The 47719-nt window shown below is 71.9% G+C and carries 41 protein-coding genes, 1 tRNA gene and 1 pseudogene (1 of these 43 running past the window's edge); 16 read left to right on the plus strand and 27 right to left on the minus strand.

What is annotated here, in order from left to right; translation table 11 throughout:
• Nucleotides 1-1528, minus strand: the 5' portion of a protein-coding gene (locus AB0I22_RS02055; RefSeq protein ID WP_363128647.1) for an SDR family oxidoreductase. It extends 425 nt beyond the left edge of the window; 1528 of the gene's 1953 nt are visible here — the first part of the coding sequence; its start codon is at nucleotides 1526-1528; its stop codon lies beyond the left edge, outside the window.
• Nucleotides 1525-2373, minus strand: coding sequence for a M24 family metallopeptidase (locus tag AB0I22_RS02060; RefSeq protein ID WP_363128648.1), 849 nt, complete (start codon nucleotides 2371-2373; stop codon nucleotides 1525-1527). The genes AB0I22_RS02055 and AB0I22_RS02060 overlap by 4 nt, the downstream gene beginning before the upstream one ends.
• Nucleotides 2374-2595: 222 nt before the next feature.
• Here AB0I22_RS02060 and AB0I22_RS02065 point away from each other — a divergent pair, with 222 nt between their 5' ends.
• The 5 genes from AB0I22_RS02065 to AB0I22_RS02085 all read left to right on the plus strand — a co-directional run bounded on the left by AB0I22_RS02065 (nucleotide 2596) and on the right by AB0I22_RS02085 (nucleotide 7741).
• A complete protein-coding gene (locus tag AB0I22_RS02065) occupies nucleotides 2596-3714 on the plus strand; it encodes an ABC transporter ATP-binding protein (protein WP_363128649.1) in 1119 nt (372 codons plus the stop codon).
• Entirely contained in the window at nucleotides 3704-4621 is a 918-nt protein-coding gene (locus AB0I22_RS02070) for an ABC transporter permease subunit (RefSeq protein WP_363128650.1), read from the plus strand. The genes AB0I22_RS02065 and AB0I22_RS02070 overlap by 11 nt, the downstream gene beginning before the upstream one ends.
• A gap of 58 nt (nucleotides 4622-4679) precedes the next feature.
• Nucleotides 4680-5591 carry an ABC transporter ATP-binding protein gene (locus AB0I22_RS02075; protein WP_363128651.1) on the plus strand — a complete coding sequence of 304 codons (912 nt, stop codon included), beginning with the start codon at nucleotides 4680-4682 and terminating at the stop codon, nucleotides 5589-5591.
• A gap of 16 nt (nucleotides 5592-5607) precedes the next feature.
• Complete coding sequence (locus tag AB0I22_RS02080; protein ID WP_363128652.1) at nucleotides 5608-6327, plus strand: ABC transporter permease subunit; 720 nt, start codon at nucleotides 5608-5610, stop codon at nucleotides 6325-6327.
• Nucleotides 6328-6472: 145 nt separating this feature from the next.
• The gene (locus AB0I22_RS02085) at nucleotides 6473-7741 is read left to right on the plus strand and encodes an amidohydrolase (protein WP_363128653.1); all 1269 of its coding nucleotides are present in this window, start codon (nucleotides 6473-6475) and stop codon (nucleotides 7739-7741) included.
• Between the two features lie 144 nt (nucleotides 7742-7885).
• On the opposite strand, the gene AB0I22_RS02090 is transcribed toward AB0I22_RS02085, so the two are convergent.
• From AB0I22_RS02090 to AB0I22_RS02105, 4 genes are all read right to left on the minus strand, one after another.
• Nucleotides 7886-8824, minus strand: a complete 939-nt coding sequence (locus AB0I22_RS02090) for an aminoglycoside phosphotransferase family protein (RefSeq protein ID WP_363128654.1) — start codon at nucleotides 8822-8824, stop codon at nucleotides 7886-7888.
• Between the two features lie 487 nt (nucleotides 8825-9311).
• Nucleotides 9312-10580 carry an MFS transporter gene (locus AB0I22_RS02095; protein WP_363128655.1) on the minus strand — a complete coding sequence of 423 codons (1269 nt, stop codon included), beginning with the start codon at nucleotides 10578-10580 and terminating at the stop codon, nucleotides 9312-9314.
• 114 nt (nucleotides 10581-10694) lie between these two features.
• Entirely contained in the window at nucleotides 10695-11405 is a 711-nt protein-coding gene (locus tag AB0I22_RS02100; RefSeq protein ID WP_363128656.1) for a FadR/GntR family transcriptional regulator, read from the minus strand.
• 271 nt (nucleotides 11406-11676) lie between these two features.
• The gene (locus tag AB0I22_RS02105) at nucleotides 11677-13290 is read right to left on the minus strand and encodes an AMP-binding protein (protein WP_363128657.1); all 1614 of its coding nucleotides are present in this window, start codon (nucleotides 13288-13290) and stop codon (nucleotides 11677-11679) included.
• A gap of 222 nt (nucleotides 13291-13512) precedes the next feature.
• Between AB0I22_RS02105 and AB0I22_RS02110 the strand changes: the two genes are divergently transcribed.
• A complete protein-coding gene (locus AB0I22_RS02110; protein WP_363128658.1) occupies nucleotides 13513-14403 on the plus strand; it encodes a LysR substrate-binding domain-containing protein in 891 nt (296 codons plus the stop codon).
• A 242-nt stretch (nucleotides 14404-14645) separates the two neighbouring features.
• Here AB0I22_RS02110 and AB0I22_RS02115 read toward each other — a convergent pair whose 3' ends face one another.
• A complete protein-coding gene (locus AB0I22_RS02115) occupies nucleotides 14646-16346 on the minus strand; it encodes an MFS transporter (RefSeq protein WP_363128659.1) in 1701 nt (566 codons plus the stop codon).
• Nucleotides 16347-16477: 131 nt separating this feature from the next.
• On the opposite strand from AB0I22_RS02115, the gene AB0I22_RS02120 reads away from it, so the two are divergent.
• The gene (locus tag AB0I22_RS02120) at nucleotides 16478-17482 is read left to right on the plus strand and encodes an Lrp/AsnC family transcriptional regulator (RefSeq protein WP_363128660.1); all 1005 of its coding nucleotides are present in this window, start codon (nucleotides 16478-16480) and stop codon (nucleotides 17480-17482) included.
• Nucleotides 17479-18258, plus strand: a complete 780-nt coding sequence (locus tag AB0I22_RS02125) for a rhomboid-like protein (RefSeq protein WP_363128661.1) — start codon at nucleotides 17479-17481, stop codon at nucleotides 18256-18258. Before AB0I22_RS02120 ends, AB0I22_RS02125 begins: the two co-directional genes overlap by 4 nt.
• 46 nt (nucleotides 18259-18304) lie before the next feature.
• On the opposite strand, the gene AB0I22_RS02130 is transcribed toward AB0I22_RS02125, so the two are convergent.
• The 10 genes from AB0I22_RS02130 to AB0I22_RS02175 all read right to left on the minus strand — a co-directional run bounded on the left by AB0I22_RS02130 (nucleotide 18305) and on the right by AB0I22_RS02175 (nucleotide 29616).
• Complete coding sequence (locus AB0I22_RS02130; RefSeq protein WP_363128662.1) at nucleotides 18305-18997, minus strand: hypothetical protein; 693 nt, start codon at nucleotides 18995-18997, stop codon at nucleotides 18305-18307.
• A gap of 388 nt (nucleotides 18998-19385) precedes the next feature.
• Nucleotides 19386-20198 (minus strand): HAD family hydrolase, encoded by an 813-nt coding sequence (locus AB0I22_RS02135; RefSeq protein WP_363128663.1) that lies wholly within the window; start codon nucleotides 20196-20198, stop codon nucleotides 19386-19388.
• Nucleotides 20195-21472, minus strand: coding sequence for a serine--tRNA ligase (serS, locus tag AB0I22_RS02140; RefSeq protein WP_363128664.1), 1278 nt, complete (start codon nucleotides 21470-21472; stop codon nucleotides 20195-20197). Before serS ends, AB0I22_RS02135 begins: the two co-directional genes overlap by 4 nt.
• 670 nt (nucleotides 21473-22142) lie before the next feature.
• A complete protein-coding gene (pheA, locus tag AB0I22_RS02145) occupies nucleotides 22143-23087 on the minus strand; it encodes a prephenate dehydratase (protein WP_363128665.1) in 945 nt (314 codons plus the stop codon).
• Between the two features lie 286 nt (nucleotides 23088-23373).
• Nucleotides 23374-24645 carry an iron uptake transporter deferrochelatase/peroxidase subunit gene (gene efeB / locus AB0I22_RS02150; protein WP_363128666.1) on the minus strand — a complete coding sequence of 424 codons (1272 nt, stop codon included), beginning with the start codon at nucleotides 24643-24645 and terminating at the stop codon, nucleotides 23374-23376.
• Nucleotides 24645-26615, minus strand: coding sequence for a copper resistance protein CopC (locus tag AB0I22_RS02155; RefSeq protein WP_363128667.1), 1971 nt, complete (start codon nucleotides 26613-26615; stop codon nucleotides 24645-24647). The genes efeB and AB0I22_RS02155 overlap by 1 nt, the downstream gene beginning before the upstream one ends.
• Nucleotides 26616-26621: 6 nt before the next feature.
• Complete coding sequence (locus tag AB0I22_RS02160) at nucleotides 26622-27095, minus strand: copper chaperone PCu(A)C (protein WP_363128668.1); 474 nt, start codon at nucleotides 27093-27095, stop codon at nucleotides 26622-26624.
• A complete protein-coding gene (locus tag AB0I22_RS02165; protein ID WP_363128669.1) occupies nucleotides 27095-27760 on the minus strand; it encodes an SCO family protein in 666 nt (221 codons plus the stop codon). The genes AB0I22_RS02160 and AB0I22_RS02165 overlap by 1 nt, the downstream gene beginning before the upstream one ends.
• A gap of 161 nt (nucleotides 27761-27921) precedes the next feature.
• Nucleotides 27922-28665: a YcnI family protein gene (locus AB0I22_RS02170; protein WP_363128670.1), complete on the minus strand. Its 744-nt coding sequence runs from the start codon at nucleotides 28663-28665 to the stop codon at nucleotides 27922-27924.
• A gap of 105 nt (nucleotides 28666-28770) precedes the next feature.
• Nucleotides 28771-29616, minus strand: coding sequence for a hypothetical protein (locus tag AB0I22_RS02175; protein WP_363128671.1), 846 nt, complete (start codon nucleotides 29614-29616; stop codon nucleotides 28771-28773).
• 213 nt (nucleotides 29617-29829) lie between these two features.
• Here AB0I22_RS02175 and AB0I22_RS02180 point away from each other — a divergent pair, with 213 nt between their 5' ends.
• Nucleotides 29830-30294, plus strand: a complete 465-nt coding sequence (locus AB0I22_RS02180) for an ATP-binding protein (RefSeq protein ID WP_363128672.1) — start codon at nucleotides 29830-29832, stop codon at nucleotides 30292-30294.
• 90 nt (nucleotides 30295-30384) lie between these two features.
• On the opposite strand, the gene AB0I22_RS02185 is transcribed toward AB0I22_RS02180, so the two are convergent.
• Entirely contained in the window at nucleotides 30385-30765 is a 381-nt protein-coding gene (locus AB0I22_RS02185; RefSeq protein ID WP_363128673.1) for a hypothetical protein, read from the minus strand.
• Between the two features lie 407 nt (nucleotides 30766-31172).
• Between AB0I22_RS02185 and AB0I22_RS02190 the strand changes: the two genes are divergently transcribed.
• Nucleotides 31173-31904 carry a hypothetical protein gene (locus AB0I22_RS02190; protein WP_363128674.1) on the plus strand — a complete coding sequence of 244 codons (732 nt, stop codon included), beginning with the start codon at nucleotides 31173-31175 and terminating at the stop codon, nucleotides 31902-31904.
• Nucleotides 31901-32665, plus strand: a complete 765-nt coding sequence (locus AB0I22_RS02195) for a GAF and ANTAR domain-containing protein (protein ID WP_363128675.1) — start codon at nucleotides 31901-31903, stop codon at nucleotides 32663-32665. Before AB0I22_RS02190 ends, AB0I22_RS02195 begins: the two co-directional genes overlap by 4 nt.
• Before the next feature lie 90 nt (nucleotides 32666-32755).
• On the opposite strand, the gene AB0I22_RS02200 is transcribed toward AB0I22_RS02195, so the two are convergent.
• A complete protein-coding gene (locus tag AB0I22_RS02200; protein ID WP_363128676.1) occupies nucleotides 32756-33523 on the minus strand; it encodes a GAF and ANTAR domain-containing protein in 768 nt (255 codons plus the stop codon).
• Between the two features lie 335 nt (nucleotides 33524-33858).
• On the opposite strand from AB0I22_RS02200, the gene AB0I22_RS02205 reads away from it, so the two are divergent.
• Nucleotides 33859-34266, plus strand: a complete 408-nt coding sequence (locus tag AB0I22_RS02205) for an anti-sigma factor antagonist (RefSeq protein WP_363128677.1) — start codon at nucleotides 33859-33861, stop codon at nucleotides 34264-34266.
• Nucleotides 34267-34454: 188 nt separating this feature from the next.
• On the opposite strand, the gene AB0I22_RS02210 is transcribed toward AB0I22_RS02205, so the two are convergent.
• A complete protein-coding gene (locus tag AB0I22_RS02210; protein ID WP_363128678.1) occupies nucleotides 34455-35912 on the minus strand; it encodes an aminopeptidase P family protein in 1458 nt (485 codons plus the stop codon).
• Between the two features lie 126 nt (nucleotides 35913-36038).
• Nucleotides 36039-37793 carry a SpoIIE family protein phosphatase gene (locus AB0I22_RS02215; protein WP_363128679.1) on the minus strand — a complete coding sequence of 585 codons (1755 nt, stop codon included), beginning with the start codon at nucleotides 37791-37793 and terminating at the stop codon, nucleotides 36039-36041.
• A gap of 521 nt (nucleotides 37794-38314) precedes the next feature.
• On the opposite strand from AB0I22_RS02215, the gene AB0I22_RS02220 reads away from it, so the two are divergent.
• Together AB0I22_RS02220 and AB0I22_RS02225 are read left to right on the plus strand one after the other, a co-directional pair.
• Nucleotides 38315-39007 (plus strand): bifunctional DNA primase/polymerase, encoded by a 693-nt coding sequence (locus AB0I22_RS02220; RefSeq protein ID WP_363128680.1) that lies wholly within the window; start codon nucleotides 38315-38317, stop codon nucleotides 39005-39007.
• A gap of 271 nt (nucleotides 39008-39278) precedes the next feature.
• Nucleotides 39279-39941: a hypothetical protein gene (locus tag AB0I22_RS02225; RefSeq protein ID WP_363128681.1), complete on the plus strand. Its 663-nt coding sequence runs from the start codon at nucleotides 39279-39281 to the stop codon at nucleotides 39939-39941.
• A 409-nt stretch (nucleotides 39942-40350) separates the two neighbouring features.
• Here AB0I22_RS02225 and AB0I22_RS02230 read toward each other — a convergent pair whose 3' ends face one another.
• The 3 genes from AB0I22_RS02230 to AB0I22_RS02240 all read right to left on the minus strand — a co-directional run bounded on the left by AB0I22_RS02230 (nucleotide 40351) and on the right by AB0I22_RS02240 (nucleotide 43388).
• Nucleotides 40351-41319: a DUF5926 family protein gene (locus tag AB0I22_RS02230; RefSeq protein ID WP_363128682.1), complete on the minus strand. Its 969-nt coding sequence runs from the start codon at nucleotides 41317-41319 to the stop codon at nucleotides 40351-40353.
• Nucleotides 41320-41802: 483 nt separating this feature from the next.
• Nucleotides 41803-42417 (minus strand): ATP-binding protein, encoded by a 615-nt coding sequence (locus tag AB0I22_RS02235; protein WP_363128683.1) that lies wholly within the window; start codon nucleotides 42415-42417, stop codon nucleotides 41803-41805.
• Between the two features lie 140 nt (nucleotides 42418-42557).
• Nucleotides 42558-43388 (minus strand): glycerophosphodiester phosphodiesterase, encoded by an 831-nt coding sequence (locus tag AB0I22_RS02240; RefSeq protein WP_363128684.1) that lies wholly within the window; start codon nucleotides 43386-43388, stop codon nucleotides 42558-42560.
• A gap of 217 nt (nucleotides 43389-43605) precedes the next feature.
• Between AB0I22_RS02240 and AB0I22_RS02245 the strand changes: the two genes are divergently transcribed.
• Both AB0I22_RS02245 and AB0I22_RS02250 read left to right on the plus strand, forming a co-directional pair.
• Nucleotides 43606-45462 (plus strand): trypsin-like peptidase domain-containing protein, encoded by a 1857-nt coding sequence (locus AB0I22_RS02245; protein WP_363128685.1) that lies wholly within the window; start codon nucleotides 43606-43608, stop codon nucleotides 45460-45462.
• Between the two features lie 81 nt (nucleotides 45463-45543).
• Nucleotides 45544-45630 (plus strand) — tRNA-Ser (locus AB0I22_RS02250).
• A gap of 291 nt (nucleotides 45631-45921) precedes the next feature.
• Here the strand turns inward: AB0I22_RS02250 and AB0I22_RS02255 are convergent.
• From AB0I22_RS02255 to AB0I22_RS02265, 3 genes and pseudogenes are all read right to left on the minus strand, one after another.
• Nucleotides 45922-47319, minus strand: coding sequence for a site-specific integrase (locus AB0I22_RS02255; RefSeq protein ID WP_363128686.1), 1398 nt, complete (start codon nucleotides 47317-47319; stop codon nucleotides 45922-45924).
• Nucleotides 47313-47510 carry a helix-turn-helix domain-containing protein gene (locus AB0I22_RS02260; protein ID WP_363128687.1) on the minus strand — a complete coding sequence of 66 codons (198 nt, stop codon included), beginning with the start codon at nucleotides 47508-47510 and terminating at the stop codon, nucleotides 47313-47315. The genes AB0I22_RS02255 and AB0I22_RS02260 overlap by 7 nt, the downstream gene beginning before the upstream one ends.
• A pseudogene (locus AB0I22_RS02265) lies at nucleotides 47507-47719 on the minus strand (replication initiation protein); the annotation flags it as partial. The gene AB0I22_RS02260 and the pseudogene AB0I22_RS02265, both read right to left, overlap by 4 nt.

Here is a 47719-nt window from a genome sequence, read left to right on the forward strand (position 1 = left end):
CGCGGTCGGCCATCTGCTTGCCGAAGACCCGGCAGCCGTGGATGACGCCCCACAGGTTGACGTCCAGGACCTTCCTCCACTCCTCGGCCGACGTGCTCATGAACGAGCCGGACAGCCCGATGCCCGCGTTGTTGACCAGCACGTCCACGACGCCGTACTCGGCGGCGACCCTGTCGGCCAGCTTCTCCATCGCCTGCTCGTCGCCGACGTCGGCCGCCTCGGCCCAGGCCGCCGGGGCGCCGATCAGCCGGGCCAGCTCGGCGGTGCGGGCCGCGCCCTCCGCGTCCCGGTCCACCGCCACCAGCCGCGCCCCGGCCTCCGCGAAGGCGAAGGCGGTGGCCCGGCCGATGCCGCTGGCCGCGCCGGTCACCAGGACCAGCTGCCCGGCGAACCGGGCCGTGTACGGGCTCTTGCCCTCCTTCGAAGCGGCGCTCTTCGTGGGGTCGCCCTCCTCCCGCGCGGTGACGAACTCCGAGATCCAGGCGGCCAGTTGGTCGGGCCGGGTGCGCGGAACCCAGTGCTTGGCGGGCAGGGTGTGCCGCACCAGCCCGGGCGCCCACTGCTCCAGTTCGTCGTAGAGCCGCTCGGACAGGAAGATGTCGCCGGTCGGGACGATCAGCTGCACCGGCGCGTGGGCGTACGCGTCCGCGCGGGGCCGGCGCATCCGCGCCCGTACGTTGTCGCGGTACAGCCACGCGCCATGCGCAGCGTCGGTCGGCAGCGAGGGCGTGGGGTAGCCGTCGCCGGGCGCCTTCTCCAGCCGCTTCAGGATCGCCGGCCAGTGCTTGCCGAGAGGACCGCGCCAGGCCGCTTCGGGCACTCGGGGCGTGTGCAGCGCGTACACGTACCAGGATTTGGCGCCCTGGCCGAGGAGCTGGCCCACCCGGCGGGGGGAGGGCCGCGCCATCCGCTTCTTGATCCAGTGGCCGAAGTGGTCCAGGGACGGCCCGGACATGGAGGTGAAGGAGGCGATACGGCCCTCCGTGCGCCGCACGGTGGTGAACTCCCACCCCTGAACCGAGCCCCAGTCGTGCCCGACCACATGGACCGGCGCGTCGGGGCTCACCGCGTCCGCCACCGCCAGGAAGTCGTCGGTCAGCTTCTCCAGCGTGAAGCCGCCGCGCAGCGGCTCGGGCGCCGTGGACCGGCCGCAGCCGCGAACGTCGTAGAGGACCACGTGGAAGCGGTCGGCGAGCCGCCGGGCGACGCGGGACCAGACCTCCTTGCTGTCCGGGTAGCCGTGCACCAGCACCACCGTCGGCCGGGCGGCGTCGCCCAGCTCCGCGACGCACAGCTCGATGCCGCCCGTGGCGACCCAGCGCTCCCGCGCACCCTCCAGTCCGCCGAGTCCGCCGAGTCCGCCGAGCCCGTCAGGAAGCGCCTGCCGCGGCTCCTGGGAAACATCCCCACCGGCCTTCCCGCCGCCGCTCCGAAGCTTGCCGCCGCCGCCCCCGCTCCGAAGCTCGTCGCTCCCGCGGTCCTCTCCGAACGTCCCGCTCCCGCTGTCTCCTCCGAACTCGCTGCTCATGCGACCTTCTCCTCCTGCCGTCGCCGCACATGCGGCAGATCGTCGTCCAGCCAAAAGGCGCTCTCCTGGGGGTCGCGGGAGTCGGTGACGACCAGGAGCTCCTCGAACTTCGCGCCCGTGCCCCGGAAGCCGAGGTGGGGTTCGACCGCCCACAGGCCCGGCCGCGGCGGGTGGTCGGAGAAGGAGTACGGGCTCCACAGCGGCGACCAGCCGTCCCGGTGGCCGTGCAGCGCGTCGGACGCCAGCCCCTTGAGCGACTGCGTGCCGAACCCGAAGACGTGCGGCGACCAGCGGCGCTCCTTGACCCGGCCCACCTTGTGCGCGATCACGCCGAACGGGTAGGCGCGGTGCCGGTTGGCGTACCCCTGGCGGACCATGAGCCGCTCCACGTCCTCGTAGATCTCGCGCAGCGACCGGCGCTCGCGCACCTCGGCCAGGATCAGCTCGCGGTGCGCCCGCAGGTCGTCGAGGAGCCGGTCGTGCAGCGGATTGAGCCCCAGCGCGCCCGAATACCCGATATCGGCGGTGAACCCGCCGTGCACCGGGGCCATGTCGAGGATGAACGGCATCCCCGGCTCCAGCTTCCGGTTGGTCGGGAAGAACTGGAGCGGCACCCGGAAGTTCACGAAGGCCGTGCGGTCCCCGAACCAGGCGAAGGGCAGGTGGAACCAGTCCCGCACCCCGCGCGCCCGCAGCCACTCCCGCTGCATCCGGGCCGCGTCCCGCTCGGTCACCCCCGGCCTGAGCTGGGCGGCGACCGCTTCCGCGCACTCGTACGCGAGGCGTTGCACCTGCCTGAAACCGCGCAGCTCCGCGGTGAGTTCTCGGTCGACAGCTGAGGTCATGGCCATCTGTCCGTCCGGTCCGTGAGCAGGGACCCCCGGAAGCGCCCAGTGAGGGCCCGGGGTCAGTCCGTAACTTGACACTGATGAATGTGACAATGCCTGGCGGCTGCGTCAAGAGGTGTGCCTGCCCTGTGGATAACTCGGGGTAGCGCCCGCCGGCCCCCTACGGGCGGGTCAGACCCGAGGACTAGACGCATCCCGTTATCTGGGCTGACGCCTGCTGTGGCGCGCGCCACTACCGTCGAGGACGTGACTGTGATCGCTATCGAAAGCCTGAGCAAGCGGTTCCCACGGGTGACCGCGCTTGACCGGCTCTCCGTCGACATCACGCCGGGTGTGACCGGCCTGGTGGGCGCGAACGGAGCCGGCAAGTCGACGCTGATCAAGATTCTGCTCGGCCTGTCCCCCGCCACCGAGGGCCGTGCCGCGGTGCTCGGGCTCGACGTCGCGACGGAGGGCGGCGCCATCCGCGAGCGGGTGGGCTACATGCCCGAGCACGACTGCCTGCCGCCGGACGTCTCGGCGACCGAGTTCGTCGTCCACATGGCGCGCATGTCCGGGCTGCCGCCCACCGCCGCCCGCGAGCGCACCGCCGACACGTTGCGCCATGTGGGTCTCTACGAGGAGCGGTACCGTCCCATCGGCGGTTACTCGACGGGCATGAAGCAGCGCGTGAAGCTGGCCCAGGCGCTCGTCCACGACCCGCAGCTGGTGCTCCTCGACGAGCCGACCAACGGCCTGGACCCGGTCGGCCGGGACGAGATGCTCGGCCTGATCCGCCGCGTCCACACCGACTTCGGGATCTCGGTCCTGGTCACCTCGCACCTGCTCGGCGAACTGGAGCGCACCTGCGACCACGTCGTGGTCATCGACGGCGGCAAGCTGCTGCGCTCCAGCTCCACCAGCGACTTCACGCAGACCACGGCGTCCCTCGCCGTGGAGGTCACGGACACCGACGCCCACCCGGACGGCACCAAGGCGCTCGGCAAGGCCCTCGCCGACGCCGGACTCGCCGTCAAGCCGATGGGGCGCTCCTCGGACAGCGCGTACGTCGCCGGGCACGTCCTGCTGGTGGACGTCGAGGGCGAGGAGACGTACGACGTCGTGCGCGACGCGGTCGCCGGGCTGGGCCTGGGCCTGGTCCGGATGGAGCAGCGCCGCCACCACATCGCCGAGATCTTCCGCGACGCCGACACCGCCGCCGACAGCATTGCCAGCGATAGCACTGACGCCGACAGCGCTACCGCTGACAGCACCGCCGGCGACAGCCACGAAACGACGACCGGCGGCCGAGCGCGCCCCGAGGCGAACGAGAAGGGAGCCGCCGACCATGTCGCCTGAGACCAGGTCCGGCACCAAGGCGTCGGCCGCCCCGGCCGCCGACGTCATCCACAACATTGGCTACCGGAATTACGACGGGCCCCGCCTGGGCCGCGCGTACGCCCGCCGCTCGCTCTTCTCGCAGAGCCTGCGCGGCGCGTACGGCCTGGGCCGCTCCGCGAAGTCCAAGGTCCTGCCGATGATCCTGCTGGCCGTGATGTGCGCGCCGGCCGCCATCATCGTGGCCGTCACCATCACGACGCAGCAGGAGAAGCTGCCCGTCCAGTACACCCGGTACGCGGTCCTCCTCCAGGCCGTCATCGGCCTCTTCCTGGCCGCCCAGGCCCCGCAGTCCGTCTCCCGTGACCTGCGCTACAAGAGCGTTCCGCTCTACTTCTCGCGCCCCATCGAGCGCGTCGACTACGTGGTCGCCAAGTTCGAGGCGATGGCGTCGGCCCTCTTCATGCTGACCGCCGTCCCCCTGGTGATCCTCTATGTCGGCTCGCTGCTCGCCAAACTCGACTTCGTCGATCAGACGAAGGGATTCGCGCAAGGACTCGTCTCGGTGGCCCTGCTCTCGTTCCTGTTCGCCGGCATCGGCCTGGTCGTCGCGGCCCTCACGCCGCGCCGCGGCTTCGGCGTCGCCGCCGTCATCGCCGTGCTGACCATCTCCTACGGGGCGGTCTCCACCGTCCAGGGCATCGCGGACACCCAGAGCAGCACGGACGTCATCAGCTGGCTGGGCCTCTTCTCGCCGATCACGATCATCGACGGCGTGCAGACCGCGTTCCTCTCCGCCTCCTCGTCCTTCCCCGGCGGCTACGGCCCCAGCGCCGGCCAGGGGGCGGTCTACGTGGTCGTGCTCCTCGGCCTGATCGCCGGCTCGTACGGGCTGCTGATGCGCCGCTACCGAAAGGTCGGGCTGTGACCGCCGAGACCGCCGCTCCGCCGTCCACCACCACCCCCCGAAGGAACGGGCTGCGCCCATGACGACCATCCATATCGACAACGTCTCGCGCTGGTTCGGCAATGTGGTCGCCGTCAACGACGTCTCCATGCGGGTGGGCCCCGGCGTGACCGGTCTGCTCGGCCCCAACGGCGCGGGGAAGTCCACCCTCATCAACATGATGGGCGGCTTCCTGGCCCCCTCCACCGGCACCGTCACCCTCGACGGCGCGACGATCTGGCGCAACGAGGGGATCTACCGCCACATCGGGATCGTCCCCGAGCGCGAGGGGATGTACGACTTCCTGACCGGCCGCGAATTCGTCGTCGCCAACGCCGAGTTGCATGGCCTGGGCGCCAAGGAGGCCCAACGGGCGCTGGCCACGGTCGAGATGGAGCACGCCCAGGACCGCAAGATCGCCACGTACAGCAAGGGCATGCGGCAGCGCGTGAAGATGGCCTCCGCGCTCGTACACGACCCCGCGGTGCTCCTCCTGGACGAGCCGTTCAACGGCATGGACCCGCGCCAGCGCATGCAGCTGATGGACCTCCTGCGGGACATGGGCGCGGACGGCCGTACGGTGCTGTTCTCCTCGCACATCCTCGAAGAGGTCGAGCAGCTCGCCGCGCACATCGAGGTGATCGTCGCGGGCCGGCACGCCGCCTCCGGCGACTTCCGCAAGATCCGCCGCCTGATGACGGACCGCCCGCACCGCTACGTCGTCCGCTCCAGCGACGACCGGGCGCTCGCCGCGGCCCTCATCGCAGACCCCTCCACCGCGGGCATCGAGGTCGACCTCGGCGAGGGCGCCCTGCACATCCAGGCCGTGGACTTCGCCCGGTTCACCGAGTTCCTGCCCCGGGTGGCCCGGGACCGGTCCATCCGGCTGTTCACGGTCTCGCCCTCGGACGAGTCCCTGGAATCGGTCTTCTCCTACCTCGTAGCGGCCTGAAAGGAGCCTTGAAGCGATGTACAACCACACCGTCGCCCGGCTCACCTACCGGGCCCTCCTCGGCCGTCGCCGAGCCCTCATCCTGTGCGTGCTGCCCGTGCTGCTGCTGGTCATCGCGGCGGCCATCCGCGGCATGACCGGCGCCGACGACCAGACCGCCGCCGACGTCCTGGGCGGCTTCGCGCTCGCCACCATGGTCCCGCTGATCGGCGTCATCGCCGGTACGGGCGCGATCGGCCCGGAGATCGACGACGGTTCCGTGGTCTATCTGCTGGCCAAGCCCGTCAAACGGCCGACGATCATCTTCACCAAGCTGCTCGTGGCGATCGGCGTGAGCGTCGTCTTCTCCGCCGTGCCGACCCTCCTCGCCGGATTCGTGCTCAACGGCAACAGCCAGCAGATCGCGGTGGCCTACGCCGTCGCCGCGGCCGTCGCCTCCATCGCCTACAGCGCGATCTTCCTGCTGCTGGGCACCGTCACCCGGCACGCCGTCGTCGTCGGCCTCGTCTACGCCCTCGTGTGGGAGGCCCTGTTCGGCAGCGTCGTCGACGGCGCGCGCACCCTCAGCGTCCAGCAGTGGGCGCTGGCCCTCGCCCAGAAGATCGGCGCGGACGGGGCGATCACCTCGGAGGTCGGGCTGCCCCTCGCGCTGATCCTGCTGATCGGCGTGACCGTCGTCGCCACCTGGTACGCGGGCCAGAAACTGCGCTCGCTGACGGTCGCCGGGGACGACTGACGGGCCGCCGGGAGGCGACGAACTCCCGCACCGCACACCGCCGCCGACAACGCCACCGCACCCACGCGGTGGCGTTGTCAGTGCATTGGCGTACAACTGTGTTGGGGAGTGTGCAGGGAGCGACAACCGAGCAGAGGAGCGCGTCATGGCAACGGCGACACGAACGGTTCTCGACGGTCTGGACGGCATCAGGGAGCCCCTGGCCGACCTCTACCGCGATCTCCACGCCCACCCCGAGCTGTCCTTCGCCGAACACCGCACCGCCGCCGAGGTCGCCCGCCGCGCCGCCTCGTACGGATACGAGGTGACCAGCGGCGTCGGCCGCACCGGCGTCGTCGCGGTGCTGCGCAACGGCGAGGGCCCGACGGTGCTGCTGCGCGCCGACTTCGACGCCCTGCCCGTGCGCGAGCGGACCGGCCTGCCGTACGCCTCGACCGCCACCGGCACCGACCCGGACGGCAACGAGGTCCCGGTCATGCACGCCTGCGGCCACGACATGCACGTCACCTGCCTGCTCGGCACGCTCCAACTCCTCGCGCGGGGGCGCGCGTACTGGTCCGGCACGGTCCTCGGCGTCTTCCAGCCCGCCGAGGAGATCGGCCAAGGCGCGCGGGCCATGCTCGACGACGGCCTGTACGAGCGATTCGGCACCCCCGACGTCGTCCTCGGCCAGCACGTGGTGCCGATGCCCGCCGGGATGGCCGGCTGCCACCCCGGCCCGGCCTTCGCGGCCACGGACACTCTGCGCGTACGGATGTACGGGCGCGGGGGCCACGGTTCGCGGCCGGAGACCACGATCGACCCGGTGGTGATGGCCGCCGCCACGGTGCTGCGGCTCCAGACAGTCGTCTCCCGCGAGGTCGCCGGAGGCGACACGGCGGTGGTGACGGTCGGCTCCCTCCAGGCCGGCACCAAGGACAACATCATCCCGGACGAGGCCTTGTTGAAGGTCAACATCCGCAGCTACTCCGAGGCCGTACGCACCCGGGTGCTCGCGGCGGTCGAGCGGATCGTACGGGCGGAGGCAGCCGCCTCCGGCGCGGAGCGCGAACCGGACATCGAGCCCGTCGACACCTTCCCGGTGCTCGTCAATGACGGCGACGCGACGCGGCGCACCATGGCGGCCATCGGCGCGGAGCTCGGCGCGGACAGCGTCCTGGACCCCGGGGCCATCACCGGGAGCGAGGACGTCGGCATTCTCGCCACCTCGGCCGGGACCCCGCTCTGCTACTGGCTCTTCGGAGGCATTGACCCGAAGACCTTCGAGGCCGCCCGGCAGGCGGGCACCAGCGACCAGGACGTGCCCTCCAACCACTCCCCGTACTTCGCCCCCCTCGTCGAGCCGACGATCACCACGGGGGTCACGGCGTTCACCGCGGGGGCGCTGGCCTGGCTGGGGTCTGCCGAGTCCTGAGGAGGCCTGCCGGGGCTTGACGGGTCCTGACGGGTCTTTACGGATCTTGATGGGTCTTTACGGATCTTGACGGGCGGCTCTTCACGGTTTGGTGCTTTGAGGGCCGGTTCCTTACAGCGGGCCGGTGCTTCGAGGGGCCGTTCCTCAACGTGCCAGCAGGGCGCGGGCCACGGCCGCCTGCTCCGGCCGTAGGGCATGCTCGCCGTCCTCCACGTCCCACAGGGAGTTCTGCAGCACCCGGCCGAGCGTCCAGCGCGCCGCCCGCTCCCGGTCCAGGCCGACCACCTCGGTCATCAGGTCGAAGCGGCGGCGCACGGCACGGTGCACGTCGCCGGTGGCCACGATGTCGTCCCACCGGTTGTCGAGGGCGGGCATCAGGTCGAAGCCGGCGTCGCCGGCGAGCGGCTTGGGGTCGATGGCCAGCCACGCCCCCCGGCCCGAACCGGGCGGTGGGGCCAGCACGTTCTCGTAGTGCAGGTCCCAGTGCAGCAGCCGGTCCCCGGGCTCGTCGAGCACCTCGCGTACGGCCTCGGCGCACCGCCGCAGCAGCTCGCGCTCGGCCGGGTCGCGCAGCGCGGGCAGCGCCTCGGGCACGTCGTCGAGCATGGCGGCGGCGATGTCGGCGAGAGTCCGCAGCCCGGCGGGGGCGGGGCGGGCCACGAGGTGGGCGAGCAGTTCGGAGAGGTCCATGAGGGCCGCTTCGGCGTCCGCCACGTGGGCGAGCGAGCGCCCGGCGTCGAGCCGTTCCAGGAGCATCGTCCCGGACTCGGCGTCGTGGTCGAGAAGCCGTACGGCCCGGTCGCCGTCCCAGGCCCGCAGCGCGACGGGCTCGCCGACGCTCTCCTCGTCCACGGGCTGGAACTTGAGGGCGGCGCGGGCTCCGTCGCTCCGCACCACGGGGAGGACGAGGGCGACCATGCCGTGCATGGGGGCGCCGTCCTGACGCAGCTGCCAGCGGTCCAGGAACTCGGTGGCCAAGCGGGGCAGTCCGGCGATCCAGGAGGGTCCGGTGCTGTCGCCGTGGTACCGGGTGTGGAGCTCGGCCAGTTTGGCGGGGACGGTGATGGTGGGGTGCGGGGGCATGGGGGAAGTCTGCCGGGGGTGGGGCGGGGGGGGCTTGGTTTTTTCGGGGCGGCCACCGTCCCGGCCCGGGCCCGGTCCTCAATCGCCGGACGGGCTGGTTTGGCCGGGGTTCGTTGTCCGGTGCGGGCTGGTTGTCCTCAAGCGCCGGACGGGCTGGGGGCGGTGCGGGTCCGCTGGGCGGGTGCGGGCCGTTCCGGCTGAGGCTCGGGGCGCCGCCCCGGACCCCGGTCCTCAATCGCCGGACGGGCTGATTTGGCCGGGGCTCGTTGTCCGGTGCGGGTTGGTCGTCCTGAAGCGCCCCGCGGGCTGGTTTGGCCGGGGCTCGTTGTCCGGTGCGGACCGCTCGTCCTCAATCGCCGGACGGGCTGAATGCGGTGGCCCTTGTGTCGCCGATGCGGCCGGGCGGGCTGGAGGTCCCGCGTTCTTCGGGAGCTGGCCCGCCCGGCGTCAGCTGTCGGATGTCAGCTGTCAGTTGGTGTCACCGGCGTCAGATCTTGCGGTCGCGGCCCGCGCCCAGGCCGAGGAGGACGAGGCCGACGCACACCGCGAGGAGGATTGCGATCGGTACGGACCAGCCGTCGGTGATCTGGTGCACCGCGCCGAGCGCGAGCGGGCCTACGGCGGCCAGCAGGTAGCCCCCGGTCTGGGCCATGCCCGAGAGGCGGGCCGCGGTGTGTGCGTCGCGGGTGCGGAGCACCATCATCGTGAGTGCGAGGCCGAGTGCGCCGCCCTGTCCGACGCCCAGCAGCGCCGCCCACACCCAGGCTCCGGCCACCGGTGCGACCAGCAGGCCGGCGATGCCCGCCGCCATGAGGGCGACGACCGCTACGGCCAGGAGCCGCTGGTTGCGCATCCGTCCGGCGAGCATCGGCACGACGAACGAACCGACCATCTGCACCAGCGTGTTGAACGCGAAGACCAGTCCGGCCTGGCTCTTGCTCATGCCGTTGTCGGTGAAGATCGTCGGCATCCAGGCGATGCAGACGTACGCGACCAGCGACTGCGAGCCCATGAACAGCGTGATCTGCCACGCGAGCGGCGAGCGCGAGATGTTCGGGCCGTCCTCGACGAGGTGCTTCGGGGTGGCGGCGGCAGCGCCGTGCTTGGTGCCGCGGCGGGCGATGAGCACCTGGGGTATCCAGACGACGGCCGCGACCGCGGCCAGTACGGACCAGGAGGCGAGCGAGCCGCGCCAGCCGCCGAGCGCCTTCTCCAGCGGTACGGCGGCGGCGGCCGAGGCGGTCGCGCCCAGGATCATCGCGGTCGAGTAGAGCGCGGTCATGCCCGCGGCCTTCTCCGGGAAGTCCCGCTTGATCAGGCCCGGCATCAACACGTTGAGCAGGGCTATCGCGGTGCCGACGAGCGCACAGCCGACGAACAGGGCGACGACGGGCGGTGCGATGCGCAGCAGGATGCCGCCGCACAGCAGCGCGAGCGCGCCGAAGAGGACCGCCTCGGTGCCCCAGCGGCGGGCCAGTTTGGGGGCGGCGATCGAGCCGAGGCCCATGAAGACCAGGGGGATGGTCGTCACCAGGCTGCTCACGGTGGCCGTGAGGTGGAAGTGGTCGCCGATCTCGCCGACCAGCGGCGATACGCCCGAGAGGGCGGCCCGCATGTTGAGCGAGGCCAGCACGATGCCGAGGAGGACCAGCGCGGGGTGGGCCCGCAGCCGACGCCGGGCCTCGGCCACGGGTGGCGCGGGCGACAGATCCTCCTCCGCGTCGATCAGTGGTGCTTCGGACCTCGTCTCCGACATGGTTCGCCTCTCCGAATCTGAGTACCTAGGTGGTTGATGCATGTATTTGGGCGGATGGATCTGCGGCACGCGGGTGCAGCCGCCTGCCCGGCGGCCCGGGCTTCCCCGGCCGGCTCAGAGCTCGGCCAGCAACGCCTCGACGGTCTGCTTCGGGCGTGCGAGCAGTTCGCGGGCGGCGCGCTCGGCGGCCTCGGGGTCGCCCGACGCGATGGCGTCGAGGACGGCCCGGTGGTCCCCGTGCATGACCTTCGGCATCTCGCGGTCCCCGAGCGACGAGACCAGCGCCTCCCGCACGGAGCTGGCGAACCAGCCGTATGTAGCCGTCAGCGCGGCGTTGTGCGCGGCCTCGACCACGGCCTTGTGGAACTCGACGTCGTGGTCGGCGTACAGCTCCAGGCTCCCGGAGGCGGGCTGGCCCTCCGCGTCCTGCAGCCGCGTCTGCGCGTCCAGCGCCGCCGCCATCCGCTTCAGGTCGGCGGGCTCGTGCCGCAGCGCGGCCAGCCGGGCGGCCTCCGCCTCCAGCGCGATCCGCAGCTCCAGCACGTCCCGGACCCCGGCCCGCTGCACGCCGCGCATGATGTCGCCGGGGTCGGCCATGGAGACCACGAAGGTCCCCTCGCCCTGCCGCGAGCGCAGCATTCCGGCGTGCACGAGCACGCGCACCGCCTCGCGGACGGTGTTCCGCCCGACCTGGAGCTGTTCGGCCAGCGCGTGCTCGGTGGGGATGCGCTCCCCGACCCGCCACTCGCCCGCCGCCAGCTGCGCGCGCAGCTGATCGACGACGGTGTCCACCAGGGACTGCCGCCCCGCCGCCTGCAATGCCATGCGCGCGCTCCTCACGCCGGAAGGCCATGCCGAAGCGGCATGGCGCCGAGATGCCCACCCGACCCCATTGGCCCGGTTGCCCAGTCATCCTACAACTGAAGATACTCTACAGCCGCAGTCGTCCTACAACCGCACGTCGTCCTGAAGCCGCGGTCGCCCTGCAACCGCAGCCGTCCTTGTGCCCAATGGCCATGTCCAACGGCCGTGCCCCATGGCCGAAAGTCGCCGGGCGCGCCCCCTTGCCGCAGGGGCGCGCCCGGCGCGTACGGCGTCACTCCCCCAACGTCGTCCGCAGCAGTTTCTTGTCCGGCTTGCCCACCGAGGTCAGCGGGATGCGCGGCAGTGAGTGGACGGCGGCCGGGGCGTACATCGGGCCCTTGTGCTCCGTCACGTACTCCCGGATCAGGTCGCGGTCCACGCTGTGGCCCGGCGCGGGGACGATCGCGGCGTGCACCTGTTCCACGTCGTCCGCGCCGCGCACGCCGAAGACGGCGACCTGGGCGACGGCGGGGTGGGTCAGGAGCAGGTCCTCCAGTTCGCCGGGGTACACATGGCCGCCCACGACGATGATCATGTCCTTGATCCGGTCGACGATGTACAGATAGCCCGCCGCGTCCAGATACCCGACGTCCCCGGTGCGCACCCACCCGTCGTGCAGGGTCTGGGCGGTCAGCTCCGGCTGCTTCCAGTAGCCGCTCATGATCATCTGGGTGGCCACGTGGATCTCGCCTATGCGGTCCGCCGCCAGCGCGTTCCCGGCCTCGTCGCGGATCTCGATCCGCACGCCGCCCATCGGCCTGCCGACCGTGACCTGGCCGCCGTGGCCCGTCAGCTCGTGCTCGTCGGGGCCCACCGCGCTGATCCAGCCCGCCTCGGACTGCCCGTACGCGCCGTAGAGCACCGGCCCCAGCGCCTCCTGGGCCTGCCGCAGCCGGCTCGGCGAGGCCGGCGAGCCGCCGTAGGTGACGCGGCCGAGCGAGGACAGGTCGGTGGTGGCCAGGTCGGGGTGGTCGAGGAGTTCGTAGAGCAGCGGGGGCAGCAGCCAGATGTGGGTGATCCGCTCCCGCTCGATCGCGGCGAGCACCTGGCCGGCGTCGAAGGACCGCTGCAGCACCACCGAGCCGCCCCCGGCCAGCGTGATGTCGGCGAGCACGCCGGACAGGTGGGCGAGCGAGGTGGCGGCCAGGAAGCGGGACGGGTGGCCGGCGCCGGGAATGGGGTATTTCAGGTGCTCGGCGTACGGGCCCTGCGCCATGCACACGCCCTTGGGGACGCCCGTGGTGCCGCCCGTCTGCCGGATGGCCCAGTCGTCCTCGGGGTGCGCCGCGTTCGGCACCGGGTCGGCCGGCCGCCGCGCCGCGCACGCCAGCAGGTCGTCGCCGAGCCCGCTCGGGCCGAACGACGCGACCGGCACTCCGGGCAGCCGGGACACCAGCTCCCGCGGACCCTCGGCCAGCTCCGGATCGACGAGCAGGAGTTCCGTGTCGACGCTCTCCGCGACCCTTGCCAGCACTTCGGGCGCCATGCCCACATAGAGGTAGTCCACGCGCGCGCCGAGCAGGTTCGCCGCGTACCGCGCGCTGAGCGCCTCGGGCCGGTTGCCCACGAGCATGGCGACGGTGAAGTCGCGGCCGACGCCGCGGGCTGCCAGTTCCGCCGCCAACCGGTAGGTCTCGTCCCGGAACTCGCCCGCCGTGACGTGCTCGCCGTTCGCCTTCGTCACGACCGTGCGCCCCGGGTCGCGCGCCAGCTCCGCGAGGATGCTCTCCACATAGCTCACGAAACCGGGCGGGGGAGGGGACGCGGAAGCGGAGGCCGCCGGGGTGGTGCCGGTATCGGTATCGGTGTCGGAGTCGGTGTCCGCGCTGGTGTCGGTGTCGCTCATGTGCTGTGACCCCTCTACGAGTTGTCTGCTACGAGTTGTCTACGAGGTGTATGCGAGTTGTCTTCGAGTCGGCTATGAGCCGCCATGCGGATAACGGGGCGGTGTGCGTGCGTAACCGTCCGTCATGACCTGCGAGATCGACGGTAGGCCACGAACCTCATGCGTTCCATGACCAATTCCGCCATGTGATCATGTCCGGAAAGGCATGAGACGAGGACACCCATGGACCTCCTGTCGCTGCGCTGCTTCCAGGCCGTGGCGCGGCACGAGCACATCAGCCGGGCCGCGGCCGAACTGCGCGTCGCCCAGCCCTCCGTGAGCCGCACGATCGCCCGGCTGGAGGCCGAACTCGGCGTGCGGCTCTTCGACCGGCACGGCCGCCAGGTGCGCCTCAACCGGTATGGCGCCGCCTTCCTGCACCGCGTCGACCGCGCGCTGGGCGAACTGGACGACGGGCGCCGCGAACTCGCCGACGCGGCCGGACTCGACCACGGCACGATCGCCCTCGCCTCCGAGACGCTGCTCTCGCTCACCGGCCTGCTCGCGGAGTACCGCAGCCGGCACCCCGGCATCCGCGTCCGCCTCTTCCAGTCCACCGCCGAGGCCATGGGCCGCCAACTCCGCGCCCGCGAAGTCGACTTCTGCCTCGCCTCCCAGACCCTCACGGGCCCGTCCCTCGGCTCCGTCGAACTCCTCCGCGAAGAAGTGCTCCTCGCTGTCCCCCTCGGCCACCCGCTGGCCGGCCGCGAGAGCGTCGGCGTACGCGCCCTCGCCGACGAACCCTTCATCGCCACCCGCCCCGGCCACTGGCAACGCACCCTGCTGGACCGCCTGTTCGCGGCCGAAGGGCTCGTGCCCACCATCGGCTGCGAGGGCGACGAGCCCGGCGCGGCCCCGATGCTGATCAGCGCGGGCCTCGGCATCGGCCTCCTCCCCGCCATGTCGCGCGGCGCGATCAGCCACTCCCCCGTCGCCCTCCTCCGCCTCGACGCCCCGCACTGCGACCGCACCCTGTCCCTCGTCTGGCGCGACGACATCTATCTCTCCGCCGCCGCCCGGAAGTTCAGATCGCTCGCCGTGGAGCGGAAGGGCCGGCCGCCGACGGAGCCGTGACGGCCGTTGCCGGAGGCGGCGGAAGCCGTACGTATCCGACGGTCTGCCGTACGTCACAGACGGCCTTCGGCCTTACGGAGCGGCTGTACGCGCGTACGAAACCGTCCGAGTACGGGAGCGGCCTCGTACGGGTACGGGCGTGGCTCCGTACGGGTAGGGGCGTGGCTCCGTACGGGTAGGGGCGCGGGGTCCATACGAGCGCCCCCACCAGCCGCCCGCCAACCCCGCGCCCCACGTGCCCCTTACGCCCCCACCCGCTCCGACTCCGGACGCCCCACAGTCCCGTTGCCGTTGCCGTTGCCGTTGCCGTCGCCGTCGCCGTCGCCGCCCCCGCCCCCGCCATCCCCGCCGTCGGGGCCCGCTTCCGCCTTCGGCCCCGAAGCCGCCTCCGGCTCGTTCCGGCGCACCACGGCCAGGACCACCAGCCCCGCGGCCACCGCCACGATGCCCGAGATCAGGCAGATGCGGTCCAGCCCGGCCACGAACGACTCGTGGACCAGCGACTCGACGCCCTGCCGCGCCGCGCCCGTTGGGGCCGAGGCGACGATCTCCCCGGAGTGGCCGCCGCTGATCGCCTCGGCTGCCCGGCCCCCGGCGTCCGCCGGAAGCGCGTCGCTGCCCGAGACCATGCCGCGCACCCGGCTCGCGAAGACCATGCCCAGGATCGCGATCCCGAGCGCGTACCCCATCTGCCGGAAGGTGTTCACGGCGCCGCTCGCCATCCCGCCGCGCTCCGGCGGGGCCGCGCCGAGGGCGGCCGAGACCAGCACCGGCATGGACATTCCGACGCCGAGCCCGCCGAGGGCGAGCCCCGGCGCGAGCGCGGCCCAGCCCGAGTCGGCGGACAGCAGGAGCGAGTGCGTCAGCGCGCCCGCGCCGATGAACACCATGCCGATGCCCAGCGGCAGCTGCGGAGCGACCCGGTGCAGCAGTCGGCCGCCCACGGCGCCCACCACCAGCGACACCGCGGCCATCGGCATCACCGCGAGCCCCGCCTGCATCGGGGACAGCCCCAGCACCGTCTGCAACCACAGCCCGGCGTAGGTGAGGTACGGGAACGCCGCCGCCTGAAGCAGCAGGGCCGCCGCCATCAGCACCGCGAACGACGGGCGGCGGAACAGCTTCAGCTCCAACAGCGGCTGCCGGGCCCGGCGCTCCACGGCCAGGAAGACGATCAGCGCGGCGAGCGCCACCAGCAGCGCCGCCAGGGTGCCGGAGTCCGACCAGCCGTGCTCGCCGCCGCGCATCAGCCCGTACGTCAGGCCGCCCGCGCACACCGTGAACGAGATCGCGCCCGGCCAGTCGATGCCCGGCCGGGTCCCCCGCGGGCCGGTCGGCTCCAGGCGCGACTCCTTGACCGAACGGAGGGTGGCCCACACCGCGACGGCGGTCAGCGGCAGGTTGACCCAGAAGATCCACCGCCAGTCCGCGTACTCGGTCAGCAACCCGCCCAGCAGCGGTCCGACCGCCGTCGCGGCCCCGCCCGTACCGCCCCACACGCCGAACGCGACGCCGCGGTCCCGGCCCGAGTACGTCGCCATCAGCAGCGGAGTGTTGGTGGCGAACATCGCCGCCGCCCCCGCGCCCTGCACGGCCCGCGCCACGATCAGCACGGTCCCGTCCGGCGCCAGGCCGCAGGCCAGCGAGGACACCGCGAAGACGATCAGCCCCAGTACGTACAGCCGGCGACGGCCGAAGAGATCCGCCGCGGAACCGGCCACCATCAGCAGCGCGGCCAGCGCCAGCGCGTAGATGTCCATCACCCACTGGAGCGAGGAGAAGGACGTGTTCAGCCCGTGCGCCATCTGGGGCAGGGCGGTGTTGACGATGGTGACGTCCACCAGCAGCATGAAGTTGCCGAGGGTGATGGCGACGAGCGGCCACCATTTGCCGCGTGCGGCGCCGTCCGGGCCGCCGCCCGGACCGCTGCGCGGGTTCCGCATGTGTTGCTCCCGAAGAGAGGCGGCCCGTCTCTGCCGCGGGCCCCGTGACCACCACCGTCGGCCGCAACCCGGTTTTGCACACAGCCACGGCCCGCGGGGCGGCGTTATCCGACACCGGTTAGCCTCATGTGGTGAAAACCGACAGCCGCGACGAGTTCGACCTGCGGCTCGTCCACGCGCTCCAGCTCGACGGGCGGGCCCCCTTCAGCCGGATAGCCGAGGTGCTCGGCGTCTCCGACCAGACCGTCGCGCGCCGCTACACCCGGCTGCGCACCAGCGGCGCGATCAAGGTACTCGGCCTCACCGCCCCCGGCGTGCTCGGCGAGACGGTCTGGCTCGTACGGGTCCACTGCACGCCCGACGCGGCCACCGCCGTCGCCGAGGCGCTCGCCCGCCGCCCCGACACCTCCTGGGTGAGCCTGCTGTCCGGCGGCACCGAGATCGCCGCCGTCACGCGCGTCGCCAGCGACCGGGACGGCGAGGCGCTGCTGCTGGAGAAACTGCCGCGGACGCCCCAGGTGACCGGCATCACCGCGCACTGCCTCATCCACGAGTTCTTCGGCGGCCCGCAGGGGCTCGTCAACAAGTCCGAGTCGCTGACCCCGGACCAGATCGAGCGGCTGACCGCCTACGAACCGGAGACCGGGCCCGGCGCGGGCCCGCCCCCCGTGCTGAGCGCCGCCGACGAGCGGCTGTGCGCGGCGCTCGCCCGCGACGGCCGCGCCCCGCTCGCCGAGCTGAGCGCCGTCACCGGCTGGTCCCAGTCGACCGTACGCCGCCGCCTCGCCGAACTCCGGTCGCGGGGCGTCCTGTTCTTCGACATCGACTACGACCCCCGCGCCTTCGGCCACGGCACGCACGTCGTCCTGATGCTCTCCGTGCCGCCCGCCGCCGTGCACGAGACCGGCGAGGCGCTGGCCGGCCACCCCGAGATCGCCTTCGCCTGCGCCATCACCGGCCCGTACAACCTGATGGCCGTCGCCATCTGTGCCGACGTACAGGCCCTGTACGCCTACCTGACGTCGCGCGTCGCCTCGCTGTCGGCCGTCCAGCGGATGGAGACGTCCCCGGTCATCCGGCAGGTCAAGTCCGCGGGCCCGTACTTCGCCGCACCACGGCGGCGAAGCCGCCCATGAACGGCGGCGACCGCGAAGGGCTCGCCCCGGAGCGGCAGGAACTCGACCCGCTCGCCCGCGGCGCACGGGCCGTCTCCGCCGACTTCCCGCCGGCCGTACGCGCCGCACGGGCGGTACGCACCTGGGTACGGTCCGCCCCCGGCACCCACATCTGGCTGCTCATCATCGGCATCACCAGCCTCGTGATCGCCGCCGCGAGCCAGGGCCTGGAGACCTTCCTCCTGCACCGCACCAGCAGCAACATCCACGAACTCGACAAACACCCCACGCAGTCCCTGCTCATCAGCGGATTCTGGATCGAGAGCCCGTCCTCGTTCCTCCTCTACGCGGGCCTCTTCGAAGTCGCCCACGCCAACGTCGAACGCTGGGTCGGCACCCTGCGCTGGCTCCTCACGGTCGCCATCGCCCACATCGCGGCCACACTGATCAGCCAGGAAGTCCTGCTCCTGGCCATCCGCGACCACTCCCTGCCGCACTCGATGAAGCACGTCGTCGACATCGGCGTCTCCTACGGCCTCGCCGCCGCCGCGGGCCTCCTCACCTACCGCTTCCCCCGCCCCTGGCGCTGGCTCTACGCCACCGGCACGGTCCTCTTCTTCGCCCTCCCCCTCCTCGCGGACGCCAGCTACACCGACATCGGCCACGCCATCTCGCTGGCGCTGGGCCTGTCCGCCTGGCCGCTGACCCGGGGCCGCCGGCCTTGGCGCTTCCTGCCGCTGTCCGAACTTCGCCGCCTCCACCACTCCATGGCACGGCGGCCCGGCCCCGACCATTAGGCCGGGTCCGAGCCGCCGCGGTTTCATCACGTCAGCAGCGCCGCTGTCAGCGGTGACGCCGACGCCGATGCGGCGGAGTGAGCGCGGCCAAGCGCTCACTCATCGCGCAGACGACGCGATTCGTGGCATGCAGCCGCCGGTCGAAATCGTCGAGCCGGTGGTCGATGCCGTTCAACCGGTCATCGATGCCGTCGAGCCGCTGATCGATGCGGTCCAACCGCGCCGAGATCCGCCCGATGACCGGCCCCAGCTCCCGCAGCGCCGTGCCGACGCCGGCCATGCACGTCTCAAGGGCGGTCACCCGCCGGTCGAGCGAGGCGTAGCCGGGCGACGGCTCCTGCTGCCCGCTCGCGCGGTACGGCTCCTCTACGTCGAGGAGGTACGTACGCACGCGCTGGGCGACGGCGCTGTCGCGCAGCAGCATGGCGACGTTGAGGACGGCCCTGCGGGTGAAGAGGGTCAGGTTTGAGCGGACCTGTGGATAACCCTCATTCGAATTTCCCTTCGAGATGGACAAGATGTCCATCTCGAACATTCGCAGGTCATCGCCTCGAACAACCCGCAGGCCGTTGTCTTCCAGCTCGTCGCGGTGACGCTGGACGACCTTCTGCACAGCCTCCCTGTGGATTTCGAAGAACGCGGCCACGTCCTCCGTCGTGATGTGGATCCCGTCGGGGAGCAGCCGCAGCGCTCCCACCTTGTCGAGCACTTCTACGTGCCCCATGACGCTGTCGCGCATCGCGCGCGACTCCAGCAGTGCAGCTTCCGGTGGCATGAGGATGCCTTCCTTGGTCCGGAACGGTTCGGTGGAAGCCCGTATCCAGGGCGCAGGAGCGGAAGCTGCTCACGTGGCCACAAACCCTATGACCGGCTCTGTCGACCGGCCTTCCTCTACTTCACGAACCCTCGACGCCTCGAACTCCAGTTGCCTCCGCGCACCAGGGACAACGAGCCGACAAACGTACGGTTACTGCGGACAGGTGATCCCATCCGGAGGCGCTCACTCCGGGCCCCCGGCCTGAGCTGGGCGGCAGCCTGTGGATAACTTCGCTCGAAAACCCTTTCGAGGGGGACAAGCTGTCCCCCTCGAAAGCCATTTCGAGCAGTCACCCAGCCTTCAGCCGGCCTCAGCCGAAGAGGCGTTCCAAAACCACCGCGATCCCGTCGTCCTCATTCGAGGCGGTGATCTCGTCCGCGACGGCCTTGAGGTCGTCGTGGGCGTTGGCCATGGCGACGCCGTGGGCGGCCCAGCCGAACATGGGGAGGTCGTTGGGCATGTCGCCGAAGGCGACCGTGTCGGCGGCCTTCATGCCGAGGCGGCGGGCGGCGAGGGAGAGGCCGGTGGCCTTGGTCAGGCCGAGGGGGAGGAGCTCGACGATGCCCGCGCCGGCCATCGTGACCCCGACCAGGCCGCCGGCGACGGCGTGCGCGATCTCGGCGAGGGCGTCGTCGGACAGCTCGGGGTGCTGGAGGTAGATCTTGTTCAGGGGCGCGGACCACAGGTCGGCCGGTTCCTTGAGCGGGGTGACCGGCAGCGGGCCCTCCTGGCTGCGGTAGCCGGGGCCGACGACGACCTGGCCGTCGAGGCCGTCGCGGCTGGCGGCCAGGTAGAGCGGGCCGACCTCCGCCTCGATCTTGGCGAGGGCCAGCCCGGCGAGCTGCCGGTCGAGGGTGACGGAGGTCAGCAGCCGCTGCTCGCCCGCGTGGTAGAGCTGCGCGCCCTGCCCGCACACCGCGAGTCCCTGGTAGTCGAGCGCGTCCAGTATGTGCTTGGTCCACGGCACGGCGCGGCCCGTGACCACGATGTGCGCCGCCCCGGCGCCGGTGGCCAGGGCGAGGGCCTCGCGGGTGCGCTCCGAGACGCTGTGGTCGGCGCGCAGCAGCGTGCCGTCGAGGTCGGTCGCGACGAGCCGGTACGGCGGCGGGGCGGCGGCGCTCACTTGGCGACCGGCTCCAGGAACTCCCGCCCGCCGAGGTAGGGACGCAGCACCTCGGGCACCCGCACCGTTCCGTCGGCCTGCTGGTGGTTCTCCAGGAGCGCGACGATCGTGCGCGGCACGGCGCACAGCGTGCCGTTGAGCGTGGCCAGCGGCTTGACGTGCTTGCCGTCGCGCATCCGGACGGAGAGCCGGCGGGCCTGGAACTCATTGCAGTTCGAGGCGGAGGTCAGCTCGCGGTACTTGCCCTGGGTGGGGATCCACGCCTCGCAGTCGAACTTGCGGGAGGCGGAGGAGCCGAGGTCGCCGGTGGCCACGTCGATGACCTGGAAGGGCAGCTCCAGGCCGGTCAGCCACTGCTTCTCCCAGTCCAGCAGCCGCTGGTGCTCGGCCTCGGCGTCGTCGGGGTCGACGTACGAGAACATCTCGACCTTGTCGAACTGGTGCACCCGGAAGATGCCGCGGGTGTCCTTGCCGTACGTGCCGGCCTCGCGGCGGAAACACGGCGAGAAGCCCGCGTAGCGCAGCGGCAGCTGCGACGCGTCGAGGATCTCGTCCATGTGGTACGCGGCGAGCGGCACCTCGGAGGTGCCGACGAGGTAGTAGTCGTCCTTCTCCAGGTGGTACACGTTCTCGGCGGCCTGGCCGAGGAACCCGGTGCCCTCCATGGCGTGCGGGCGGACCAGCGCGGGGGTGAGCATCGGTACGAAACCGGCCTCGGTGGCCTGCGCGATGGCGGCGTTGACCAGCGCGAGCTCCAGCAGCGCGCCGACCCCGGTGAGGTAGTAGAAGCGCGAGCCGGACACCTTGGCCGCCCGCTCCACGTCGATGGCGCCGAGCGCCTGGCCGAGCTCCAGGTGGTCCTTGGGCTCGAACCCCTCGCTCGCGAAGTCGCGCGGCGTGCCGACGGTCTCCAGGAGGGTGAAGTCCTCCTCGCCGCCCACGGGCACGTCCGGGTGGACGAGGTTGCCGAGCTGCCGCAGCAGGCGCTGGGTCTCCTCGGCGGCCTCGCCCTGTTCGGCGTCGGCGGCCTTGACGGCGGCGGACAGCTCGCCGGCCTTCTTCAGCAGCTCGGCCTTCTCGTCGCCGGCGGCCTTGGGGACGAGCTTGCCGATCGACTTCTGCTCGGAGCGCAGCTCGTCGAAGCGCACGCTGGACGACCTGCGCCGCTCATCGGCGGAGAGGAGTGAGTCGACGAGCGCGACGTCCTCTCCACGGGCGCGCTGGGAGGCGCGGACACGGTCGGGGTCCTCACGGAGCAGGCGAAGGTCAATCACCCCCTCAGGTTACCTTCGCGCGCTCCGGCAGAGCGAAGCGATATTCCTTTGCGTGTCGTTATGACCGTTTTGCCGGAAGTCAAAAAGAAGTGAATGCGGCGAACGGAGCGTGGCCGGGGAATTTCCGAACGGTGACCGAAAAGGGGTGAATGGGTCAGAGGCCGACCGTCGTCCCGCCTTGTGTGCGGCGGCAGTTGGCCGCGGTTGTCCACAGGTCGTGGGGATTGAATTTCCTTTATCCACAGGGTGTGAGCAAGTTCTGTGGATGTTGACGGTGATCGTTCTGCCCGTTCTGCGGTAGGCGAGGAATTTCTGGTTCAAACCGGGCTCACGCGCTCATTCGGGTGGGAATGGATCGCTCAAAAGGGTTGAACGAGAGAATTGAGGTGACGGTCACGGTGGGCGGGGCTGTGGATGGCGGAGCGGTGGCTAGAGAGATTTGTCGATGATTCCGGGCCGCCGTGTCGACTTGTCCCCAGGATGGCGAAGGGCCTGTGGATAACTCGCAGGGTTGTGCACAGGTGCACAGAGAGCCATCAACAGCCCGCATCAACAGACTCGGCGACAGCCCTCATCAACAGCCCCCATCAACATCCCCACCAGCAGCCCCGTCAGCAGCCCTCCGAAGCGGGAGCCCGCCGGCCCGCCGCCCACCACACGCCGGCGCCGCTCAGCCCCGCCCGTCCTGGCAGCGCGCCAGCCAGTCCGCGGCCACCTCGAACTCACTGTCCGACGTCCCCGGCCGTACCTCCCCCAGCAGCGCCGCATCCGACGCGTCGACCCCCGCGCGCGGGTACGACCCGAGGAACCGCACCTTCGGGCAGATCCGCTTGAGCCCCATCAGCGCCTCGCCCACCCGCCGGTCCGTGATGTGCCCCTCGCAGTCAACGGAGAAGCAGTAGCGCCCGATCCCCTCGCCCGTCGGCCGCGATTCGATGCGCATCATGTTCACCCCGCGCGCCGCGAACTCCTGCAACAGCTCCAGCAGCGCGCCCGGATGGTCGTCGCCGAGCCAGATCACCAGCGAGGTGCGGTCCGCGCCCGTACGCGCCGCGGGCCGGGCCGGGCGGCCGACCAGCACGAACCGGGTCTGCGCGGTCCGCGCGTCGTGGATGTCGGTGACCAGCGGCTGGAGCCCGTACGTCGGGGCGGCGAACTCCCCCGCGAACGCAGCGTCGTAGCGGCCCTCCTGGACGAGCCGCGCGCCGTCCGCGTTCGAGGCTGCCGACTCCCACAGGGCGTCGGGCAGGTTGGCCGCGAGCCAGTTGCGGACCTGGGGCTGGGCGACGGGGTGCCCGGTGACGGTCTTGATGTCGCCGAGCGCGGTGCCGGGCCGTACGAGCAGCGCGAAGGCGATGTCCAGCAGCACCTCGCGGTAGATCATCAGCGGTTCGCCGGTGGCGAGTTCGTCGAGGGTGGCGGTGACGCCGCCCTCCACCGAGTTCTCGATCGGCACCAGGGCCGCGGCCGCCTCGCCGCCCCGCACGGCGTCCAGCGCCGTCGGCACAGACACCATCGGCACGAGCTCGCGCGTCGCCGACTCCGGCAGCGTTCGCAGGGCGGCTTCGGTGAACGTGCCCTCGGGGCCCAGATAGGTGTAACGGCTGGCCGACATCACGCTGGCTCCTCGTGAATCACAGGGAAGGGGGAGAGGGAAGGGGAAGAAGGGGGGAGAAGGGGGAAGCAACAGGGAAACAAGGGAACGGACCGGGCGGGCTGGGGAACCCGTCACGATACTCAGCCCCCGCGCCGCCCGCCCCGCCGTCCGGCCGTCGGACGACCAGGCGGCCTACGACCAGCCGATCTACGACCAGACGGCTGACGACCAGCAGTCGACGTCAACGGGCAGCGAGGCGGGCGGCCACGGCCACGGCCACGACTACAGCCACGGCACAAGCCCGTCACCCCTCCAGCAGCGCCTGCCCCACATACGCTCCCGACCCCGACCCCGACCCCGGCTTCGGCGCCGGCGGCACCGCGTACAGCCCGCTCGCCTCGTGCCGCAGGAAGCGGGAGAGCCCGTCCCCCCGGTCCAGCTTCCGCTGCACCGGCACGAACCCCTTCATCGGATCGGCCTGCCAGCAGACGAAGAGCAGCCCCGCGTCCGGCGCCCCGTCGTCGAGGAACCCGTCGTGGTACGAGAAGGGGCGCCGCAGCATCGCCGCCCCGTGGTTGGACTCCGGCGCCGCGACCCGGATATGGGCGTCGCCCGCGATGGCGATGGACCCGTCCTTGTTGAACTTGTCGAGGTCGACCGGCGTCGTCTCCGTACCGCCCGACAGGGGCGCGCCGTCCGACTTGCGACGCCCTATGACCCGTTCCTGGCGTTCCCGCGAGAGGTGGTCCCAGTCGTCGAGCAGCATCCGGATGCGCCGGACGACGGCGTACGAACCGCCGGCCATCCACGCCTCCGCCTCGGGGCCGCCGGAGGAGGGGACGAAGACGCGGGCGTCGAAGTCCTTGTCGGAGGGGTGCGGGTTGTTGGTGCCGTCGACCTGGCCCATGAGGTTGCGTACGGTCATCGGCTTCGCGGTCGCCCCCGGGGTGCGAGTGAAGCCGTTCATCTGCCAGCGCAGCCGCGCCGCGTCGCCCGCCTCCTTCTGGAGGGTGCGCAGGGCGTGGAAGGCGACGAGGGCGTCGTCGGCGCCGATCTGGATCCACAGGTCGCCTTCGCCGCGCTTCGCGTCGAGGGCGTCGGCGGTGAAGTGCGGCAGCGGTTCCAGGGCGGCGGGCCGCTTCGCGGTGAGTCCGGTGCGGTCGAAGAAGGTGCGGCCGAGGCCGAAGGTGATGGTGAGGGAGGAGGGGCCGGCGTCGTACGCGACGCCGCTGTCCTCCTTGGGGGCCTTGCCCGCCATGAGTTCCTCGGCCGCTTTCGACCAGCGGCGCAGCAGGGCGGCGGCGCTCTTGCGGTCGCCGCCGGGGGCGAGGTCGAAGGCGACGAGGTGGGCGGTGGCCTGGAGCGGGGTGGTGATGCCGGCCTGGTGCGCGGCGCGGCCGTCGGCGTGGAAGGCCACGGCGGTGGAGCCGACGGTGGTGAGGGCGGCGGGCGGGTCGGACCGTACGGCCTGTGCGGTGAACGCGCCGCCCGCGCCGCCCGCGACGAGCCCCGCGGCGCCTGCCGCGCCCGCGGTTCCCAGCAGGCGCCGCCTGGTGATGGGGTGTTCGGTCGTCATTAGTTGATCTTCACGTTCTTGATCTCCGTGACCTGGTCGATGTCGGAGGTTCGTACGGTCAGGGTGAGCTGCCAGGCGCCGGCCATGGGCAGTTGGAAGCCGGTGGCCTTCCAGTCCCCGGCGGCCTGGCGTTTGAGGGCGGTGTGCAGCGGGCCGATCTTCTTCTCCTTCTCGGTGAGGGAGATCTCCAGCTCGGGTACGTCCATGGGGCGTCCGGCGGGGTCGGTGGTGTGGGCTTCGACGGTGTTGTCGCCGGAGCGGGCGGGGTCGATGGTGATGTGGGCGGTGCCGCGGCCGCCGGCGGCGCCGGTGTCGTAGGGGATCTTGACTTCCACGGGCCCGGCGGAGGCGGTCCCGGACGGTGAACTGCCGGCGGCGGCCTGCTTCTGCTCGGTCTCGGCGCGGCCGGGCTGGGTGCCGGAGAGCACGGTGGTGACGGCGAGCAGGACGACGGCGACGCCGGTCTCGGCGAGTACGGAGCGGCGCAGTCCGGTGCGGTTCTCGTCGGCGTCGCGGCGGCGCAGGCCGGCGGCCCGGTCCATGGCGGCGCGCTGCCGGGCGAGTTGGGCGCTGCGCTCGGCGGAGCCCCCGCCGCCGACGCCCACCTTCGCCTTCTCCGCCTTCGCCTTCTCAGCCGCCTTGGCGGACTCGGTGGCCTTGGTGACCTTGGCGGCCTTGGAAGACGTCTTCGTCTTCTTACGGACATCCGCGCCGTCCGCGAGGCGGTTGGTCCAGCGCCGGGAGAAGTAGGCCAGGCCGACCACGACGGCGACGAGGCCGATCTTGATGAGCAGCCACCGGCCGTAAGCGGTGCCGGTCAGCGCGCCCCATGTGCCGACCTGCCGCCACGCCTGGTACGTACCGGTGGCGGCCAGCACGCAGACGGACGCGAAAGCGAGCCGGGAGAAGCGCTGGACGGCCGCGCGCCGGATGGGCGTGTCGGAGCGGAGGGTGACCAGGAGGGCGACGAGCCCGCCGAGCCAGACGCCGACGGCGAGCAGGTGGAGGATGTCGACGGGCATCGCGAGGTAGGGCTGGATGCCGACGGAGGCGTGTTCGGCGAGGGACCAGGTGGCGGCGAGCCCGGTGGCGACGACGGCGCCGCCGATGGCGAGCCCGTAGGCGAGACCGCGCCGGTCGGCCCCGGCGTCCCCCTTGCGCTCCCGCTCACGCGAAGCCGCGTCCCCCGCGTCCCCGGGCGCGTACGAGCCGAAGAGCACGGCGAGGAAGACGGCGGCGGCGCTGAGCAGCAGCAGCCGGGACAGCAGGGCCGCGCCGGGCTTGGTGGAGAGCACCCCGCCGAGCAGCGAGAAGTCGAGTACGGAGCCGAGCCCCTTGGTGTTCGTATAGGCCCCGCGGAGCAGCAGCAGCGCGGTGGTCGAGGCGAACAGGGTGACCCAGCCGCCGACGGCGATCTTCTGCACGGCCCGCGAGGAGCGGCTGACGCCCGCGAAGACGCAGCCGCCGACGAGGAGGACGAAGCCGGCGTAGGCGGCGTAGCGGCCGATGCCGTAGAGGGCTTCGACGGTCGGGTCGACGTCGGCGGCGGGGGCCTTGACGGTGGTCTTGGACGGGGCGCCGACGGAGAAGGTGAAGGCCCCGCCCACCGGGTGGCTGTCGGCGGAGACCGCCTGCCAGGCGACGGTGTACGTACCGTCGGCGAGCCCGCCGCGCAGGGCGACGGCGGCGGTGTCGGACGCGCCGTCCGCGTGGGCGGCCCTGCCCTCCTCGACGCGTTTGCCCTGCGGGTCGAGGACCCGCAGGGAGTCGGCGCTGAGCAGCACCCCTTCGGAGAAGGTGAGCTTGACCCGCTGGGGCGCGGTCTTGACGACCGATCCGTCGGCGGGGTCGGTGGCGGTGAGCGCGGCGTGCGCGGCGGCCGGTGACGCGCCGAGGGTCAGCGCGCACAGCAGCGCGGCGAGGAGGGCCCCGAGTATCGGCAGCAGCCGGCGGGCGGTGGGCAGGGGCATCGCGCGTCAGTCCTCGGGGCGGTACGTCGGAGGTTCGACCGGGAACTTGACCTTGATGGACTTGGAGTCGGCGAAGTGCAGCGTGAATTCGACCTTCTCGCCGACCTTGGGCAGATGGCCGAGCTTGCCGAGCATCAGGTGGTTCCCGCCGCGGGCCAGGGTGAGGGCGCCGCCCGCCGGGACGTCGAGCGACTTGGCCTCCTTCATCTGCGAGCCCTCGGTGACGTGCATGGTGACGTCGGGGGAGAGGGGGCTGCTGACGGAGGTGAGCCGGTCGGCCTTGCCGCCGTCGTTCTTGACGGTGAAGTACGCGGCGGCCATGTCGGCCATCGCGGGCTTGGGCACGTAGCCGCCGCTGACGGACAGTTCGGCGCGGTCCGGCTTGGACGAGTCGCCGGAGTCGCAGCCGGCGACGGCGACGAGAGCGGCGGCCACGACGAGGGGGAGGCCGGCGGCGGTGGCGACGGTGGCCTTGCGCATCAGGGGTTCTCCCCCTTGACGATCTTCGGGAGCTCGCGGGTGTAGTCCGCGGCGGTGCTCTTGGCGGTGTAGATCCAGTGCGCCTTGTCGTCCTTGGGGGAGTAGGCGACGACCTCGGCGCCGTGGCTGACGGTGATGGAGCCGTCCTTCTGCTTCTTCGGCTTGTCGACGAAGATGCCCAGCGGTTTGGCGGCGGCCTGGATGGTGGCGAAGTCGCTGGTGAGGCCGATGACCTTCTGGCCGCCCTGGGCGTCGAGCCATGCGCGCATCCGCTTGGGGGTGTCGCGGGCGGGGTCGGTGGTCACGAAGACCATCTGGAGCTTGTCCTGCTCGGCCTTGGGGAGCTTCTTCGCGGCGGCGGCCATGTCGGCGACGATGGTGGAGCAGACGTCGGGGCAGTAGGTGTAGCCGAAGTAGAGGAGGACGGGGCGGCCCTTGGTCTCCTTGATCAGGTCGTACTTCTTGTCGTCCGTGTCGGTCACGACCAGGTCGGGCTTGGCCTTGGTGGTGTCGAGGGTGAGCGCGCCGGTGCTCTTGTCGGCCCCGGAGACGGACATCGCGGGCTTGTCGCCCTTCGAGCCGTCGGAGCCGGAGTCGGAGCCGCAGGCGGTGAGGGAGAGCGCGGCGGTGGCGGCGAGTGCCGCGCCCAGGATCTTGGTGCGCATGGAGTTCTTCTCCGTAAGCGTGAAGGTGTGTCGGATGGGGTGGCGGGGCGGCGGAGGTCGGTTCCGCCGCCCCGTTCGGACCGTATGCCGGGGGCCCGGCGCGGGCGGTCAGCCGGTGCCCGCGTGCCGTCGGCGGCCGGTCCGGGGCCCGTTCCCGGCGGTCAGGCGCGGGAGCGTCGGCGGCCGGTGAACACGGCGTAGGCGACGCCGGCCACGCCGACGACGATGCCGACGATGCCGAGGACGCGGGCGGTGGTGTCGGAGCCGCCGTCGCCGGAGGTCTTCGAGCCGGCGGTCGCGGCCGTGTCGGACCGGCCGTCCTTGCTGTCGTGGCCGCTGCCCTTGTCGGCGGCGGGCGCGGTGAGCTTCAGGACGGGCGCGGGGTGGTCGGGCTCCTCGCCGCCGGGGGTGCTGGCGTCGATCCAGCGCACGACGTCGTTGTCGGAGTAGGTCTGGAGCGCCTTGAAGACGACCTGGTCGGCGTCCTTGGGCAGCGGGCCCAGCGAGACGGGGAACTGCTGGAAGCTGCCCGGCTCGATCTTCCCGCCGGTCCAAGTGATCTTGGTGACGGCCTCGTTGACCATGCCGTCGGCCGTCTTGATGGGCTTGTCCAGCTTGGTCTTGTCCACCTTGACGTCCCAGCCGGGCACGGGCTGCGTGGAGACCGACGGCAGGGGGTGCTTGGGGTCGAGGGTCACTTCGAGCTTGACCGTCGAGGCGTTGTCCTTCTCGTTCGGGACCTTGAAGGCGACGGTGGTGTAGCCGCCCTTCTCGGCGGTCCCCGGCTGCACGCTGACGTGCGCAAAGGCGGGTCCGGCGAGCAGCAGCACGGTACCGCCGGCGAGGGCGGAGACGAGGGGGAGACGGCGGAGCGCGGCGCGGCGTGCGGGGCGCGTGGTGGTCATGACGGTGAACCCTTCACAGGGGACGACGGGGTGGGTGGGGCGCGTGCGCGTACGGCGGCCGCGCGAGCGCCCACCCGGCCGGTCGCCGGGAACGCGTCGCGTGTGTCAGGCCGCCAAGGCGCAGTGCGGCGGCCCCCGCCGGACCACACTGTGGGTGAGGACGGGCTCCCGCGGAGCGGCTTCGTCGTTCTCGTACGAGCGGCGGACGGGCCTGCGTACGGTGGCCGCGGCCGCCTCCTCGTCCGCTCCGGCGCGCAGGGCGGCCCGTACGAGGCGCAGCGCGGCGCGCAGGGCCAGGACGAGCGCGGTGTCCGCGATCAGGTGCGCGGCCTGCGCGGAGAGCCGGACCGCCCGCCACAGCGCGGCCTCGCCGCGGCGCAGCAGCCAGCCCGCGGCGAGCCCGGCGAGGAGGTGGCCGAGGACCATGGGGAGGGTGGGCAGCAGGCTCTGGAGCAGGGCGAGATGCGACAGCCCCGCGGCGTCCGCCGGCATGCCGGCCGCGCCGGTCATGGAGTGGACGGTGGACGGGCTGATGCCGGAGTCCGCCACCAGGCGGTGCGCTTCGGCGGCGGTCAGCCGGCCGGGGTGGTTGCAGATCAGCTGCGCGGCGAACGCGATCAGCCGGCCCTCGGAGCCGTCTGACGCCGGTGTCGGCGCGGCCATGGCGAGCGCGCCCTGCCCGAGCCCGAAGAGGGCGTGCAGGCCGAGTTGTCCGACGGTGAGGACGGCCGCGATGCCGGGCAGCGAGCGCTCCCGCCCGGCGAGCGGCGCGACGACCGCGAAGAGCACCGCGAATCCGGCGGCGAGGGTCCACGCCGGGACGCTCGCGCAGGACGCCATCGCGTGCCCGCCCGCGGACAGCAGGACGCAGACCGCGGTGAACACCGCGGTCCGCAGCAGCCGCAGATCGGCGCCGGCGCGCGCGACGGGGACGGTGGCGGAGGCAGACATGGCTGCGTCATCATCCCACCGCGCTCACCGCCGTCCTACGGCAGGGGGCGGACGCGTCGGGGTCCACCGGCGCACGCGGGCTCGCCGCCATACACTGGCGCGCCAATTTTTCACATCCGCCGAATGAGCGGTCTCACACCACCCGTACGCTTACGGACCCTTGCGGCTGGCTATACGTATCGGTATGTCGAGCCGCAGCCAGGAGGCTGAAGCATGAGCATCTGGTGGTCACTCCATTTGCGGCGCGAAGCTGCGAGCGTTCCGCTCGCCCGGCGGCTTCTGCTCGGCACCATGGAGACGGCCGGGGTCGATCCGGACATCTCCTACGACCTGTCGGTGGCCCTCAGCGAGGCGTGTGCCAACGCGGTCGAGCACGGGGGTGACGATTCCGCCGAGGATTACCGCGTCACCGCCCGCATCGACGGCGACACATGCCGTATCGAGGTCATCGACTCCGGTCCAGGTGTAGCCGACAAGCTCCGGGCCCGCGGTCGCCGCACGTCCACGCGACCGCACCAACCGGCCCCTGACCGTGCTGAACACGGCCGGGGGCTGTTTCTCATCGAGTCCCTCACCGACCATGTCCGGGTCCGGAACCGCTCCGGGCACCCGGGGGTGGTGGTGAGTTTCGACAAGATCCTCAAGTGGCGGGAGGGCGCGCTGCTGAGAGCTTCGTGACCGGGGCGCCGTCCTTGTTGGGCGGCCGGTACAGCGACCGGTACGGCCGGTACAGCGACCGGTACGGGGCGGCGGACCGCCGCGAGCCCGCTACCGGGCCCGGCTGCCGCCCTCGGCCCGGCTCTGCCCCTTGGACTCCTTGGACTCCTCGGACCCCTCGGCCCCTTGGGACTTGTCCTTGCCCTGGGGGCCCGTGTTCCGGTCCGAAGACCCGGCCGGTTCCTTGAGCCGGCCGTCGGCCCGGCGGCCCCAGCGGGCCTGTTCGCGGCGGTAGCGGCGGTCGTAGCGGTCCTGCCGGACGCGGCGTTCGCGGTACTCCCGGTACCCCGGGTCGTCGCGTAGGCGCAGTCCGCTGAGGGTGCCGTACCGGGTGAAGGCGAAGAGCAGCAGGGCCGCCGCCACCCACAGAAGGGGGTAGGCGAAGCCCAGGGCGACGAGCGCCGCGAAGAGCGTGACGACGAAGACGATCATGACGGTTCTCCACGTACTGGGTGGTGTGGAGCGGTAGGGCGCCGGGGGCGCGGAAGGGCCGTCGCGCGAGCGTCCGGGAGTCCGGTGGGCGTTCCTCGCGCCCGTACGCGGCCGGGGTCCGGGGCAGCTGTCCTCACAGTAGCCCTCGGGTCGCCGTGTGGTGAGGGGCTTGACGGCGCGTACGGCATTCCGTGCGGGGGAGCGCGGCGCTCCGCGCGTGAGCGTGCGGCATTCCGTGCGGCAGTGCGCGTTTCATGCGTGAACGTGCGGCATTTCGTGCGGCGGTGTGCGGCGATGGGAGCCGGATTCGTGACAACTGTCGGCCCTCGCGGGGTACGGCTAATGTTGGCCGTGCGGTACCGGCGCGGCGTCCGGAAGCTTTGCGGAACTCGGAGCGGAGCAAGGGCATGATCAGCGACCAGATGGCCCGGGTCCTGAGCGTGTTGCGTGCGGCGGACTTCGACGATCCGACGGAGCTGTTCGCCGAGGCGCTGGGAGCCGACGGCGTGACGGTGACCATGACCGTGGACACCGGAGTCACGCGGCACACCGAGCGGCTGTGGGCCCACGGCGACATCGCGACCGCGTTCACCGACCTCCAGGCCGCCCTCGGCGAGGGGCCCGAACCCGACGCGATGCGCGACGGCAGCGCCGTGCTGGTGCCGGATCTCGACGCCGTCCGCGCGGACCGGTGGCCGCTGCTGCTGCCCGCCGCGAGCGCGCTGCCGGTGGGGGCCGTGTTCAGTTTTCCCCTCGGCGTCGGCGCGATCCAGGTCGGGGCGCTGACGCTGCTGCGCTCCCGGCCGGGCCCGCTGACCGGCGAGCAACTGGACGACTGCCTCGCCCTGGCCTCCGCGCTCACCGCGATCGCGCTCGAAGACGGCCACACCGCCATGTCGGTCGGATCGCTGTCGGCGGAGTCCCCGGGGCAGTGGCATCAGGCCGTGGTGCACCAGGCGACGGGCATGGTCAGCGTGCAGCTGTCGGTGTCCTTGGGGGAGGCGCTGCTCCGGATGCGCGCGATGGCCTTCAGCCGCGACCAGCCGATCGTGGAACTGTCCCGGGACGTGGTGGCACGTCGGCTCCGCTTCAGCGAACCTACGAACGGGCCGCAGGGGTCCGAAGGGAACAGGGGATGACGAGTATGTCCCGCCAACAACAGGTCTCCGAGGTGTTCGTCGAGCTGGCGGACACCCTCGTCGACGAGTTCGACATCATCGACTTCCTCCAGAAACTCTCCGCCCGCTGCGTCGACCTGCTGGACGTCGCGGCGGCCGGGATTCTGCTGGCGGACCCGCACGGCACGCTGCAGACCATCGCCGCGTCCGACGAGCACACCCGGTTGCTGGAGCTGTTCGCCCTCCAGCACGACCAGGGCCCCTGTGTGGAGTGCTACACGCGGGGAGCCGCCCGTATCAACATCGACCTCGCCAGCCCCACGGACACGGCGAACTGGACGCCGTTCGCCGCCCGAGCGCGGGAGACCGGGTTCGCCACCACCCACGCGTTCCCGCTGCGGCTGCGCCAGCGCGTCGTGGGCGCGATGAACCTCTTCCACACCGATCGCGTGCTGCTGGGCGAGGACGACACGGCGCTCGCCCAGGCGCTGGCCGACATCGCCACGATCGGGATCCTCCAGCAGCGCACGCTGGAGCGGTCCCAGACCGAGCGCACCCAGCTCCAGGCCGCGCTGACCAGCCGCATCGTCATCGAGCAGGCGAAGGGCATCCTCGCCGAGCGCTGGGACACCTCGCCCGACCGCGCCTTCACCGCCATCCGCTCCTACGCGCGCGGGCACGGCGAGCAGATCTCCATGCTGGCCGGGCAGATCATCGCCGGCGACACCCCGGACGGCTTGACGGGCCCGCCGCCGGAGCGGTCGCCGGGGTCCGGCACCTGACGGGCCGTCAGCTATAGCCGGACCGACAGGAGGAACGAGCGGGGTACGGAGCCGACGCCGGAGGGGGCTTCGCCGGAGGGGGCGTCCGGGTCAGCCGGTCTCCTGGTCGCGCTCGTCGAGCAGGCCGTCGAGCAGGCTGTCGAGCGCGGCGACGTCGAAGGCGCCGAGGGTGATGTCGCGCGCGAGTTCGCTCATGCGGACGCCGTCCTGGCGGGCACGCTCCCGCAGGGCTCTGAAGGCGACGGCGGTGCCGACCCGCCCGTGCTCGGCGACGATGCCCACCGCCCGTTCGACGTGCGAGCGGCTCGTACGGACGGCGAGGACCTGGTCCGTCAGGAGGTCGGCGGTGGCCGCCCGGCGGTGCGAGAACAGCCCCACGGTGGCGATGTCGGCGAGGGCCTGAGCGGTGCGCAGTTCGCTGTCGGGCAGGTGGCCGGGGACGGTGCGCATCAGATTGAGCGCCCCGATGACGCTGCCGCGCAGGCGCAGCGGGATGGCGTGGATGGACCGGTAGCCGAGGGCGCGCGCCATGGGGACGAACCGGCGCCAGCGCGTTTCGGTGTCCAGGTCGGGCGCGGACTGGATGCGGCCCGTGCGGTAGCAGTCGAGGCAGGGGCCCTGGTCGGACTGGATCTCCCGGATGTCCAGATCGTGGCTCTCCTCGCTGGACGCGCCGATGACGCGCAGGTTGCCGTCCGGGTCGCTGAGCATGACGCCGCTGGAGCGCACGTCCAGCAGGTCCACGCAGTGCAGGGCCAGCGTCGTCAGCAGGTCGACCACGTCGAAGTCGTCGACCAGGGTGTCCGTGAGCTCGACGAACGCCTGTGACAACCGCTCCTCGCGCGATGGGCCGCTCATAGGGCGAGGGTAGGCAGCCGGTCGTACCCCTCGCAACGGCCCGACGGCCCGTGTCGCGGGCCGGGTGCGGGCCCCGGGATCCGCCCGAGTGGGTGCGAGGAAATCCTCCGGCACGCTTAATTTCAAGCAGAATTCCGGTAATTCACTCGACCGAGTGGTTGGTGGAGGGTATGAATCGTTCATGCAACTCGCGGGCGACCACCACGCCGCTACGGTGACCGGGTGTCATCCCAGCCCCGATGACCCGCACATCGTTACTGTCGCTGGTCCCGGTCCCTGAACGCGAGGTTCTCGCATGTGAGGGACAGGGGCGCACTGCTCCAGGGGGTGCCGCCATGGGCGGGGGATTTCACGACGGATTCACGACGGCGCCGGCCGGCGGCCTTGAGTACCGGGCCGGCAGCCACCTTCGGCTGCGCACCCACGCCACGTACGGCTTCACCGTGGCCGAACCGCTAGGGGAGATCGACATCGCGACGGCGGCCGAAGTGCGTCCGCTGCTGGACGCCGTCAGCAGCGGGCCGGCCCCGACGCTCGCCGTCGACCTGCACGCCACCACCTTCTTCGACTGCGCGGGCCTGTCGCTGCTGTCCCGCCTCCACACCCGGGTGACGGAGCGCGGCGGCCGGCTGTATCTGGTCTGCGACCAGCCGCTGACACTGCGGATGCTGCGCATCGTCGGCCTGGACGAGCCGCTGCGCCCGGCGCCCACGCTGGAAGAGGCGCTCGCGCGGATGTCCTGAACGCGATCCCTGTACGGCGGGCGTCCTGAGCGCCCTGCCCCGTACGGCGGATGTCCCGAGCGTTCTGCCGTCCCTACGGCAGTGGGCCCCGCCCCCTTCGCGAGGGGGCGGGGCCCACTGATGTCCGTACGGCCCTGACGGCCCTGACTGCCCGTACGACCCGTACGGCCGTACGGGCGCGGCTCCGGTCAGCCCTTGACGCGGGCCATCCACGCCTCGACGTCAGAGGCCGTGCGCGGCAGCGCGGCGGACAGGTTCCGGTTGCCGTCCTCGGTGACGAGGATGTCGTCCTCGATGCGGACGCCGATGCCGCGGTACTCCTCGGGCACCGACAGGTCGTCGGCCTGGAAGTACAGGCCGGGCTCGACGGTCAGCACCATGCCGGGCTCCAGCGTGCCGTTCACGTACGCCTCGGTGCGGGCGACCGCGCAGTCGTGGACGTCCATGCCGAGCATGTGGCCGGTGCCGTGCAGGGTCCAGCGGCGCTGGAGGCCGAGCTCCAGGACGCGCTCGACCGGGCCCTCGACGAGGCCCCACTCCACGAGCTTCTCGGCGAGCACGCGCTGCGAGGCGTCGTGGAAGTCGCGGAACTTCGCGCCGGGCCGGACCGCCGCTATGCCCGCCTCCTGGGCCTCGTACACGGCGTCGTAGATCTTGCGCTGGAGGTCGTTGTACGTGCCGTTGATCGGCAGCGTGCGGGTGACGTCGGCGGTGTAGAGGGTGTGGGTCTCCACGCCGGCGTCCAGGAGCAGCAGCTCGCCGGAGCGGACCGGGCCGTCGTTGCGCACCCAGTGCAGGGTGGTGGCGTGCGGGCCGGCGGCGCAGATGGAGCCGTAGCCGATGTCGTTGCCGTCGACGCGGGCGCGCAGGAAGAACGTTCCCTCGATGTACCGCTCCGAGGTGGCCTCCGCCTTGTCGAGCACCTTCACGACGTCCTCGAAGCCGCGCGCGGTGGCGTCCACGGCCTTCTGGAGCTCGCCGACCTCGAAGGCGTCCTTGACGAGGCGCTGCTCGCTGATGAAGACGCGCAGCTCCTCGTCGCGCTCGGCGGTGACCTTGTCCCGCAGAGCCTCCTCGACGCCCGCGTCGTGGCCGCGCACGGCGCGGGCGGGGCCGGCGGCGGCGCGCAGCAGGCCGGGGAGGTCGCGGACGTCCTCGGCGGGGATGCCCAGCAGCTGCTCGGCCTCGGCGAGGCTGTGCCGGCGGCCGACCCACAGCTCGCCCTGGCCGTCGAGCCAGAACTCGCCGTTGGCGCGGTCGGAGCGCGGCAGCAGGTAGAGGGTGGCGTCGTGGCCGCCGTCCGCCGCGGGCTCCAGCACGAGGGCGCCGTCCTGCGTCTGGTCGCCGGTGAGGTACGCGTACTCGGTGGACGCGCGGAAGGCGTACTCCGTGTCGTTCGAGCGGGTGCGCAGGTTGCCGGCCGGGATCACCAGCCGTTCGCCGGGGAAGCGCGCGGAGAGCGCGGCGCGGCGGCGGGCGGTGTCGGGGGCCTGGGCGATCGGCGCGAGATCGCGCAGCTCGGTGTCTGCCCAGTCCGACTTCATGTTCTCTGCGAGTTCGTCCGACACGGCTGGGTACAGACCGTTCTTCCGCTGCTTGATGGGCTCCTCGGCCGCCGGGGTCTCCGGGGTGGGCTCCTCGGTCACGACATCCTCCTCGATCTGGACCGCCTTCCATCGTATGTGCGGGTGGCGGGCGGCCGAGGGGGGTGTGACCTACCCGTTAGGCGCCCCGCGGCACGGGCGCCGGGCCACGGCGGGGCGGGCGGCGGCTCAGTCGAAGCGGGCCGCGAGAAGTATCACGTCCTCGTCGCTGTCGGCCTCGTCGAGACCGTCCGGCAGGACCGTGCGCAGCACGTGGTCCACGACCGCCTCGGGGTCGCCGCGCAGCGCGGTGGGGACGCTCGCGGCGGCGGCGTGCAGCCGGGCGAACGCGCGGTCCAGCGAGTCGCCGGTGCGGTGCAGCAGCCCGTCGCTGTAGAGCAGGAGCGTTTCGCCGGAACCGGGCTCCAGCTCGACGCTTGGCGCCTCCCAGCACGAGAGCATGCCCAGCGGCGCGGAGAGGGACGTCTCCACGTACTCGGCGCGGTCGTCGCCGATGATCAGCGGCGGGCAGTGGCCGGCCCCGGCCAGCACGATCTTGTGCGCGGGGGTGCCGTCCGGCCGGGGGACGAGGGCCGGCTCGCAGTACGCGAAGAGGGCGGTGGCGGAGCGGGCGGGTTCGGTGAGGCGGAGCAGGAGTTCGAGGTCGGAGAGGACCGCGACGGGGTCCTCGCCCTCCATCACGGCGTACGCGCGCAGGGACGCCCGCAGCCGGCCCATCGCGGCGACGGCGCTGGGGCCGGAGCCGGTGACGCCGCCGACGGCGAGGCCGAGCGCGCCCTCGGGCAGCGGCAGCGCGTCGTACCAGTCGCCGCCGCCGTGCGGCCCGGTGCGGTGCCGGACGGCGAGCCGGACCCCGGTGACGCGCGGCAGCCGGCTGGGCAGCAGCTCTTCGCGGAGGGTGGCCACCGTGGCGCGGGCGCGGTCGAGTTCGAGGTGGCGGGCGAGGTGTTCGGCGGCGTACGCGCAGTAGAGGCCGATGAGGTGGCGCTGGCGCCCGGTGGGCTCGGCCGGTTCGTCGTAGAGCCAGACGGCGGCGCCGAGCCGGCCGGTGGCGTCGGTGGCCAGCGGCACGGCGTAGCTGGCGGCGTAGCCGAGGCGGGCGGCGACCTCGCGGTGGCGGGGGTCGCTGCCCGGTTCGCCGGCGATGTCGGGGTGGGCGATGCCGGGCCGTACGGACGGCTGGGCGCCGGGGTCCGGGCAGGGGCCGGCGGGCGGTTCCGCTCCGGACTCCGTTCCGGGCTCCGTTCCGGGCTCCGGTTCGCCCGTGGCGCCGGGTTCGGGCAGGCCGTCGAGGAGCCGTCCGTAGGCGAGGGAAGCGCGGGGGATGGTCTCTATGTGGCCGAGGTCGGCGCGGCCGAGGCCGAGGCCGACGGTGGTGACGGGGCCGAGGCCGTCGGCGGGCTGGAGGGTGATCAGGCCGCGCCGGGCGCCGACGAGGGCGGATCCGCCGCGCAGCAGTTCGTGCAGGGCGGCGTCGAGGGTGGCCGCCCGGGCGATCCGCTCGGTGAGTTCGTGGAGGGTGGTGAGGTCGGAGACCCAGCCCGCGAGGCGGTCCTGGAGCACCGCGCCGGGAGCGGTGGGCGGCGGGGCGTCGGCGGGGGCGTCCGGGGCGCCGGAGACGTCCGGGGCGGCGGGGCCGTCAGCGTCGTCGGGCGCTGGAGTGTGCGCCGGAGCGGGGAGCGAGGGATTGATTCCGGCCACTTTCGGCAACTGTGGTGCGGTCATGGCCGACTGCCTGGCTCGGTCCGCGCGTCGTCGCAGGTGAGTATGGGCTCGAAGGCGGTGTCCGGCGTACTGGCGAGCACCTTTGCCCGGCCGTCCGGCCTCTGTGTTTTGTTCAATAGCATCGCAAACCCCCATGTCATGTTGCGCCGCTATCAATGTCTCCACATGTACACGCCCGAGTAAGGGGATGTCCAGCATTGGACTATTGGGATTGATGGTGTCTGTGGGGATTCGAAGTTGGCCGGAAAATGACCATGAGAGTGTCCGGTAGAGGTCGACTGACGTCATTCGACAACGCGTCATATCCACCGAGGTGGGTACGTACTCGGAGAAGGGCAGGGGCAGTTGAGATCGCCCCGGAACCCGGCGCGCGGCCATTGCGTCTTACTCGGCGACGGCCGTGCCCCATCCCCGAGTGGCGGCGGGGTTCCCCTGGCGAAGTCATGGGAGCACTGGGCAAAGCGCGAAGCGCCATCAACGCGCCACCCCTCGCCACGTTCCACGCTCGGCCTGCGGCGTGATGCGCTGCCTAGTACGCGCTGTGACTTGTGATCCACGTGGTGTGAGGGGCTCCGTAGTGCCACGGAGCGCACCGGACCGCCGCGAAGTGCCATGCGAAGTGCCCTGTAGTGCGATGGACATGTAGTGCGATGGACACGTCCCCTGCCTCCGGCGGGCGGACCCCGGCCCTCGGCGTTCACGGAAAGGAACGAGCGCTCATGCGCGATTTCCTCGGAAGGCGACGCAAGCTCTCCCCTCGGCGTCGCAGCGGGCGGTCGACGCTGCTCGCCGCAGCTCTGACCTGCGCCACCGAATGGAAGTGGCCCGTGCTCCCGGGCGTGGGGCTACGGCCCGGCCACGGCCAGGAACCGGAGTGCGGCTGCCCGCACCCCGACTGCGTGGTGCCCGGCGCCCACCCCTTCGACCCGGGTCTGCTGGCGGCCACCACGGACGCCCGCATGATCCGCTGGTGGTGGACCAACCGGCCGGACGCGCCGGTCGTGCTCGCCACGGGCGGCGCCGCGCCCTGCGCGGTGAGCCTGCCCGCGGTGGCGGGCGCGCGGGCGCTGGCCGCCTTCGACCGGCAGGGCGTGCGGCTCGGTCCCGTGGTCGCCACGCCCACCCGGTGGTCGCTGCTGGTGGCCCCGTACTCCCTCGAAGTGCTCGGCGAGTTGCTGCACAGCCAGGACTGGGTGCCGGGGTCGCTGCGGTTCCACGGCGACGGCGGCTATGTGGCGCTGCCGCCGTCGCGCACGGGAGCGGGCCGAGTCCGATGGGAGCGGGCCCCTCGGCCGGCGGCGGCCGGCGCGGGGGCCGGGACGCCGTGGCTGCCGGACGTCGCCACCGTGGTGGACGTTCTGGTGGAGGAGAGCGCGGGGACGCCGGGCGGCGGGAGCCGGTTGGCGTATTGAGCGCCCACGAGCGCCGGGAGGCCCGCGGCGGACGAGCGCGGCCGGGAGGCCGGCGAGCGGGCCGGAAGCGCGTTGCGGCGCAGCGCGGCGGATCGAGGCAGAGGGGCGCGTACGGGCGGGAGCCGCACGCGCCCTCACTCGTACGGGTGTAAGCGGGCCCGAGTTGTACGGGAAATGGGCCTGCTGGCACCGGGAAGCCACCACTCCGGCGGTTATGTTCGGCGTACCGATCAACCGATCAAGCTTCCCCGGCGAATCGCAGGTGGGTTCCATGGAACGAGCGCCCCAGCCCCGCGCCGCAAACCTTCGGGTGGTCGCGCTCGCGAGCGCGGTGGCGCTGGCCATCGTGCTGCCGCTCGCCGTCGCCGTGGCGGGGCCCGCGGGCCGCCTGGACGCGGCGGTCGCCGAACGGACCGGGGAGAGCGCCCGCGAGAGCACGGGGCGCGGCGACGCCGACGGTCCTGCGGGCGACGCGGACTCCCGGCACGGCGCGGAGACCGTGGGCGAGCGGCCCGCCGCCGACGGCGCGCGCGGGGTGCTGTCGGGGCTCGGACTCGCCGAGCGGCCGGGAGAGGCCCGCGATACCGCGCGCTGCGGCCCCGAACTCTCCGCACCCGGACGCGTCGAGGCGCAGACATGCGTCCTGGCGCAGGGCCGCGACACCTGGTCCCGGCTCTACTACCGCAACCTCACAGGCGGGCCGCTGAAGGCCGTACTGACCCTGATGCAGCCGGACGGGCGGACGCTGCAGGCGCACTGCGCGGTGGCCGGCGCAGGCCGCGGGTCCTGCCAGACGCCGCGCGAGCGGACGGTGCGGGGATACGGGGGCCGCGGCACGCACGACGGCTACACGGCCGTTTCGGAGATCGCCTCGGCGGACGGGAGGCTGCTGCTCCGCTCCGGCAGCAACTCTCCGGAACGCGCGGAGGATTAGCGGCGGGCGCGGAGCATTGGCCGCCGGTGCGCGGAGCGGATTCGCCGCGGGCGCGTGGCGGATTGAGCGCGGTGCGCGCGGAGGGATTGACCGGGGCGCACCGGGCGGATTGGCCGTGGTGCGTGCGGAGGGATTGGCCGCGATGCGCGGGGCGGATTGGCCGCGGGGCCGACGCCGGCCGGCCGGACGGGGCCGAAGCAGGAAGCCCGGGATTCAATTATTCCGGGGCATGGAAACGCCCGGTCGCTGGCGACGGGGGATGCACCAGCGACCGGGCTCCTAGAACGGTAACAAGAGATCGGCGGTTCGCAAATTCCATCGCGGAAATCCGGTCGCTTAATTTCCTGGTTTCCAGGCCAGGAGCGGGAGTTGTGACGGGAGTCACGTCGATGGGCCGCCGAGGCCGGGGTCAGCTCAGGGTCACCTGACGGTTGGTGAGGCCGCCGCGCGCCCGCCGCTCCTCCGGGGTCAGCGGGGCGTCCGTCGCGAGCGCCTCGGTCAGCCGCTCCGCGAAGGCGGCGGCGGGCTTCTCGACGTCCGCGGCGCGCATCGCGACCGGCAGGTCCCACACCGGCACGGTCAGACCGTGCGCGCGGAACGAGCCGACCAGCCGGGTCCCCTCGCCGAGCGACGACGCGCCCGCGGCGTGCAGCCGGGCCAGGGCGTCCAGCAACTGCTCCTCGGGGTGCGTCATGACCCAGCGCAGGTGGTTCTTCTCCGGCGTCTCGCACCAGTACGCGGCCTCGACGCCCGCCAGCCGGGCGGTGGGGATCGCGGCCTCGTTGGCGCGCTCCAGGGACGCGGCGACCTCGCCCGTCGCGTTCTCCGCGTCCTCGATCCAGAACTCGAACCCCTCGTGGACGACCGGCGTGAAGGGCTGCGCGGGGTCGAGCAGGTCCTGGAGGCGCGGCCCGTCGGCGGGCACCCGCTCGGCGGCGACCGGATTGCCCGGCTCGGCGGCCAGCGCGCGCCGGAGCGTGTCGGCCAGGTCGCGGCTGATGTCGCCGGAGGCGGTGTCGTTCTGGAGCCCGAGCAGCACGGCCCCGTTGTCGCGGCGCAGCGCGGGCCAGGCCATCGGCAACACGGTCGCGAGCGTCACCGAGGGCACGCCCTCGGGAAGCCCGCCCTTGAGGTGCAGCTCGACGGTGGCGGCGGGCACCAGCTCGCGCAGCGCCACCCAGTCCCCCTCGCCCGGCAGCCCCTCGAAGGGGCGCTGCACCAGCTCGGTGACGGCCTGGGCGGCCTGGCGGCCGTGGCAGGCCTTGTAGCGGCGGCCGGAGCCGCAGGGGCAGGGCTCGCGGGCGCCGACGGCCGCGATCTGCGCGTCGGCGGCCTGCGGCCGGGCGGCCTTCGTCTGGGGGCGGCGCTTCTTGGCCATGGCGTGCGTGTCTCCCGATCGGTCCGGCTCGTACGGGCGCGAGCCTAGCGGTCGGGGGAGCGGGGGCGGTTGGGCGCACGGTCCGCCGCGTATGGGCGCATGGCGCGCCTGGGCGGGGCGTACGCGCCGGGGGCGGGCTTGCCCGGGCATGGGCGTACGCGCCGGGGGGCGGGCTCGCCTGGGCGTGGGTGTGCCGGGCGTACCCGTCCCCCGGGCGCGGGCCTGCGCCTGCCGGGGCACTGTCTCCTGGGCGCATACGGGTACGAATACGGATACGCATAGGCATACGGACCGGGTGCGCACACATGGCGGCCTGGGCATACGGCCGACGCTCTGGCCCGCACTTCGGCCTTCAGGTACGGGCCTGTGCGCGCCCCGGCCCGTACGCGCAGGCGGGGCGCACGGTCCGACCGCCCCGCCTGGCCGCCCCCGCCTGGCTGCGCTGCCCTGATCCGCTCTGATCCGCCCCGGCCCGCCCTGGGGCTACCGCAGCTCGTCGATGTCGGCGAAAGCCGCCGGCATGGCGGCGATCGAGGGCACCGGGGCGGTCCGGGACGGTGCGACGGGGCCGAGAGCGACGCGCGTAGCGAAGCTCTCACGTGCGGAAAGAGCGGCCCATACGGTCACTTCGCCGGAGGCGTCCCGGACGCCCCACTCCTGGGACAGCGCCCGGATGATGTTGAGGCCGCGCCCCCCGCGCGCCGTGACGGACGGAGTGGCCGGAAGTGGTCGGGTCGGACCGCCGCCGTCGGTGACTTCCACGGTCAGCCGGCCCCGCTCGTCCACGTGCCAGGCCGCGAGTATGGTGCCGTCGCCGTCGGGGCCCCTGCCGTCCCCATTGCCGCTGCTGATGTGGCCGTTGTGGCCGTTGCTGCTGCCGTTGCGCCTGTCTTCGGCGCTCAGCGGGCGGCCGTGCCGGCACGCGTTGCTGAGCAGTTCAGAAAGGATCAGTACAGCGTCGTCGATGACCGAATCCGCCACCCCGCTCATGCGCAGATCCTCACGCATGCGGTGCCTCGCTACCCCCACGGCCGACGGACCATGGGGTACGGCCATGACCGACGACGTGGGCACCTCCTGTGCCACCACCAACGCCACCCCCGAGACCTCCTTCGCCCCACGCCAGGGGATGAATGCCCCAATGGACTGGACCGGAAACCGGCCAACTGCGATCCGGGGAGGCACTCATAAGGAACGAATGCGCAACGAACGCGCCGGTGCACACCCTGTAATGGTTCCTATAGGCGATCGAGTTGTGACAGCACCTGCTTGGGGCGATTTGTGATCACGGCATCCACGCCGAGGTCCGCGCACAATTCGACGTCGGCCGGATCGTTCACCGTCCATACGTGCACGCGGTGTCCGGCGCGGTGCAGCCGGCGCACGTAATCGGGGTGGTTGCGCACGATACGAATGCTCGGCCCGGCGATCCGTACGCCCGCGGGGAGCCGCCCGTCGCGGTGGCGCGGGGAAATGAACTGCATCAGATAGACGGTGGGGATGGCGGGCGCGGCGGCCCGTACCCGGTGCAGGGAGCGCGCGGAGAAACTCATGACGCGGACCGGGGAGGGCGGGTCGCCTTCTTTCAGCGGCCCGGTGAGGCCGAAGCGGCCGAGGAGGTCGAGGAGCTTCTCCTCGACCTGGCCCGCCCAGCGGGTGGGGTGCTTGGTCTCGATGGCGAGCTCGATGCGGCGGTCGGCGTCGGCGACGAGTTCGAGCAGTCGCTCCAGGGTGAGCACGGAGGTGCTGTCCCGGTCAGGGGCCTCGTGGTCGGCGGCCTGGCCCTTCCAGGAGCCGAAGTCGAGGGCGGCGAGGTCGGACAGTTCCAGGGCGGAGACGGCGCCGCGGCCGTTGGAGGTGCGGTTGACGCGGCGGTCGTGGACGCAGACGAGGTGGCCGTCGGCGGTGAGCCGGACATCGCACTCCAAGGCGTCCGCGCCGTCCTCGATCGCTCTTCGGTAGGCGGCGAGCGTGTGCTCGGGGGCTTCCTCGGAGGCTCCGCGGTGGGCTACTACGGAGAGGGGCTGTCGCTCGGGGCCGATGTCCCTGGCCGGGCGTGCGTAGGTCACCGAGTTATGGTGCCATCGCGAGGCGTAGTCGCGCATGCGGACCCTTTTGTCCGGCTGGTCCGGGGTGGGTAGACATAAAGGAAGACGAAGGACGTCCGCGAAAGGCACAGTCTCCGTTTACGGCGGTCTGACGCCTGATGGGAAAGGCTGTAGACGGACGCTCGAACGCGTGGGCCGAGGCCATGATGACCACTGACGTGCACCTGAGGAGAGAGCTGTGAGCACCGAGAACGAGGGCGCTGCCGCTACGCCTGCGGCGACGCCGCGTACGGCACCTCCGGCGCCGGACACCGCGTCGGCGCACACCGCTCCCGAGACCCCGGCCGCGCCGCCGGCTCCCGTAGCGCCGCCTGCCCCGCCCGCGCCGCCGACACCGGCGGCGCCGGACCTGGCGAAGGCGACGGAACCGGCGGCTTCGGCGGACGCGCGGGATGACGCGCGGGATGCGGCTCCGGCGGATCGTACGGAGCAACTGGCTCAGGTGCCGCCGGATCGTACGGAGCAGCTGGCCCAGGTGCAGACCGGGCACCAGGCCCAAACACAGCCGCAGCCTCAGCCGCAGGCACTGGCCCAGCCGCAGACACCGGCCCAGCCGCAGCCTCAGGCTCCGGTAGGGCCTCCGGCGGAGGCTCCGGTCGGATATCCCGCGGAGGCTCCGCTCGGTTATCGGGCGGAGGCTCAGGCCGGGCCTCCGTACGACGCCCCTGCCGGGCAGTACCAGCAGCCTGTACCGCCGTCGGCCATGGCGGAGTACGGGCATCCGGGGGCGGGCGCTCCTGGCGCTCCCGGTGGCGGTGCGGGCGGCGCGGGCGGTGCCGGTGTTCCTGGTGGGGCAGGCGGCTGGTGGGCGCAGAGCGGTGCCGGTGGTGCGGGCGGTCCGGGTGAGCCCGGGGCGCCATGGGGCGGCGGGCCCGTGCCGCCGCCCCGACGTCGGCGCGGCGGTCTCGTGGCCGCCGTGCTGGCGGCGGCCCTGATCGCGGGCGGCGTCGGCGGCGGGGTCGGTTTCTGGGCGGCGAACGACAGGGACAGCTCCGGTTCCACGACGGTGGCGTCGAGCGGGGACGCCAAGACGGACAGTCGGGCGCCCGGTTCCGTGGCCGGCATCGCGAACAAGGCCCTGCCGAGCGTCGTGACGATAGAGGCCCAGGGCCAGGGCGGCGACGGCAGCACGGGCACGGGCTTCGTCTACGACAAGCAGGGCCACATCCTCACGAACAACCACGTGGTCGCCACGGCCGCCGAGGGCGGCAAGCTCTCGGTGACGTTCTCCAACGGCAAGAAGTACGACGCGACGGTCGTCGGTCGGGCCAAGGGTTATGACGTCGCCGTCATCAAGCTGAAGAACCCCTCCGACGCCAAGCTCACCCCGCTGCCGCTCGGCGACTCGGAGAAGGCCGCGGTCGGCGACGCGACGGTAGCCATCGGCGCGCCCTTCGGCCTCTCGGGCACGGTCACCACCGGCATCGTGAGCGCCAAGAACCGCCCGGTCTCCTCCAGCGAGGGCGGCGGCGCGGGCGGCGGCAACGCCTCCGCCTCGTACATGAGCGCCCTCCAGACGGACGCCTCGATCAACCCCGGCAACTCCGGCGGCCCGCTGCTCAACAGCCAGGGCGCGGTGATCGGCATCAACTCCGCCATACAGCCCGCGGGCGGCGGCGGTGGCGGCGGCTTCGGCGGCGGCGAGCAGCAGTCCGGCAGCATCGGCCTCGGCTTCGCGATCCCGATCAACCAGGCGAAGACCGTGGCGGACCAGCTGATCAAGACCGGCAAGCCGGTCTACCCGGTCATCGAGGCCACGGTGAACATGAAGAACACCGGCAACGGCGCGACGATCGCCGCCAACGGACTCAGCGGCGACCCCGCCATCACCCCCGGCGGCCCGGCCGACAAGGCCGGCCTCAAGCCCGGCGACACCATCACGAAGATGGACGACACGATCATCGACAGCGGTCCCACCCTCATCAGCGAGATCTGGACCCACCACCCCGGCGACAAGGTCGCCCTCACCTACACCCGCGACGGCAAGCAGTCGACGGCCCAAGTCACCCTCGGCGAACGCTCGGGCGACAGCTGACGGCCCCTCGGCCCCCGGCGCACCTACCGGAATCCCCGAACCGCTAGGCTGTAACCGCTCCGCAGCAGGTAGGCGGGGCGGGGAGGCTTGCCCGAGCGGCCTAAGGGAACGGTCTTGAAAACCGTCGTGGCAGCGATGTCACCGAGGGTTCAAATCCCTCAGCCTCCGCCGAGGTCAGCGTAAGCACTGGTCAGAAGGGGTGCCCCGGTCTAAGGGGTGCCCCTTTCGCATGGGCCCTGTCTCACCCTGATCCGCCCCTGTCACGCCGTTGACCAGTGTTTGTGGACCAGGCGTGGACCAGGATTTGACCGAGTGGACCCGAGAAAGCGCAGGTCACGTCGGCACCCCGGCCACTTGGATGGACCGACCCTCTCAGCAACGAGAAGGACGCCGCCCCACCATTGAAGGGGGACGACGTCCTTGATCGTTCACCGCAGTGCTGCGGCGGCTGTGGGTGGATCAGTCCTCTTCTGCTTCTGCCAACGCCCGCTCGATTTGCTGGTTGGAGTGGTGCTGGCCACGGTGAATCGCCTTGGCGTAGAAGCGGTAGAGGACAGCAACGCTGTGGCCCGCGCGGCGCGCGACTTCTGCGGGGGAGACTCCGGAGTCAAGCCAGAGCGACACACCGGCATGCCGTGCCGAGTAGGGCACCTCAGCCAGGGGCGAGGCAACTTCCGCGTCGGTGAGCACGGCGAGCCGAGCAGCTTGCCAGATTTCCCCGTACTCCTTGGACAGCAGGTGGCCACCCTGCACAGCACGGAACAGACGACCGTCTTCGGCAGTGCCGAACTCCTTAATGTGGTCACGGACCATGCGCACCAGGACGGGCGGGATGGGGACAGAGCGAGTCGCCTTCCTCGCACGCTTCTTCAAGCCCCGTGTGTCGAACGATTCACCGGTGTCCGTCCACCCCGAGCCCACACGGGGTGTGCTGGTACTCAGCAGAATTTCGCCCCAGCCTTCCTCAGGAAGAACGAAGTCCGTATCACGCAGATTCGCGGCCTCAGAAGGGCGATTGGCCGCGTAGTAGAGGCATCCGAAGAACGTCTGAAGATGCCGGCCGCGTACCCCCTGGGCTCCGACAGCATGGATCAACTGCTTCGCAAGCTTCGGGCCGGGAACGAAACGGAAGTCGATCTCAACATCGGTTGCCGGGGGTGCCCAGTCCACTTTCGAGAGGGGAAGCGTGGTCAGCAGTTCTCGTTCCACCGCGTACCGCAGGCAGTTACTGAACACGGGGAGTTTCCGTTTCACCGTGTTTTCGGCAGCAGCCTTGCCATCCGTGCGCAGTGTGAGAGCGTCGAGTGCCGATCGCACCACGGAGGGGGTGTTGAGGTCCGTGATATTCACTGACTTGCGAGCGATCCAGTCAAGCGCCGCTGTGATCTCCGCTGGTGGTTCCACGACCTCTATACGGGGCCTCAGTGCTCCCTTGTCGTCGAGGACGAAGCGAAAGGCCCAGGAGTAGAGCGCAGCGCGTAGAACCTTCATCTCCGGGCCGCCACGGGTGTCTTTCACCAGTCGAGGCGTCACGGTGGCCAACGCATCGGCTATTCCTGCACGATGCTTGGCCGAAGCGGTCGGCCACTTCATGGCCGCGTATTCACGTGCATGGGCATACCAGGTGGTGACCTTCTGGGCCAGGACTTCCGAGGCAGGGAGGCCAGTCTCCGTATCGAACTGTTCCCGCTTGCGGAGGGCAGTCAGCAGCTCCGTCCGTCGCCCGTCAGCCTGTGCCTTGATCTTGTAGCTCTTGGAGAAGGGGTAAGGGCCCACACGCCAGCGGAGTTGGTACGGAGTCTTGGGGCGGCTGGCCCGCTTGCGGATGCTCCAGATCTGCACGTCGTAGGTCAGCATGAGGTCACCTCGCACTCCGTCCACCAGGCGTCAAGGTCGGTGCGACGGATGCGCAGTTGACCGTTGGGAAGCTTCATGTGCTTGGGAGCCTTGCCCGTGGCCCGCATTCGATAGAAGGCCGCACGTGACATTCGAATTTCTATGAGTGCTTCGTCCAGCGTCAATGTGGTTGGCCTGCTCTGGTAGGTCACAGCCAGGGTTCTCCTTCGCTCTTGCGACGCTGGATCTCGTCGCGCTTGTGGGTCAGTTCGTGGCGTACCTGTTCGGCTAGGAGTTCTTCGCCGGGGCGGTAGCCGGAGGTGAGGTAGGACCAGGAGGATTCGGTGACGAGGGTGGTTTCCTCGTTGGCTTCCGGTGTCTCGTCGGTGGGGTGTGCTTGTGCGGTGCGCCAGGCGCGGCG

Origin of the sequence: Streptomyces sp. NPDC050610 (assembly GCF_040654875.1) — a bacterium.
Lineage (GTDB): Bacteria > Actinomycetota > Actinomycetes > Streptomycetales > Streptomycetaceae > Streptomyces.

Coding starts and splice junctions, on each gene's coding strand:
- AB0I22_RS02085 (WP_363128653.1), top strand. CDS start 6,473: ATGGCAACGGCGACACGAACGGTTCTCGACGGTCTGGACGGCATCAGG.
- AB0I22_RS02095 (WP_363128655.1), bottom strand. CDS start 10,580: ATGTCGGAGACGAGGTCCGAAGCACCACTGATCGACGCGGAGGAGGAT.
- AB0I22_RS02130 (WP_363128662.1), bottom strand. CDS start 18,997: ATGCGCGACAGCGTCATGGGGCACGTAGAAGTGCTCGACAAGGTGGGA.
- AB0I22_RS02075 (WP_363128651.1), top strand. CDS start 4,680: ATGACGACCATCCATATCGACAACGTCTCGCGCTGGTTCGGCAATGTG.
- AB0I22_RS02070 (WP_363128650.1), top strand. CDS start 3,704: ATGTCGCCTGAGACCAGGTCCGGCACCAAGGCGTCGGCCGCCCCGGCC.
- AB0I22_RS02205 (WP_363128677.1), top strand. CDS start 33,859: ATGGGCGGGGGATTTCACGACGGATTCACGACGGCGCCGGCCGGCGGC.
- AB0I22_RS02170 (WP_363128670.1), bottom strand. CDS start 28,665: ATGACCACCACGCGCCCCGCACGCCGCGCCGCGCTCCGCCGTCTCCCC.
- pheA (WP_363128665.1), bottom strand. CDS start 23,087: ATGTCGGCCAGCCGTTACACCTATCTGGGCCCCGAGGGCACGTTCACC.
- AB0I22_RS02160 (WP_363128668.1), bottom strand. CDS start 27,095: ATGCGCAAGGCCACCGTCGCCACCGCCGCCGGCCTCCCCCTCGTCGTG.
- AB0I22_RS02185 (WP_363128673.1), bottom strand. CDS start 30,765: ATGATCGTCTTCGTCGTCACGCTCTTCGCGGCGCTCGTCGCCCTGGGC.
- AB0I22_RS02115 (WP_363128659.1), bottom strand. CDS start 16,346: ATGCGGAACCCGCGCAGCGGTCCGGGCGGCGGCCCGGACGGCGCCGCA.
- AB0I22_RS02225 (WP_363128681.1), top strand. CDS start 39,279: ATGGAACGAGCGCCCCAGCCCCGCGCCGCAAACCTTCGGGTGGTCGCG.
- AB0I22_RS02155 (WP_363128667.1), bottom strand. CDS start 26,615: ATGCCCCTGCCCACCGCCCGCCGGCTGCTGCCGATACTCGGGGCCCTC.
- AB0I22_RS02180 (WP_363128672.1), top strand. CDS start 29,830: ATGAGCATCTGGTGGTCACTCCATTTGCGGCGCGAAGCTGCGAGCGTT.
- AB0I22_RS02230 (WP_363128682.1), bottom strand. CDS start 41,319: ATGGCCAAGAAGCGCCGCCCCCAGACGAAGGCCGCCCGGCCGCAGGCC.
- AB0I22_RS02255 (WP_363128686.1), bottom strand. CDS start 47,319: ATGCTGACCTACGACGTGCAGATCTGGAGCATCCGCAAGCGGGCCAGC.
- AB0I22_RS02105 (WP_363128657.1), bottom strand. CDS start 13,290: ATGAGCGACACCGACACCAGCGCGGACACCGACTCCGACACCGATACC.
- AB0I22_RS02215 (WP_363128679.1), bottom strand. CDS start 37,793: ATGCTGGACATCCCCTTACTCGGGCGTGTACATGTGGAGACATTGATA.
- AB0I22_RS02165 (WP_363128669.1), bottom strand. CDS start 27,760: ATGCGCACCAAGATCCTGGGCGCGGCACTCGCCGCCACCGCCGCGCTC.
- AB0I22_RS02200 (WP_363128676.1), bottom strand. CDS start 33,523: ATGAGCGGCCCATCGCGCGAGGAGCGGTTGTCACAGGCGTTCGTCGAG.
- AB0I22_RS02175 (WP_363128671.1), bottom strand. CDS start 29,616: ATGTCTGCCTCCGCCACCGTCCCCGTCGCGCGCGCCGGCGCCGATCTG.
- AB0I22_RS02190 (WP_363128674.1), top strand. CDS start 31,173: ATGATCAGCGACCAGATGGCCCGGGTCCTGAGCGTGTTGCGTGCGGCG.
- AB0I22_RS02110 (WP_363128658.1), top strand. CDS start 13,513: ATGGACCTCCTGTCGCTGCGCTGCTTCCAGGCCGTGGCGCGGCACGAG.
- AB0I22_RS02125 (WP_363128661.1), top strand. CDS start 17,479: ATGAACGGCGGCGACCGCGAAGGGCTCGCCCCGGAGCGGCAGGAACTC.
- AB0I22_RS02220 (WP_363128680.1), top strand. CDS start 38,315: ATGCGCGATTTCCTCGGAAGGCGACGCAAGCTCTCCCCTCGGCGTCGC.
- AB0I22_RS02080 (WP_363128652.1), top strand. CDS start 5,608: ATGTACAACCACACCGTCGCCCGGCTCACCTACCGGGCCCTCCTCGGC.
- AB0I22_RS02100 (WP_363128656.1), bottom strand. CDS start 11,405: ATGGCATTGCAGGCGGCGGGGCGGCAGTCCCTGGTGGACACCGTCGTC.
- efeB (WP_363128666.1), bottom strand. CDS start 24,645: ATGACGACCGAACACCCCATCACCAGGCGGCGCCTGCTGGGAACCGCG.
- AB0I22_RS02195 (WP_363128675.1), top strand. CDS start 31,901: ATGACGAGTATGTCCCGCCAACAACAGGTCTCCGAGGTGTTCGTCGAG.
- AB0I22_RS02060 (WP_363128648.1), bottom strand. CDS start 2,373: ATGACCTCAGCTGTCGACCGAGAACTCACCGCGGAGCTGCGCGGTTTC.
- AB0I22_RS02090 (WP_363128654.1), bottom strand. CDS start 8,824: ATGCCCCCGCACCCCACCATCACCGTCCCCGCCAAACTGGCCGAGCTC.